Origin of the sequence: Rhodoferax sp., from assembly GCF_044236835.1 — a bacterium.
Lineage (GTDB): Bacteria > Pseudomonadota > Gammaproteobacteria > Burkholderiales > Burkholderiaceae_C > Allorhodoferax.
The window spans coordinates 169587-226538 of record NZ_JBIIGC010000003.1; the positions used below are offsets into that span (position 1 = coordinate 169587).

Annotated in this window: 52 protein-coding genes (2 of these 52 running past the window's edge); 21 read left to right on the plus strand and 31 right to left on the minus strand. The window is 62.8% G+C overall.

Going from position 1 to position 56952, the window contains the following annotated elements:
• The 4 genes from ACILRC_RS03800 to ACILRC_RS03815 all read right to left on the minus strand — a co-directional run.
• Positions 1-1115: the start of a PKD domain-containing protein gene (locus ACILRC_RS03800; RefSeq protein ID WP_395668016.1), read on the minus strand. The gene continues 1747 nt to the left of window position 1, outside the view; 1115 of the gene's 2862 nt are visible here — the first part of the coding sequence; it begins with the start codon at positions 1113-1115; its stop codon lies off the left edge, out of view.
• A 255-nt stretch (positions 1116-1370) separates the two neighbouring features.
• Positions 1371-3329: a hypothetical protein gene (locus ACILRC_RS03805; protein WP_395668017.1), complete on the minus strand. Its 1959-nt coding sequence runs from the start codon at positions 3327-3329 to the stop codon at positions 1371-1373.
• A 28-nt stretch (positions 3330-3357) separates the two neighbouring features.
• Positions 3358-5262 carry a sensor histidine kinase gene (locus tag ACILRC_RS03810; RefSeq protein ID WP_395668018.1) on the minus strand — a complete coding sequence of 635 codons (1905 nt, stop codon included), beginning with the start codon at positions 5260-5262 and terminating at the stop codon, positions 3358-3360.
• Positions 5263-5408: 146 nt separating this feature from the next.
• Complete coding sequence (locus tag ACILRC_RS03815; RefSeq protein ID WP_395668019.1) at positions 5409-6182, minus strand: LuxR C-terminal-related transcriptional regulator; 774 nt, start codon at positions 6180-6182, stop codon at positions 5409-5411.
• 193 nt (positions 6183-6375) lie between these two features.
• Here ACILRC_RS03815 and ACILRC_RS03820 point away from each other — a divergent pair, with 193 nt between their 5' ends.
• Positions 6376-7233 carry a Rossmann-like and DUF2520 domain-containing protein gene (locus tag ACILRC_RS03820; protein ID WP_395668020.1) on the plus strand — a complete coding sequence of 286 codons (858 nt, stop codon included), beginning with the start codon at positions 6376-6378 and terminating at the stop codon, positions 7231-7233.
• On the opposite strand, the gene ACILRC_RS03825 is transcribed toward ACILRC_RS03820, so the two are convergent.
• Entirely contained in the window at positions 7152-7940 is a 789-nt protein-coding gene (locus tag ACILRC_RS03825) for a phosphatase PAP2 family protein (protein ID WP_395668021.1), read from the minus strand. The genes ACILRC_RS03820 and ACILRC_RS03825 overlap by 82 nt on opposite strands.
• Positions 7937-9742, minus strand: a complete 1806-nt coding sequence (locus tag ACILRC_RS03830) for a glycosyltransferase family 39 protein (RefSeq protein WP_395668022.1) — start codon at positions 9740-9742, stop codon at positions 7937-7939. Before ACILRC_RS03830 ends, ACILRC_RS03825 begins: the two co-directional genes overlap by 4 nt.
• 41 nt (positions 9743-9783) lie before the next feature.
• Between ACILRC_RS03830 and ACILRC_RS03835 the strand changes: the two genes are divergently transcribed.
• Entirely contained in the window at positions 9784-9975 is a 192-nt protein-coding gene (locus ACILRC_RS03835; protein WP_395668023.1) for a 4-oxalocrotonate tautomerase, read from the plus strand.
• Between the two features lie 53 nt (positions 9976-10028).
• Positions 10029-10811: a class II glutamine amidotransferase gene (locus tag ACILRC_RS03840; protein WP_395668024.1), complete on the plus strand. Its 783-nt coding sequence runs from the start codon at positions 10029-10031 to the stop codon at positions 10809-10811.
• A gap of 53 nt (positions 10812-10864) precedes the next feature.
• On the opposite strand, the gene gshB is transcribed toward ACILRC_RS03840, so the two are convergent.
• The 16 genes from gshB to ACILRC_RS03920 all read right to left on the minus strand — a co-directional run bounded on the left by gshB (position 10865) and on the right by ACILRC_RS03920 (position 28336).
• On the minus strand, positions 10865-11842 hold the full coding sequence (gene gshB, locus ACILRC_RS03845) for a glutathione synthase (protein WP_395668025.1): 978 nt from the start codon (positions 11840-11842) through the stop codon (positions 10865-10867).
• Between the two features lie 136 nt (positions 11843-11978).
• Entirely contained in the window at positions 11979-13196 is a 1218-nt protein-coding gene (locus ACILRC_RS03850) for a benzoate/H(+) symporter BenE family transporter (RefSeq protein WP_395668026.1), read from the minus strand.
• Positions 13197-13289: 93 nt separating this feature from the next.
• Positions 13290-15158: a potassium transporter Kup gene (locus tag ACILRC_RS03855; RefSeq protein ID WP_395668027.1), complete on the minus strand. Its 1869-nt coding sequence runs from the start codon at positions 15156-15158 to the stop codon at positions 13290-13292.
• A 170-nt stretch (positions 15159-15328) separates the two neighbouring features.
• Positions 15329-16618 carry a glutamate--cysteine ligase gene (gene gshA, locus ACILRC_RS03860; RefSeq protein ID WP_395668028.1) on the minus strand — a complete coding sequence of 430 codons (1290 nt, stop codon included), beginning with the start codon at positions 16616-16618 and terminating at the stop codon, positions 15329-15331.
• 76 nt (positions 16619-16694) lie between these two features.
• Entirely contained in the window at positions 16695-17975 is a 1281-nt protein-coding gene (locus ACILRC_RS03865) for a glutamate-5-semialdehyde dehydrogenase (protein WP_395668029.1), read from the minus strand.
• A gap of 17 nt (positions 17976-17992) precedes the next feature.
• Positions 17993-19141 carry a DNA polymerase III subunit delta gene (holA, locus tag ACILRC_RS03870; protein ID WP_395668030.1) on the minus strand — a complete coding sequence of 383 codons (1149 nt, stop codon included), beginning with the start codon at positions 19139-19141 and terminating at the stop codon, positions 17993-17995.
• A gap of 3 nt (positions 19142-19144) precedes the next feature.
• Positions 19145-19696 carry an LPS assembly lipoprotein LptE gene (gene lptE / locus ACILRC_RS03875; protein WP_395668031.1) on the minus strand — a complete coding sequence of 184 codons (552 nt, stop codon included), beginning with the start codon at positions 19694-19696 and terminating at the stop codon, positions 19145-19147.
• Positions 19697-19705: 9 nt separating this feature from the next.
• Positions 19706-22444 carry a leucine--tRNA ligase gene (gene leuS / locus ACILRC_RS03880; protein WP_395668032.1) on the minus strand — a complete coding sequence of 913 codons (2739 nt, stop codon included), beginning with the start codon at positions 22442-22444 and terminating at the stop codon, positions 19706-19708.
• 74 nt (positions 22445-22518) lie between these two features.
• On the minus strand, positions 22519-22965 hold the full coding sequence (locus ACILRC_RS03885; RefSeq protein WP_395668033.1) for an ExbD/TolR family protein: 447 nt from the start codon (positions 22963-22965) through the stop codon (positions 22519-22521).
• Positions 22962-23630: a MotA/TolQ/ExbB proton channel family protein gene (locus tag ACILRC_RS03890; protein WP_395668034.1), complete on the minus strand. Its 669-nt coding sequence runs from the start codon at positions 23628-23630 to the stop codon at positions 22962-22964. Before ACILRC_RS03890 ends, ACILRC_RS03885 begins: the two co-directional genes overlap by 4 nt.
• Positions 23627-24430: a 4-hydroxy-tetrahydrodipicolinate reductase gene (gene dapB / locus ACILRC_RS03895; RefSeq protein WP_395668035.1), complete on the minus strand. Its 804-nt coding sequence runs from the start codon at positions 24428-24430 to the stop codon at positions 23627-23629. The genes ACILRC_RS03890 and dapB overlap by 4 nt, the downstream gene beginning before the upstream one ends.
• 33 nt (positions 24431-24463) lie before the next feature.
• On the minus strand, positions 24464-25015 hold the full coding sequence (locus ACILRC_RS03900; RefSeq protein WP_395668036.1) for an outer membrane protein assembly factor BamE: 552 nt from the start codon (positions 25013-25015) through the stop codon (positions 24464-24466).
• 65 nt (positions 25016-25080) lie between these two features.
• Positions 25081-26028, minus strand: a complete 948-nt coding sequence (gene hprK, locus ACILRC_RS03905; RefSeq protein WP_395668037.1) for an HPr(Ser) kinase/phosphatase — start codon at positions 26026-26028, stop codon at positions 25081-25083.
• Between the two features lie 27 nt (positions 26029-26055).
• Positions 26056-26523, minus strand: a complete 468-nt coding sequence (locus tag ACILRC_RS03910; RefSeq protein WP_395668038.1) for a PTS sugar transporter subunit IIA — start codon at positions 26521-26523, stop codon at positions 26056-26058.
• A 72-nt stretch (positions 26524-26595) separates the two neighbouring features.
• Positions 26596-26925: a ribosome hibernation-promoting factor, HPF/YfiA family gene (gene hpf / locus ACILRC_RS03915; protein ID WP_395668039.1), complete on the minus strand. Its 330-nt coding sequence runs from the start codon at positions 26923-26925 to the stop codon at positions 26596-26598.
• 184 nt (positions 26926-27109) lie between these two features.
• Positions 27110-28336 (minus strand): MFS transporter, encoded by a 1227-nt coding sequence (locus tag ACILRC_RS03920; RefSeq protein ID WP_395668040.1) that lies wholly within the window; start codon positions 28334-28336, stop codon positions 27110-27112.
• Positions 28337-28472: 136 nt separating this feature from the next.
• On the opposite strand from ACILRC_RS03920, the gene ACILRC_RS03925 reads away from it, so the two are divergent.
• Both ACILRC_RS03925 and corA read left to right on the plus strand, forming a co-directional pair.
• Complete coding sequence (locus ACILRC_RS03925; protein ID WP_395668041.1) at positions 28473-29489, plus strand: AI-2E family transporter; 1017 nt, start codon at positions 28473-28475, stop codon at positions 29487-29489.
• A gap of 155 nt (positions 29490-29644) precedes the next feature.
• A complete protein-coding gene (gene corA / locus ACILRC_RS03930; protein WP_395668042.1) occupies positions 29645-30631 on the plus strand; it encodes a magnesium/cobalt transporter CorA in 987 nt (328 codons plus the stop codon).
• Between the two features lie 61 nt (positions 30632-30692).
• Here the strand turns inward: corA and ACILRC_RS03935 are convergent, their stop codons facing one another.
• From ACILRC_RS03935 to ACILRC_RS03950, 4 genes are all read right to left on the minus strand, one after another.
• Positions 30693-32366 carry a long-chain-fatty-acid--CoA ligase gene (locus tag ACILRC_RS03935; protein WP_395668043.1) on the minus strand — a complete coding sequence of 558 codons (1674 nt, stop codon included), beginning with the start codon at positions 32364-32366 and terminating at the stop codon, positions 30693-30695.
• Positions 32367-32445: 79 nt separating this feature from the next.
• Positions 32446-33870 (minus strand): NAD(P)(+) transhydrogenase (Re/Si-specific) subunit beta, encoded by a 1425-nt coding sequence (locus ACILRC_RS03940; protein WP_395668044.1) that lies wholly within the window; start codon positions 33868-33870, stop codon positions 32446-32448.
• Entirely contained in the window at positions 33867-34196 is a 330-nt protein-coding gene (locus tag ACILRC_RS03945; protein ID WP_395668045.1) for an NAD(P) transhydrogenase subunit alpha, read from the minus strand. The genes ACILRC_RS03940 and ACILRC_RS03945 overlap by 4 nt, the downstream gene beginning before the upstream one ends.
• Before the next feature lie 27 nt (positions 34197-34223).
• The gene (locus ACILRC_RS03950; protein WP_395668046.1) at positions 34224-35354 is read right to left on the minus strand and encodes a Re/Si-specific NAD(P)(+) transhydrogenase subunit alpha; all 1131 of its coding nucleotides are present in this window, start codon (positions 35352-35354) and stop codon (positions 34224-34226) included.
• 525 nt (positions 35355-35879) lie between these two features.
• Here ACILRC_RS03950 and ACILRC_RS03955 point away from each other — a divergent pair.
• A complete protein-coding gene (locus ACILRC_RS03955; protein ID WP_395668047.1) occupies positions 35880-36377 on the plus strand; it encodes an NUDIX hydrolase in 498 nt (165 codons plus the stop codon).
• 17 nt (positions 36378-36394) lie between these two features.
• On the opposite strand, the gene tcuB is transcribed toward ACILRC_RS03955, so the two are convergent.
• The 5 genes from tcuB to ACILRC_RS03980 all read right to left on the minus strand — a co-directional run bounded on the left by tcuB (position 36395) and on the right by ACILRC_RS03980 (position 41982).
• Positions 36395-37585, minus strand: a complete 1191-nt coding sequence (gene tcuB / locus ACILRC_RS03960) for a tricarballylate utilization 4Fe-4S protein TcuB (RefSeq protein WP_395668048.1) — start codon at positions 37583-37585, stop codon at positions 36395-36397.
• Complete coding sequence (tcuA, locus tag ACILRC_RS03965; RefSeq protein WP_395668049.1) at positions 37572-39011, minus strand: FAD-dependent tricarballylate dehydrogenase TcuA; 1440 nt, start codon at positions 39009-39011, stop codon at positions 37572-37574. The genes tcuB and tcuA overlap by 14 nt, the downstream gene beginning before the upstream one ends.
• Positions 39012-39089: 78 nt before the next feature.
• A complete protein-coding gene (locus tag ACILRC_RS03970; protein ID WP_395668050.1) occupies positions 39090-40070 on the minus strand; it encodes a Bug family tripartite tricarboxylate transporter substrate binding protein in 981 nt (326 codons plus the stop codon).
• 110 nt (positions 40071-40180) lie between these two features.
• Complete coding sequence (locus tag ACILRC_RS03975; RefSeq protein WP_395668051.1) at positions 40181-40936, minus strand: SDR family oxidoreductase; 756 nt, start codon at positions 40934-40936, stop codon at positions 40181-40183.
• 83 nt (positions 40937-41019) lie between these two features.
• Entirely contained in the window at positions 41020-41982 is a 963-nt protein-coding gene (locus tag ACILRC_RS03980) for a LysR substrate-binding domain-containing protein (protein ID WP_395668052.1), read from the minus strand.
• 32 nt (positions 41983-42014) lie between these two features.
• Here ACILRC_RS03980 and mnmA point away from each other — a divergent pair, with 32 nt between their 5' ends.
• From mnmA to pufM, 15 genes are all read left to right on the plus strand, one after another.
• Positions 42015-43160 (plus strand): tRNA 2-thiouridine(34) synthase MnmA, encoded by a 1146-nt coding sequence (gene mnmA / locus ACILRC_RS03985; RefSeq protein WP_395668053.1) that lies wholly within the window; start codon positions 42015-42017, stop codon positions 43158-43160.
• 28 nt (positions 43161-43188) lie between these two features.
• Positions 43189-44220 (plus strand): magnesium chelatase ATPase subunit I, encoded by a 1032-nt coding sequence (bchI, locus tag ACILRC_RS03990; RefSeq protein ID WP_395668054.1) that lies wholly within the window; start codon positions 43189-43191, stop codon positions 44218-44220.
• A gap of 41 nt (positions 44221-44261) precedes the next feature.
• On the plus strand, positions 44262-46202 hold the full coding sequence (locus tag ACILRC_RS03995) for a magnesium chelatase subunit D (protein ID WP_395668055.1): 1941 nt from the start codon (positions 44262-44264) through the stop codon (positions 46200-46202).
• Complete coding sequence (gene bchO, locus ACILRC_RS04000) at positions 46199-47104, plus strand: alpha/beta fold hydrolase BchO (protein ID WP_395668056.1); 906 nt, start codon at positions 46199-46201, stop codon at positions 47102-47104. The genes ACILRC_RS03995 and bchO overlap by 4 nt, the downstream gene beginning before the upstream one ends.
• A 226-nt stretch (positions 47105-47330) precedes the next feature.
• Positions 47331-48233 (plus strand): polyprenyl synthetase family protein, encoded by a 903-nt coding sequence (locus ACILRC_RS04005; RefSeq protein WP_395668057.1) that lies wholly within the window; start codon positions 47331-47333, stop codon positions 48231-48233.
• A 4-nt stretch (positions 48234-48237) separates the two neighbouring features.
• On the plus strand, positions 48238-49410 hold the full coding sequence (locus tag ACILRC_RS04010; protein ID WP_395668058.1) for a methyltransferase: 1173 nt from the start codon (positions 48238-48240) through the stop codon (positions 49408-49410).
• 75 nt (positions 49411-49485) lie between these two features.
• Positions 49486-50424, plus strand: coding sequence for a chlorophyll synthesis pathway protein BchC (gene bchC, locus ACILRC_RS04015; RefSeq protein ID WP_395668059.1), 939 nt, complete (start codon positions 49486-49488; stop codon positions 50422-50424).
• The gene (locus ACILRC_RS04020; protein WP_395668060.1) at positions 50421-51434 is read left to right on the plus strand and encodes a chlorophyllide a reductase iron protein subunit X; all 1014 of its coding nucleotides are present in this window, start codon (positions 50421-50423) and stop codon (positions 51432-51434) included. Before bchC ends, ACILRC_RS04020 begins: the two co-directional genes overlap by 4 nt.
• 30 nt (positions 51435-51464) lie before the next feature.
• Positions 51465-53033, plus strand: coding sequence for a chlorophyllide a reductase subunit Y (gene bchY / locus ACILRC_RS04025; RefSeq protein ID WP_395668061.1), 1569 nt, complete (start codon positions 51465-51467; stop codon positions 53031-53033).
• Positions 53034-53035: 2 nt separating this feature from the next.
• Complete coding sequence (bchZ, locus tag ACILRC_RS04030; protein WP_395668062.1) at positions 53036-54514, plus strand: chlorophyllide a reductase subunit Z; 1479 nt, start codon at positions 53036-53038, stop codon at positions 54512-54514.
• A 147-nt stretch (positions 54515-54661) separates the two neighbouring features.
• Entirely contained in the window at positions 54662-54805 is a 144-nt protein-coding gene (gene pufB, locus ACILRC_RS04035) for a light-harvesting antenna LH1, beta subunit (protein WP_395668063.1), read from the plus strand.
• A gap of 24 nt (positions 54806-54829) precedes the next feature.
• Positions 54830-55054 (plus strand): hypothetical protein, encoded by a 225-nt coding sequence (locus tag ACILRC_RS04040; RefSeq protein ID WP_395668064.1) that lies wholly within the window; start codon positions 54830-54832, stop codon positions 55052-55054.
• 15 nt (positions 55055-55069) lie between these two features.
• Complete coding sequence (gene pufA, locus ACILRC_RS04045; RefSeq protein WP_395668065.1) at positions 55070-55258, plus strand: light-harvesting antenna LH1, alpha subunit; 189 nt, start codon at positions 55070-55072, stop codon at positions 55256-55258.
• A gap of 121 nt (positions 55259-55379) precedes the next feature.
• A complete protein-coding gene (gene pufL, locus ACILRC_RS04050; protein ID WP_395668066.1) occupies positions 55380-56207 on the plus strand; it encodes a photosynthetic reaction center subunit L in 828 nt (275 codons plus the stop codon).
• 20 nt (positions 56208-56227) lie between these two features.
• Positions 56228-56952, plus strand: the 5' portion of a protein-coding gene (gene pufM, locus ACILRC_RS04055; RefSeq protein WP_395668067.1) for a photosynthetic reaction center subunit M. 247 nt of this gene lie beyond the right edge of the window; the window shows 725 of its 972 coding nt (coding positions 1-725); its start codon is at positions 56228-56230; the stop codon falls past the right edge of the window.

The window sequence follows — 56952 nt, forward strand, 5'->3', positions numbered from 1 at the left end:
GTCGCAGCTCGAAGTAGCTCGTCGCGCTTCGCCAGGGATGTTCCTGTTGTCGCTAACTTGGCGGCATTACTCAACACCTTCATAGAGCTTAGCAGCACATTTAGTTGCTTTTCTATTGTTTTATCGGCATCCGCCGCCAATGTTACATTCAGCGTCTTTGCGTATACTGAAATTGACGCATGTACTGCATCGACACAAAGGGAGATTTTATCTTCTTCAAACTTTTTTAGCAAAGCAAAGCAACTAGGTGTCGTTGTAAGTGTTTGGATCGTTGCATCTATCACTTCAGATATTTTGTGATAACTTTCCGAGAATTCAACCCCAGATTGAAGGGACTTTCTGGGGTCATCGCTAAGTATTAAGCCGTTTTGTACAATTACTAAGACCGCTTTTTGTAGGGCAGTTTGTGTACCCAAAAATGCCTTCCATACGTCGCCCTTTACGCTATCTTCTAATGAAGATATCGCCGCATCGGCAAAATCCAGTGAATTGCTGACTACGTTGTTATCCAAATGCTTTTGTACATTCTCTCTATTGAAAGTTTCCTCGACAACGGCGAGGCTAAGCTCGCTGTTGTATTGTTTTGATTGAAGCGTTGACTGCAGCCTGTTCTTGTAGTAGTAGTACTTGGACCGATCCAGACATGATAAGCTGTTTTTAATTCTGCCATCTTGCGTGACAGGCGCAGGTATTTGACACTGCGCAAGTATTTCTTCGCTTGTTTTGTCAAGATGCGTTTTTGCCTTATTGAAATCAACAAAGGCCTCCGCTGGATAACTTAGTGCAACAAGCAAGTTTTTTAACTGCTCATCAAATTCCGCTTGATTACCATCAAACTTCATTGAATTCGATAACATCTTGTCGCCGCTTATCCTTGATACATCTATTCCATTACTAACATCTCCATCGCGATCTAGAGATTGCAGTAATTGACCTATACGAATCTTGCGAAGACCGTCTTGATTATCCGTTCCGGATAAGTCATATAAATGCAACAATTCTTTTCCGGTAGCTATGCCAATAGGTAGATTCCCCAAAAAAAAGTTTACAGTCTCTCCAGCATAGTATGAAAATTCACCCAAAGAATTTGTTTTTCCAGACTGCGAAGCGGTCACATAATTTATCCCCTCTACTGCGGAATCAATAAACCTCCCCGTGATTATTGATTTGTCAGCGCTTCCAGTAGAGCCCCCATCCCCAGATCCCCCTCCACACGAAGCCAGGAGTCCCACATACGCAGTAACGAGAATAACCCTTCCAATAAGCCTAGTGTTTGTTATCATTTTATTGGCTTCTGATATAAATACTAAACGTGACATAGGCGTCATTAACTAATAGTGCTTCTGCATTCCTAAAAACCTTCTTGATTCTCAATTCACCGTCACCGGCCTCGACCCCACTTGCAAAATCGCATCAAACGCTGTTTTGTTGAATCGCAGTTGGCTTGGGGTCCATACGTTCGCGGGTGTGAAGTCACCGCCGAGTACCTTGCCGTTTACTACGCTGAAAATGAGTTGACTTCCATGAGGCCCGTACGGCGCGTCAATCTTTAACACCGATTGACCATGAACCGTTTCAATGACGTACGCCGCATTGGATCCAGGGGTCCAGGTTCCGCCGTCACAGCCAGAGAGCGCGGCCTCAAAGCCCAAGCTGCAGACATACCGCCGCACGGTGCCACTCCCAGCGGCGATAGCCGTCGATGAGGTTTCATTGAACGAGAAGGCCAGCCCATTGGAACTTATCGTGTTTGAACTGGGGTTACCAGGCGAAGGTGTCCGCAGGGCGTCGATGAACGCAGCCAAGCTCGCGTAGCCGGGATTGTCGCCATAGGCTCCGGGCGCAAAGCCAGCCGACAGCGTATAGCTTGGCTTCAGGTTGTTCATCGACACGTAGAACACTTTGCTGCCAACTGGAAACACATAGTTGGCATAGCTGCTTGGCAGGTCCGCGCCGTTGATTTCACTGAATTTTTTGCCCGCTACGTCTTGTGTGCGCAGGGTGGCGCGCGCTTGCCACCCGTCGCTGGAGCTTGCCAAGCCACCGACACCATCGGGGGTCCATGTCCCTCCAGTATTCCGGCCGGCCGACGACGAATCGATCCAGCCCGACGGTGTCAAGACAAAGCCATAGCCACTGTTAGAGAAGGCGACCCAAGCACCCTCAGACAAGACCTTGAAATCAAAACTCCATGTACTTGCTGTGCCGTGGAGCTTCGTATAGTCCAGAGGCGTGCAGTACGTACTATCCAAGCACCCGGCGTAGCTGCCCTCAACCAACATATCGTTCACGTTACCTAAAGAGGTCTGTGACGTTTGTTTGGCTGCAGCAAGCAGTGAGCTTGTGTCGGGCTTCAGGTTGGCGTCGGCGCCAGTAGGGGCAGCGCTGCCGTTGCCTGCCAACAAGCTCTTTACCGTGGCGCTGGAGGCGGGTTTGGCGTTGACTGGTGCCGCATCGGCGGCAGCGTCCACCGCCTTCTTTAGTTGAACGATGTTCCCCTGTACGTAGCTCAGTCCCGCCAACAACGCGTCACGGCCCGAAGCACCACCGTCCCGGGCCAACTTAGTGACCTCACCGATGGCTGATGCAATGACTTGTGCTGTGATCTTGAGGTCGGGGTTTTTACTGGGGTCTTGCGTGAGGCTGGTGCCCTCTGGCAGGCCCAAGCGAGTTTTCACAGCTTGGGTGGCCTCGGCCAGCGATTTACTGCCATCCACGATCATGTCGTGCGAAACCAGCGTGGTGATGGGGCTGACCATGGCGCCGCTCGCGCTTCCATCGATCGCAGCGTAGGCGACAGTAGGCGCTATGAGGCTGTAACTTGCCTTACCGGCTTCAGCGAGGGTTTGGCCGTTGTCATCTGCGTCCTTCGCAGTGGCTGGAATCAGGGCTACCAAGTGCGCGGCCTGGATTTGCGCTGCTGTCAATGCAGACGCGTCGATCTTGAAGCTGCCGTCTTCAGCAGTTGGTGCCGATGCAGGCTCGCCGTCGTCTTTGGTCTGGTTGTTGTTCAGGTCCAGAAAAACCGTGGCACCTTGAATAGCCCCATCTACGACGGTACCGCTGATGGCGATCGACTTGGATGTTGTCGGTGCATTGCCACCTCCACACGCCACGAGGACAACTCCGCAGGCGAGCGCAAGCGCGCTGAGCGCAGGGGTGCGCGTCATGTTCTTCATGCAATTTCTCCCATCATGTTTTGTTGAAAAAAGGTTCAACGGGATAGAGGGCGCGGCAACGAATGCACGCCATGAACCTCTACCGTTGTTGGGCCATTCTCTGGTTGGCCACCTTCTTTGTCTGCCCGCTGTCGGGGGACAAAACAGCAAAAAAATGTCGCTGTTTTTCCGTGCCGCGTTACAGCGGCAGTTGCAGCCGCAGCTCGCAACCGCGGCCCGCTTCGCTGGTCAGATGCAGCGCAGCGCCCAGCCTTAGCGCCCGTTCGTGCATGCCGTCTAGGCCTTTGCCACGCTGTACCGTGTCAGGGTCAAAACCCTCGCCGTTATCCCGGATGGAAATGACGATGGGGGACTTCGACGCAACATCTCCGACCGCGTTGTGGGCGCGCACTTCGATGCGGCTGGCGTGTGCATGTTTGCATGCATTGCCCACCGCCTCGCTGAGCAGGGCGCGCAGGTCTTGGGTGCGGTCCGCATCGAGTTGGACGTCGGGTAAGTTCACATCGACATGCCAATCCAATGCAATGCCCATGCGCCGAAGGCGGGGGTTGAGGCGCTCGCGGGTGTCTGCCAGGATGTACATCACGGTGCTGGGGCGGTGCACCTTGGGGCTGCTAAGGTCGCGCACTTCGTGGCCAATGTCTTCCAACACGCTGAGCATGTCGTGTTGGCTCAAATCCTGTTCGTGAATTTGGCGTTTGGCAGTGACCAGCAGGTTGCCCACCCGGTCATGCAGGTCCAATGCAAATGCTTGGTGCTGGCGGGCCAGCCCTTGCGCGAGTTCCAGCTTGCGAATTTCTTGGTGCTGTTGTTCCAGGAGCACCGCCTGCTGCTGCAGTTGCTGGTGCAAGATCAGCTCGTGCTGCTCGGCGCGCTGCAGTGCGGTGCCGTAGCGGCGGTTGGTGATGTACATGAACACCGCAAACAGAAATGTTGAGCTGACTTGAAACAGAAAGAAGTCGTCTGGATGGCTTTGGTTGGTCAAGCGAAAGATGCTGTGAATACCAAACAGGAACTGCAGCCAGTTTGCGACCGCCAGCAAGACACTCTCTCGCGTGCGCACACGCCAAGCGTGGTAGGTCATGATCGCGGCGCAGCCAATAAACAGACCAAGATTGATGATGTGCTGTAAGACCAAGGCGTTCTTGTCCCAACCCCACATGGGCATGGTGACGACGGTACTGGCGACCGCATAGGCCAGCAAAGCCAGTCGCAGGCGTGGAAAACGCAGCCCCTCAAACGCGAACGTGAACAAGAAGCTCAGCGAGATGATCCAATTGATGCTGGCATCAACAGCCCAGCCAAACCACAACGACAGCGAATCGTTTTGCGAGAAGTCATGGGTGTATTGAAAGCCGGACGCCAGCCACATGAACGCAGTCAGGGTAAGCAGGCCATAGATGGGCTCTTGGCGACGAATGCGAGCCAGCTGCCAACAGACCAGCGTCATGGTCAGGGCGATCGCTGCGGTCACGGTACCCACGCCAACGTGCCACAGATTGCGGTCACGCCACGCTTGGTCAACATCATCGATCGGACCCATGAAGATGGACCCAATGGCATACCCCTTGGCTTGTGGGTGCAATACCGAAAGCAAAATCTCCGGCTCGGGCGTCTGCGCACGCAAGGTAGGTAAACCTACGCGCAGCGGTACGTTCCAAGTGATGCGCCAGTCGCGCAAACTCGCTTGCACCAGTTCGCCGTTGACCCACAGCGCCCACGGCCCGCCCATCACTCGGTTGCCCATCAGGCCAAGTTGTCCTGGCGTTAACTCCCTGGTTTGTCGGCCTTGAAGTAATGCATCTGGAATGCGAATACGCAACCACAGCAATGCAACGGGCGCGTCGGCAGGTAAATCAATTGATTCGGGCAGGGGCTGGCTGTGCGGAAGGGTCACGGTGGTCCACTGCGCAGCTTGCAGCTGGGGTGGGGCCAACAGGACAGGCTCGATCTGACTCTGTGTCATCACCATGCGGCCTACGGGCTGCACCCACATCTCGACCTGCTGCACCTTCTGCACCTGGGGCGTGGGTGTAGGCAACAGCACGGCCAACAGAATGAACGCCGCAAGCGGCAGCGCCATACCGATGAACGCTCTGCGCTGCCAAAGCGTCAAGCTTTGGTCGGACGGCTGCCAGCGAAGCAACGCCAAGAATTTGCGTAGTGCCCAGCCGTGTCGCGAGGCATCTCCGAACAGGGGGCTAGCCTTTGGTGGGGAGTGTTGGTCGTTCACAGAAGTCCCCTTTGCCGCGCCAGCTGCAGCGCGCTTGCTTTGCTGCTGACCCCCAACTTTTTGTACAAGCGCTCTCTGTAGGATTTGACGCTGTGCGGGCTGATACCCATTCGTTCTGCACAATCGGCTTCGCTCAAGCCCTCGTGAATGTGTTGCAACAGCTGCGACTCACGCTCGCTCAAGCTCGTTGCCTCATCTTGGAGCAAGGTATAGGCTTGCCGCACCAACAAGCCTGCTTGGTGGGCGGAGAGATGCAAGTCGCCTTGCAGTTCGCCCAGCGGGCGCCCAGTTTTCACGTACCGCAGAACAGTCAACACGCGCTCGTGGGACTGTGTTTGGGTTTGGCTCAATTGCTCTTGCAGCGCGCTTAGCATCTCCTTGGCCAAATAGGAGTTGATGGGGCTGGCCCCGGCAAACACGTTTTGTACCAGGGTTGGCCAGATTTCGGCACGGTCGTCTTTTTCCAGATAACCCACTGCGCCGGCCCTGATGGCGGTCAACACGGTGTCAAACGTTCGGTGCGCACACAACACCACGCAAAGACACTGCTTACCGAAACGTTGCTGGGCAACATGAATCAAGTTCAAGCCATTGCCCATGGGCAGACCTAAATCCACCAGCAACATGTCCGGACGGTCTCTCTCCAAGAGCTTGCGTCCTTCTTCTTCGTTTTTGCAGGGAGTCAGCACCTGCCAGTGGGGCACCGTCGCCAAGGCGCGCACCAAGCTCTCGCGCGGTGGGGTGTGGTCTTCAACGATTGCTATACGCATGGTTCACCGTGCTGAGGTGATGCTGACGAACCATCGAGCTGACGGGCTGCAAACGACTGCGAGTGCTGCGCCGAGATTTAGCCGGGGAGATGTGGACTTCATATAGTGCTTGAGTTTTCTACGGAGCGCTTTGCGCCGAGAATCGTAAACCGGTTCCCTGCCAGATCCCAAACCCACATCGAACGTCTGCCCCATGCACACCCTCAACCTCATCGGCGCCGGCCGGGTCGGCCGCACCCTGGCACACCTCTGGCACCGTTGCGGCGCGCTCGCCATCGGCGATGTACACACCCGCAGTCTGGCGTCCGCCCAAGCGGCCTGCGCCTTCGTGGGCGCCGGGCGCGCCGTCGAGCGGACCGACCAGATGCAGCCTGCTGACGTATGGATGCTGGCCGTGCCCGACGCACAGATCGCCAGCGCAGCCTACGCCTTGGCGCAGTGCGCCAGAGAGCATGGCTGGGCGCCGGCGCAGGCGTTCCACTGCAGCGGGGCCTTGGCCAGCGACGTGCTGCAGCCCTTGCAAGCGCTGGGCTGGCAGGTGGCCAGCACGCATTGCATCTTGAGTTTTGCCAGCGCTGAAACGGCGGTCGAGCAGTTTGCCGGCACACCCTGCGCCTTGGAGGGCGACCACGCACTGACAGATTGGCTGCGCGGCCCGTTTGGCGCCATCGGCGCGCGTTGCTTTGATCTGCAGGCGGACAAAAAAGTGCTCTACCACGCCGCCGCCGTGTTCGCCACCAACTACCTGCCGGTGCTGGAACACTTGGCGGAGCGCGCCTGGGCAGATGCAGGCGTGCCCGCCGAATTGCTGCCGGGCTTGCGCCAGAACGTCATGGCCCGCGCCATGGCCAACGTCCAGACATTGGGGCCGCATGGCGCACTGACCGGGCCAGCAGCCCGCCGCGATGTGGCAGCGATTGCGCGCCAACGCGCGGTGGTGGCCGCCTGGGATGCCCAAGCGGGCGAAGCCTACGCCGCCTTGAGCGCCCTGGCGCTGCGGATGGCAAACCAGAGCAGCCAGGCCGCCGCAAACAGCGCCAACCCGCGCTGAAGCCCAGCCGTCTCCGCGAAGTCCTGCGGCGTGGTGGCCAGCACCCAAGCGGCTGCGCCCACCAACAGCGCCAGCGCCCGGGTGGGCCAGGCGTGCACCTGTTGGTAGCGCAAGGGCACGCGCGCCAACAGCCACTGCGCCAGCAAACCGCACAGCAGCCCCAGGCTGATGCCCACGGCCACATCGCCCGGCCAATGCGCACCCACCGCAATGCGCGACAAGCCCGCGCCCAAGGCGAGCAACAACAGCCAGGCATGGCGCAGCCGCTGCGGTGGCGACAGGGCAAAAAACAGCGCGCTGGCCGCGGCCCATGCGCTGGTGGTGTGGCCCGATGGCATGGACACGGTGTACAGCGTTTCACCGGCAATGCGCAGCAGCGCCGGGTCAATCTCGGCTGCCGGGCGGGCACTGACGATGAAGTCCTTGCCCAGCCGGGTGAGCACCGCCGCAAAGGGTACCGCGCACATCCAGGCCCACATCAATCGCGGCGCCAGTGTCAGCAAGGGTGCGGTCAGCGCCAACACAATCCATCCGTTGCCCAACAAGGACAGCGCCATCCACACCGCCAGCGGCACGTGGGCGCTGGCGTGGTGCAGGGCCAAAAACATCGCAGGCTCCCACCAGTGCAACCACAAAGGCGCTGCCAACGCCGCCAGGGCAAAGGGCAGGCACCACAACCACAGCGGATGGCCGGCAACGCGCTTCATGGAGTCACCCGTGCAGCGGGCTGCGGCTGCGGCTGCGGTTGCGGTTGCGGTTGCGGTTGCGGTTGCGGTTGCGGTTGCGGTTGCGGTTGCGGTTGCGGCTGCGGCTGCGGCTGCGGTTGCGGTTGCGAACCTGGCATACCAGACCAGCCGAAGCACGCATAAAAGTCGAACTGCGCGAGGTGGTAGCCAAATCGCTGCACAGCCAAGGTCTCGAGCCGCTCGCAGCGGGCAAAGCCAGGTGTTCCCAGCGGGGGTGCGTAGGGCTGCTGCGACCAGTCGACCAGCAACGTGCTGGCCCCGGAAGGCAATTTGCCAGCCCAAAAATCAAATTGGTCGAAGCGGTCTTGCAGCACATGCACGGGCAAGGGCCGGGCGTACCACGCCAGGCGGCTTGCCAGCGTCCAGTTCTGTACAGCCGCCGAAGTCAGCCCGCGCTCCTTCGCCAGCTGCTGTGCGCGCGCAGCCGCGGCGTCCCATCCGTGCAGATCGGCAAATGGATTGGGCGTGGTGCTGGTGCTGGTGCTGGTGCTGGTGCTGGTGTTGGTGTTGGTGTTGGTGGTTGTAGCGTGGGTGCTAGCAGTCGCGCCGCCACTTGGATTGCTGGCCGGGGTCTGCGCGGCATGGCTTCCCGTGGCTTCGGCATGGTTGCTGGCGGGAGCGGCGTTGGCTGCGGGAGGCACGGTGCCACCCGCCAACCAAGGCGCGCCACCGGAGACCATCATGCCCAGCAAGGCGGCGCACCCCGCCGCTTGCAACGCCACCAAAGCGCGCAACAGGGCGCGCCTACCGCCGCCCTGGCCCCAAGCGTGGGCCAGCGCCACGCCGGCAAAGGGCGACAGCGCCACCCAGGCGGGCGCAGTCCAGTGCGGCAAGCCACTGCCACCACCGGACATGGCCACCAGTACCAGCCAGGGAATCGCGAAAAAACCACCCAATCGCTGCCCCCGCGGCGCAGTGCGCAACCAGCCTGCAAAACCCCACCAGAGCAATGGGCCGTAAGCGAGCAACTGCAGCAGCAGGTAGCGCACCAAATGGTCCCATTGCCACGCACCACCCGCACCATGGCCCGCCTGGTAGGCAAATGAAACCCATTGGTTTTGCGCGTTCCACACCAGCACCGGCGAGACCACCACCAAGGCCAACAGCAAGGACAGCACCGCCCACGGACTGCGCAAGCCAGCCCATCCGCGCACCGCCAGCAGGCACCACAGCAGCGCTGGCGCCAAGAACACGGCGGTGTACTTGGACAGCCCAGCCAATCCCAACAACAGCCCCAAGGCCAACCACTGCCGCGCGCTCACCGCGCCGCCTTGGCCCAGAATGCGCAGCGCAAGCGCCATCACGGCCACAGTGAAAAACATCAACAAGGTGTCGGGCAGCAAACCGATGGCGAGCAAGTGCAGCACCGGTGCGAGCAGCAAAGCCACCACCGTCCACAGGCCTGCGTTCGCTGCGGCCCCAGCGTCCGGCGCAGCCCGTGCCAGCCCCTGCAAGCGCAATGCAATGCCGTGCGCCAGCCAAACGGTTGCCAGCCACAGCACGCCGGGCAGCAGACGCAGCACCGCCTCGGGCGCATGCAACGCTACCAGCGGCCACTGCAGCCAACCGACCAAGGGCGGGTGGTCAAAATAACTCAGCGCGAGGTGCTGCGCGTACAGCGCGTAGTGCGCCTCATCCACCGAAAGACCGACGGCCGCGCCCAACACCGCATGCAATGCAAATGCCGCGCCCAGCCACCAGCGGGTGCGGCGCAGGCTCGGTTCGGGCAGAGGGATTGCGCGCGCGGGCGTGGGTCGGTCCATACAATCCCCGCAGTCTAAACCGCAAGCTGCAAGGAGAAACCATGCCCACTTACCACGTCGAAATGCTTGAAGGCCGAACCCTGGCCCAGAAGAAAAAACTGGTTGAGGAAATCACCCGCGTGAGTGTCGAAGTGTTGGGCGGCTCGCCCGAGTCGGTGGACATTTTGATCGTCGACGTGAAGGCAGAAAACTGGGCCACTGGCGGCAAGCTGTGGAGCGAGCCACGCAACTGAGCCACGCCTGCCGTTTGTGCCAAGGCAAAAATGTCGCGGTGTACACTGATTTCATGTGCCAACTGCTAGGAATGAACAGCCGCTTGCCGGCCAGCCTGACCCTGAGCTTTACCGGGTTTTCACAGCGCGGCGGTTGCACGGACCACCATTCGGACGGTTGGGGAATCGCCTTCTTTGAGAGCGAAGGCGACCAGCCCGGCAAAGCGGCGCGCCACTTCGTCGACAAGGACAGCGCCGCCACCTCACCCATTGCGCAGATGCTGCGCAGCTACCCGATCAAAAGCCACAACGTGGTGGCCCATGTGCGCAAGGCTACCGTGGGCGCAGTCACCCTGGAAAACTGCCACCCCTTTGTACGCGAGCTTTGGGGCCGCTATTGGTTTTTTGCGCACAACGGCGACCTCAAAGACTTTGCCCCCAGCTTGCACGGCAGTTTCAAGCCGGTGGGCAGCACCGACAGCGAGCTGGCCTTCTGCTGGCTGATGCAAGAGCTCAACAAATCGCACGCCAATGTGCCCTCGGTGGCCGAACTGACCCACACCTTGGCCGAACTCACACCAACCATCGCGCGCCACGGCACCTTCAATTTCCTGCTCAGCAACGGGCAGGCGCTGTGGGCACACGCCAGCACCAAGCTGCACTATGTGCAGCGCCAGCACCCGTTCAGCGAGGTGCAACTCAAAGACGAAGACGTCAGCGTAGACCTGTCCCAGCTCAATGGTCCGGACGACCGGCTGGTCGTCATCGTGACCGAGCCGCTCACCACCAACGAAACCTGGGTGGCTATGCAGCCCGGTGAGTTGCGGGCCTTCTGCGACGGCAGCGTGCTGGTGTAGCGAGGGCGACGGCGAATCGGCCGCACGCGCGGCAGACCCTGCAGCAATTGGGCTCAGCGGGGCAGTCCATCTGAATGGGCCATGGCAGCCTGCAGCGCATCGACAAACAGCGCTGGCACATCGCAGCCGGTCTGGTCCGTGATTTCCTGAAAGCATGTCGGACTGGTGACATTGATTTCGGTGAGCGTGTCGCCAATCACATCCAGGCCTACCAACAACAAGCCACGCGCCGCCAACACGGGTCCCAGCGCCTCGGCAATGGCGCGGTCGGCGTCGCTCAGCGGCTGCGCCACGCCTTTGCCGCCAGCAGCCAAATTGCCGCGCACCTCGCCGCCTTGCGGAATGCGCGCCAGGCAAAACGGCACCGGCTTGCCGCCGATCACCAGCACCCGCTTGTCGCCCTGCGCAATGGCCGGCAGGAACTTCTGCACCATCACGGTTTGGGCACCGTCACAGTTCAGGGTTTCGATGATGCCGCCCAGGTTGAGCCCATCGTCCTTCACCCGAAAAATGCCGCTGCCACCCATGCCGTCCAGCGGCTTGAGAATGATGTCGCGGTGCTCGGCGTGGAAGCGCCGGATGTCGGCCGCGTCGCGGGTCACCAAGGTGGGGCCGGTCCATTGGGAAAACTCGAGAATCGCCAGCTTCTCCGGGTGGTCGCGCAAGGCGCGTGGCTTGTTGAACACCCGTGCGCCTTCGCGCTCGGCCTGTTCCAGCAAGTGGGTGGCGTAAAAAAACTCGCTATCAAACGGCGGGTCTTTGCGCATCAGCACGCAGTCAAAATCTTTGAGCGCCTGTGCGCGCTCGTCGGGCTTGCTTTGCCTTGCCACAAACCAGCGCTTCGCATCGCCGGTGAGCGTGATGTCACGCACATAGGCCGTCACGGGCGCGTCACGCTGCCACATGATGTCTTTGGGCTCACACGCGCTCAAGGAGTGGCCGCGCCGCTGCAGCTCGCGCATCATGGAAAAGCTGGTGTCCTTGTAAATCTGGAAGGACTCCAATGGGTCGGCGACAAACAAAACGTGCATAAAAAACCTGGGTGAATGGTGGTTGGCGCTGCGCCGGCAGAGCTTAACGCAGGGCAGCTTGGGGGCTCAATTGCGGCTCAGGTCGCGTCTGAGGGTTTGCCGCACGTGGTGACGCTTCTGACTGAGGATCTGACCCTCAGGGTCCGGGCTGTTCTGGTGCGCCGTACTGCTGGATGGCTAGCGCAATCGCACCGGCTACCACGCCCCAAAACGCCGACCCAACACCCGCTAGCACCACGCCACTGAGCGTCACCAGGAACGTCACCATGGCGGCTTCGCGGTGGGCGGGGTTGTCCAGGGCGGTGCGCAAGGCAGCGGCGATGGTGCTGATGAGGGCCAAGCCCGCAATCGCCGAAACCAGCTCCTTGGGGAAGGCGGTGAGCACACCGATGATGGTCGCGCCAAACAGTCCGATCAGGATGTAGAGCGCGCCGCACACGGCCGAAGCGGTGTAGCGCTTTTTGGGGTCAGCATGCGCCTCGGGGCCCATGCAAATGGCCGCCGTGATGGCGCTCAAATTCAGCGCAAACGCACCAAAGGGCGCCAGCACGAACGTCGCCACACCAGTGAGGGTGATGACCTTGGACACCGGTATGCCCGCGTCTCCACCGAGCGCGCGCCGGTCGCCATAACCGCAGGCTTGGATGGCCGCCACACCCGGCAGGTTTTGCGACGCCATGGTGACGATGAACAGCGGCAGCGCCAGGCTGACGCAGCCCGCCAGCGACACCGTCGGCGTCACCCATACAGGGTAGGTCAATCCGAAGCGGATGTCGGTTGGCGTGAACCCGGTGGTCAACGCCGCAAATACCACCGCCACCAGCAAGGTGGCCGGCACCGCGTAGCGCGGGATGGTGCGTTTGCCCAGCAAGTAGGCCAGGAGCATCACCACCACCAGGGGCGCGGCGGTTTCGGCGGCGCTGAAGGCCGAGAGGCCAAAGCGCGCCAGCGCACCAGCCAACAGGGCCGAGGCGATGGCCACTGGAATGCGCGACATCAATCGCTCAAACCAACCCGTCCAACCGACCAGCACCACCAACAGCGCACTGACCATGAAGGCCCCCACGGCATCGGCCATGCCAAAGCCACCAGCGAGCCCGGCACTGGCCAGCACCGCAGCGCCCGGCGTGCTCCAAGCCACCATGACCGGCTTTCGCAACCACAGCGATGGCAAGAGCGTGCACAAGCCCATGCCCAGACCGATGGCCCACATCCACGACGCCATGATGGCCGGCGTGGCCCCAAAGGACTGCGCCGCCTGGAACACGATGGCAATCGAGCTGGTGAAGCCCACCAGCACCGCAACAAAGCCAGCGGCGCAGGCGGAGAGGCTCAGGTCCTTGAAAAACTGCATAGGAAAGCTCGCAGGGTCTACAGGCTGTTCAAGGCCGCGCTGGAGGCGCCGCCGCGCTCGGCTGGGACATGCCCTTCGTGGCCTGCGGCACCATCAGATTTCGATTTTGGAGCCCAGCTCCACCACCGCGTTGTTGGGCAGCTTCAAGAAGTCTGCGGCGGCGCCGGCGTTGCGGTGCATTTGCGCAAAGAGCTTCTCGCGCCAGGGCGCCATGCCCACCCCCAAGGTAGGCACCACGGTGTCACGCGACAGGAAGTAGCTTGTGGTCATGGGGTTGAGGTCGCAGCCCCGGCCCTGCATTTGCTGCAGGGCTTTGGGCACGTCCGGGTCGTTCTTGAAGCCGTAGTGGATCACCACCTCCCAGCAGTCGTGCCCCAAGGCGTTGACTTCCAGTCGCTTGTTCATGCCCACCCAGGGCACCTCGTGGCTGCGCACCGAGACGAACAGGTTTTGCTCGTGCAGCACCTTGTTGTGTTTGAGGTTGTGCAGCAAGGCATTGGGCACGGTGCCGGTCTCGGCGGTGAGAAACACCGCTGTGCCCTCTACCCGCACGGGCGGGCTGACGAACACCGCCTCCAGAAAACTGGGCAAGTCCAGCGCGTCGGCCCGCAACTTTTGGTTGAGCAGGGCGCGGCCGTCTTTCCAGGTCAGCATGAACATGAACATCACGCTGCCAATCAAAAGCGGGAACCAGCCGCCGTCAAACAGCTTGAGCATGTTCGAGGCCCAAAACGCCAGGTCCACCAATAGAAAGAAACCGGTGGCCGCCACGCACAACCACAAAGGGTACTTCCAGGCGTGGCGGATCACGAAGAAGGTGAGCACGGTGGTGATGAGCATGTCGGTGCACACCGCAATGCCGTACGCCGCCGCCAGGTTGCTCGAGGACTTGAACATCACCACCGCCAGCACAATGGCCGCAAACAGGCCCCAGTTGACGAATGGAAGGTAGATCTGACCGGTGTCTTTCACGCTGGTGTGCATGACTTGCAAGCGTGGCAGGTAGCCCAGTTGGATCACCTGCTTAGTCACGGAGAAGGCGCCGGAGATGAGCGCTTGCGAGGCGATCACGGTGGCCATGGTGGCCAGCACCACCAAGGGGATCAAGGCCCAGTCGGGCGCCATCAAATAGAACGGGTTTTTGACTGCTTCGGGGGTTTGCAGCAGCAAGGCGCCTTGGCCGAAGTAGTTCAGCGTGAGGCAGGGCATGACGATGGAGAACCAGGCAATCCGAATGGGCCGCTTGCCGAAGTGACCCATGTCTGCGTACAGCGCCTCTGCACCGGTAACGCACAAGACCACCGCGCCCAAGATAATGAAGGTGGTGCCCGGGTTGTTCCACATGAAGCCCAGTGCGTAAGCGGGGTTGATCGCCCACAGAATCTCCGGGTGGTGCACGATGTGCGACACGCCCAAGGCTGCGATGCTGAGGAACCACACCAGGGTAATCGGGCCAAAAAACTTTCCAATGCCCGTGGTGCCGCGCTTTTGCACCGCAAACAGGCAAAACAGAATCAGCAGAGTCAGCGGGATCACGTACTTCTTGAAGGTCGGGGAAATCACCTCCAGACCCTCGACCGCCGACAACACCGAAATCGCGGGGGTAATGATGCCGTCGCCGTAAAAAAGGCAGGTGCCAAAGATACCCACGAGCAGCAGCACTGCGCGCAGCCTGGGTTGGTCCTTGACCGATTGCGACGCCAGGGCCAGCATGGCCACCAAGCCGCCCTCGCCATGGTTGTCCGCGCGCAGCACCAGCACCACGTACTTGATGGAAACGATGACGGTGAGCGTCCAAAAGAAGATGGACAAGATGCCGTAGATGTTGTCGGTGGTAAAGGGCACATGGCCCGAACCAAACACCTCTTTGATGGCGTACAGCACGCTGGTGCCGATGTCGCCGTAGACCACTCCGATGGCGCCCACGGTGAGCGCGGTGAGGGACGATTTTGAAGCTGCCACACATTCGCCCGGCGCCACTGGGCGGCCGGGGTCCATTCCTTTAGGGAGCGCTATTTTGCGCCCGGTCACTGTGGACGCAAGCGCCGCTCACGCAAATGGATGCCTTAGCGCAATCATGTTGCAACGCAGCAACTCCCCTTGCATGCCGCGCTGCTTGGTGCTAACGCAGCCTATTCGTACTGCTCGGCGTCGGGGTCGGTCGCTTCGAGTTCGTAGCTGGCTGCCAGCATGGCCAGGCGGCCGATGACGCCGTACATGTAAAAACGGTTGGGGGCGCTGGCGCCTGGGCGGATGCCAGGCTGCGGCAGGTGGGTGCTGTCGGCAAAGGCCAGCGGCACAAAGGCTGCGCCCGGGGCACTGAGGTCCTCGTCCACACCGCGGTCTGCGTGGATGCGGTAGAAGCCGCCCACCACGTAGCGGTCCATCATGTAGACCACCGGCTCGGCGACTGCGTCATTGATGCGCTCGTTGGTGAGCACGCCTTCTTGAATGATGAGTTCTTGTTCGCCCGACGCCAGCTGGGTATTGGCCGCGCGCGCCTTTTGAATCATACCGGCCATGTCTTTGGTGTCACGCACCGTCATCAGGCCCGCGCTGCTGCCGCGGTTGTCGGCCTTGACCACCGCAAAGGGCTTTTCCTTGATGCCGTACTCTTTGTACTTCTTGCGCACCCGGGCGAGCAGGGCATCCACCTGGGCGGTCAGCGCCTGCACGCCTTCGGCGGTAGCTAGGTTGACGTTGCCACAGCGGTCGAACATGGGGTTGATCAACCACGGGTCCACACCGATGAGCTTGCCAAAGCGCTTGGCCACCTCTTCGTAGATTCTGAAATGGGTGCTCTTGCGCCGAGTTGCCCAGCTGGCGTGCAAGGGCGGCAGCAAGAACTGCTCGTGCAGGTCTTCCAGAATGCCGGGCACCCCGGTCGAGAGGTCGTTGTTGAGCAAAATGGTGCAGGGGTCGAAGTCTTTGACGACCAGCCGCCCCTTGGCCCGCACCACAGGCTCCAAGGTGATGCTGGTACCACCAGGCAACTCGATGGTGGCGGGCTTTTTGACGTCGGGGCTGATGGAGCCCAGGCGCACGTTCAACCCCGCCATATGAAACACCGTGCGCAATTGGGCCAGGTTGCTGAGGTAAAAGGTGTTGCGGGTGTGGTTGTCGGGAATGATGAGCAGGTTGCGCGCCTCCGGGCAAATCTTCTCGATTGCCGCCATGGCCGCCTGCACCGCCAAGGGGAGCATCGGCGCGGTCAGGTTGTTCCAGCCAGTGGGATAGAGGTCGGTGTCCACCGGGGCCAGCTTGAATCCCGCGTTGCGCACATCCACCGAGCTGTAAAACAGCGGCGTGTGCTCCATCCATTCCAGGCGGAACCAGCGCTCGATCGCAGGCATCGAGTCCAGGATGCGCTGCTCGAGCTCGTTGATCGGTCCTGTCAGTGCGGTAACGAGGTGGGGAACCATAGAAGTCGTGCTTTCACAAAAGGGCGTGGTACTGGGGCGAGCGCCACTGCTCCAACTGGAGCGGCATTCGCAAAAATCAAGTGCGCACTTCGCCTTCGCCCAGCACCACGTACTTCAGGGACGTCAGGCCTTCTATGCCCACCGGGCCACGGGCGTGGAACTTGTCGGTGCTGATACCAATCTCGGCACCCAAGCCGTACTCAAAACCATCGGCAAACCGGGTGCTGGCGTTGACGATCACGCTGGCGGAGTCCACCTCGCGCAAGAACTTTTGCGCATGCACATGGTTGGTGGTGAGGATCGCGTCGGTGTGGTGGCTGCTGTACTGGTTGATGTGGGCAATGGCCTGGTCCACGCTGTCGACCACCTTGATGCTGATGATGGGTGCGAGGTACTCCTCGTACCAGTCTTGCTCGGTGGCGACGGTCAGTTGGGCACCGTCCAAATTGCGCAGCAAAGCGCGGCTGCGTTCACACACCCGCATTTCCACACCCTTGTCGGCGTAAATCCGGCCGATGCGCGCAAGAAACTCGGGCGCCACGCCCTGCGCCACCAAGAGGCTCTCGGCCGCATTGCACGGGCTGTACTTCTGGGTCTTGGCGTTGTCTGCCACCCGCACCGCCATGGCGACATCGCAGGGGTCGTCTACGTACACATGGCAATTGCCATCCAAGTGCTTGATGACAGGCACCTTGGCCTCGCGGCTGATGCGCTCAATTAAGCCCTTGCCGCCGCGCGGGATGATGACGTCTACATACTGGGGCATCGCAATGAGTTGGCCCACCACTTCGCGGTCCGTGGTTTGCACCAGTTGCACCGCATGGGCAGGCAGGCCACTGTCGCTCAGCGCCTGCTGCACCAGTGCGGCCAGCGCCTTGTTGGAATCAATCGCCTCGGAGCCGCCGCGCAAGATGCAGGCGTTGCCACTTTTGATGGACAGGCTGGCGGCCTCGATCGTCACGTTGGGGCGGCTCTCGAAAATCATGCCGAACACGCCAATGGGCACGCGCATCTGCCCCACGCGAATGCCGCTGGGTTGCTGTTTCATGCCGATGATTTCACCGATCACATCGGGCATGGCCGCAAGCTGCTCACAGCCTTGGGCGCAGGTCTCGATCACTTTGGGCGTGAGCTTGAGGCGGTCCACCATGGGCGCGGCCAGGCCAGCTTCTAGCGCCCGTGCAATGTCTTTGGCGTTTTCCGATTGCAGCGCGTCGGTGCTTTGGCGCAGCAGCGCGGCCAACGCACGAAGTGCACGATTTTTGGCATCGGCCGAAGCCCGCGCCATCCGCGCGGACGCCGCCTTGGCCTGCGCACCCAGCAGGTGGGTGGATTCGGTGATGGAAGTCGCGTTCATGCGCGGATTTTGGCAGATCACTGCGCCCGCGCGGCGGGCTGGGGATTCGCACCACGCTGCCCGCCCGCAGCGGGCACACGTTCCGCGCACACTGCACACAGTGCAAGCGCCAACCGGTGCAAAGCGTTCCAGCCCGAACTGGGCCAGTCAGGGTGCTTAAGGCCCTTGACGATGCCATCGACAACATGGGCGTCTTGCAGCAAGCGCGCAAGGTTGGCATCGGAGAGGCGCGGCAGCACCCGCTCGAACAAGCGCTCGCGCACGCCCCAGATGCGCTGCTCGCGCAGCGCCATGGGCAGCGGCCGGCCCTGTGCCATGGCCAGCTTGACCCGAGTGAGGGCGCGGATGTCTTCGGCCAAGGTGTAGTGCACCAGCACCTCGGCTTCGCCCTCGGCCTGCAGGCCGTCGAGCATGCGCTGGACCCGCAGAGGCTTGCCTCCCAGCACCGCCTCGGAGAGCTTGAATACGTCGTAGCGCGCAACGTTGAGCACCGCACTTTCCACCTGCGCATAGGTGAGCACGCTTGCTCCTGCCGCATCCGTGCCAAGCGCAGGTGCGCTTGCAATCGGATACAAAAGCGCGAGCTTCTGGATTTCCTGGTGGGCCGCGAGCAAATTGCCCTCAACCCGGTCGGCAAAAAACTGCAGCGTGCGCTGCCCTGCCTCGCCGGGTTCGACCCGCTGGCCGTTGGCCGCCAAGCGCTGCGCAATCCATTGCGGCAGGGCCTGGCGCTCTATGGGCTGCACTTCCACAACGACACCAAAGCTTTCCAGCGCGGCGAACCAGGCCGCCGCCTTGGACGCTTTGTCCATCCGCGGAAGCAACACCACCGTGAGCAAGGCGTCGTTAGCCTGCGCGGCTTGCGCTAGCTGCTGCAATGCGCCGCTTCCATCCTTGCCAGGTTTGCCGCTGGGGATGTGAACTTCCAGCAGCTGCTTGTCCGCAAACAGGCTCAGGCTGCCGCCAGCGGCCAGCACCTCGCTCCAGTCAAAATGGGCACCGGCCACGGTGTGGCTGCTGCGCTCGGTGTAGCCCTGCCTGCGGGCCGTCGCGCGGATGGCGTCAAGCGCCTCCTGGCGCAACAGCAGTTCGTCGCCGCACAGGGTGTACAAAGATTTGAGTCCGCGCTGCAGGTGCGCAGCCAACTGCGGTGGCGCGATCTGCATGGCCTAGGGCGCAATCGGCCGCGCGGCGTCCGGGGGCACAGCGTCCAGACGCTTGACGGCGGAAAGCCTGCGCAGCAGTTGCTGCACCGCTTCACTTTGCATGTCACGGTAGAGCAAGACCTCTTCCGCCTCTTTGGCCAGCACTGCCGATTCGCTGAAGCTGATTTCGCGGCGTTGTTCGATCTCGGTAGGGGGAATGATTTCACGCCCCTGGGGTGTGCGCAGTCTGAAGGTAACTGCCAAGCGCAACTGGTACTCGCGCACCTGACCGGATGCGTTGACGCCCACCACCAGCTTCTCGCGCTGCTCGCGTACGATGTCCAGAATCGCATCAGGCGCGGCCGCGCCGGTGGCCGCCACCGGCCGCAGCGATGCACTGAAGTAGCGCGCAAGCTCCGAGGCCACGCCGGCGCCGCGCTCGGGGGTCACCGCAATGGTGTCAAACGGCAAAGCGGGCGTGCTGCGCAGTTGGAAACCACAGCCCGCCAGAACACCGGCCAGCAAGACGCTGCCCAGCCAAACGCGGGCGGTGCGAGGCAGGGGCCAATGGGACACAGTTACCAATCAAAGAACGATGTTGACCAAGCGGCCCGGCACCACCACCACTTTTTTGGCCGGGGCACCGGCGGCGAAGTGGCGGAAGGTCTCGCAGGCCAGGGCCGCAGCTTCGATGCTGGCCTTGTCGGCGTTGGCGGCCACCGTCAGCGTGCCGCGCAATTTGCCGTTGATTTGCAGTACCAAGTCGATGGTGTCTTGCACCAGTGCAGCAGGGTCGACCTGCGGCCAGGGCGCATCCAACAAGTCACCGACAGCCTGGGCAAACCCCAGCTCGGTCCACAGCGCATGGGTAATGTGCGGGCACGCCGGGTAGAGCAGGCGCAGCAGCAGCGATGTGCCTTCACAGCGCACAGCGGCATCGCCATCGCTGCCATCCCACGCGAAGTCTTCCAGCGCGTTGAGCAGCTTCATGCAGCCCGACACCACGGTGTTGTATTGCATGCGTTCGTAGTCGTAACCCACTTGCTTGACCACCAGATGCAACTCGCGGCGCAGCTTCTTGGCCTCGGTGCGCAAGGGCGCTTGGCTGAGGTCGCGCGCGGTGGCGTTGCGCAGCGCATCGGCGTGCTTATGGGCAAAGCCCCAAATGCGTCGCAAAAAGCGGTAGCTACCCTCAACCGCAGCATCGTTCCACTCCAGCGTGGCCTCAGGTGGCGCGGTGAACATGGTGTAGATACGGGCGGTATCGGCGCCGTATTTTTCAATCAGGTCTTGCGGGTCGACACCATTGTTTCTCGACTTGGACATGGTGCCCACGCCCTCGTAGTCGATGGCAGTGCCAGCTGGCAAATCGCCCACGGCCTTGTTCAGCTTGGCACCCACGACCTTGCCGCCGGCATCCAACAGATCGTCCACATCGTGTGGCCAAAAATACTCTTTGCCACCCTTCTCGCCTCTGCGCGAGTAGATATGGTTGAGCACCATACCTTGGGTCAGCAAATGGGTGAAGGGCTCGTCCACCGACACCAGCCCCAGGTCGCGCATCACCTTGGTCCAAAAGCGCGCATACAGCAGGTGCAATATGGCGTGCTCGATGCCACCGATGTACTGGTCCATGGGCATCCAGTACTGGGCGCCTTCGGCCACCATCTTCTCTGTGTTGTCCGGATCGCAGTACCGCATGAAGTACCAGGCGCTGTCCACAAAGGTGTCCATGGTGTCGGTCTCGCGCCGGGCGGCCTTGCCGCACACCGGGCAGACCACGCCAGCGTGAAAACCTTCGTGTTTGTTCAAGGGGTTGCCCGAGCCGTCGGGCACACAGTCGCGCGGTAAGACGACCGGCAGGTCCTTCTCGGGCACCGGCACCGCGCCGTGCTCTTCGCAGTGGATGATGGGAATGGGCGTGCCCCAGTAGCGCTGGCGGCTCACGCCCCAGTCGCGCAAACGCCACGTGACCTTTTTCTCGCCCAGGCCTTTGGCGGCCAGCGCGTGCGCCACGGCATCCACCGCCTCGCGGTAGCCCATGCCGCTGAAGACGTCGGAGTTGACCGTCACGCCGCGCTGCTTGTCGGCGTACCAGTCGTGCCACACCGCGTGGTCATAGCTCAGACCGTCGATGTGCACCACGTCGTCGATGCGCAGGCCGTACTTTTTGGCGAACTCGAAGTCGCGCGCATCGTGGGCGGGCACGCCCATCACCGCGCCATCGCCATAGCCCATGAGCACGTAATTGCCCACCCACACATCGATCGCGTGGCCGTTGAGCGGGTGGGTGACCTGCAAACCCGTGGGCATGCCGAGTTTCTCTTTCACAGCCAACTCGGCTTCGGTGGTGCCGCCCACTTTGCAGGCTTCAATGAAGGCTGCCAGCGCCGGGTTGGACGCGGCGGCGTGCATGGCCAAGGGGTGTTCAGGGGCCACCGCGCAAAAGGTGACGCCCATGATGGTGTCGGCCCGGGTGGTGAAGACGTACATCCTGCCGTCGCCGATCAGGGCACCATCGGCACCGCGCACCTGGTGGGTAAACGCAAAGCGCACGCCCTCGCTTTTGCCAATCCAGTTGTCCTGCATCAGGCGCACGCGGTCGGGCCAACCGTCCAGGCGCTGCGACTGGCTTGGCGTTGGCGCGCCATCGTCGGCGCCACTGGGGAGTTGGACAAAGTCCAAAAGCTCTTGCGCGTAGTCGGTGATCTTGAGGTAGTAGCCCGGAATTTCGCGCTTTTCCACTGGCGCGCCGGTGCGCCAGCCTTTGCCGTCGATCACCTGTTCGTTGGCCAGCACCGTCTGGTCCACCGGGTCCCAGTTGACGAACTGGGTCTTGCGGTAAGCGATGCCCTTTTCGAGCATCTTCAAAAACAGCCACTGGTTCCAGCGGTAGTACGACGGGTCGCAGGTGGCGACCTCGCGCTGCCAGTCGATGGCCAGCCCCAGAGCCTGCATCTGCCGCTTCATGGTCGCGATGTTGTCCAAGGTCCACTGGGCAGGCGGTACCTTGTTCTTGAGTGCGGCATTTTCTGCGGGCAGGCCAAACGCATCCCAGCCCATGGGCATCAACACATTGAAGCCCTGCATGCGCAGGTAGCGCGTGAGCATGTCGTTGATGGTGTAGTTGCGCACATGCCCCATGTGCAGCTTGCCGCTGGGGTAGGGCAACATGGAGCAGGCGTAGAACTTTTTCTTTTGTGTTCCTTGCGCATCGCGCGCGTGTTCAAGCACCCGGTACGCGCTGTGGCCGGCCCACAGGGGCTGGGCCCAGTGGGCTTGCGCCGCTTTTTCTACATCGGTGTGCTGGTACTTGTCTTGCATGGGTAGGGCGCACGGCCTTGGCAGCCGCGGATAACTCGAAGTGTGCGTCGGGCGATTTTAGGCCGTCCGCCTGCTCACTGGGACGGTGCAGCGGGCCGCTGGGCCACGAAGGCAATGCGGCTCAAGCCTGCGGCCTGGGCTTGGCCCATGAGTTCCACCACCCGGCCATAGGGCACGGTGGCATCGGCGCGCAAACGCACTTCGGTGTCGGGGTTGACTCGCGCGGCGGCCTGCAGGGCAGTTGCCACCGCCTCGGGCGCACGTACTGTGTTGTCGATCAGCACCTGCCCGTTGGCATCCAGGGTGACTTCCAACATAGGCGGCCGCTGCAGCGGCGCAGCAGCGGCCGACCTGGGCAAATCCACCCGCACGGCGCTGACCATCAGCGGCGCGGTGATGATGAAAATCACCAGCAGCACCAACATCACGTCGATCAGCGGGGTCATGTTGATATCACTCATGGGCGCGCCAGCCGGGCTGCGGCCGAGCCGTCCAAAGGGCTCGTCCGAGGGTGCGTTCATGCCGCGGTTGGGTTGCTCGACACCGGGGTTTGCGTCAGCAGCAGCCCCCGCAGGTCCCTGGCGAAGCCGTCGAGGTCGGTTTCGATGCGCGCCACCAAGCGGCCCAGAATGTTGTAGCCCAGCACCGCAGGAATGGCCACGGCCAAGCCAGCGGCCGTCATGATCAAAGCCTCGCCCACCGGCCCGGAAATCTGCTCGATGGTCATCGCGCCGGCCCCTGAGATGCCGATGAGCGCGTGGTAGATACCCCAAACCGTGCCCAAGAGCCCGACAAAAGGCGCCACCGAACCCACGGTGGCCAAGAGCACCAAACCCGATTGCAGCCGGCGCAGCACGCGATGCAGGGCGTCACGCATCACGCGGGTGAGTTGTTGCGAGCGGTCGGCCGTGCTGGCCAAGAAACCCACTGGTGGCGTGCAAGCGGCCTCGGCGACGGGCAGCAGCAAGGCCTCGCGGTCCATGGCGCGCAAAACGGCAAGCGCGTCATCCAGAGAGTTGGCCTGCCAGAAAGCCGCGGTACTGCGCGCGGTGTCACCCAGCGCTGTCTGCAGCATCCAGGCCTTCCACAAGATAACCAGCCAACTCGCCACTGACATCAGCAACAAACCCACGGCCACAGCCGTGCTGACCGCGTCGCCGCGAAATAGCAGATCGAAGGCGCTCATGCCAAGCCCAGCACATCGAACATGTCGAACAAGCCCGCCCGGTGGCCCGCGAGAAACCGCACGGCGCGCAAGCTCCCCTGCGCATAGGTAGCACGGCTGGAGGACTTGTGGGAGATCTCGATGCGCTCGCCTGTGCCTGCAAACAGCACCGTGTGGTCCCCCACGATGTCGCCGCCCCGGATGGTGGCAAAACCGATGCTTGAGGGATCACGCTCACCGGTCACACCTTCGCGGGCATAGACTGCGCAATCTTTGAGGTCGCGGCCCAGGGCCTGTGCGATGACCTCGCCCATCTTGAGGGCGGTGCCCGAGGGGGCATCCACCTTGTGGCGGTGGTGGGCCTCGACGATTTCAATGTCGTAACCGGTGTGCAGGGCTTTGGCGGCCATGGCCAAGAGCTTCATGGTGACGTTGACGCCCACGCTCATGTTGGGCGCCATCATGATGGGAATGTGCTTGGCGGCCTCAGCTATTTGCGCTTTTTGGACCTCGCTGAAGCCTGTGGTACCGATCACCAGTGCCACACCCATGGCGCGGCACGCGGCCAGGTGCGCCATGGTGCCTTCGGGCCGGGTGAAGTCAATCAGCACTTCGCTGTCTTGGAGACCCAGCGACAAGTCACTGGTGGTGCGCACGCCGGTGACCATGCCAGCAAAAGCGCCCGGGTCTTGCCCCAAACTGGGACTGGTGGCGACGTCGAGTGCGCCGGCCAACACGCAATCGTCAGCAGCGCGGACCGCCTCAATCAGGGTCTGCCCCATGCGGCCGGACGCGCCGGCGATAGCGATTCTGTGGGCCATGGTGCCGACCTCTTGTACGTTCGACCGCCAAGCTCAGGGGCGGACTGGTTCTAAGGGGGGATAAGCCTGCGCGGGCGAACCCGCAACGGGGGGCGCAACCACCGGGTTGGTGGCGACTTTGGGCGGCGGAAACTCGCGCAATGCCTGCTCAGTGGCTTCCATCGGCGGCGGTTTGCCAATGCGGCCGGATCCACGCAGTGCCGCCACAAACTCGGACTCACTGGGCAATTGATCGGCTTCGACACGTTCGAGCAAGTCGCCATTGAAGAACAGCGTCACCCGGCGGGACTGCAGCGCTTCGCCCTGGCGGCGCATAGAAAAAACATAGTCCCAGCGCTGCGCGTGGAATACGCTGCTCAGAAGTGGCGTTCCCAGAATGGCACGCACCTGGGCGCGGGGCATGCCCACCGCCACCGCATCCATCTGCTCACGGGTTACCACATTTCCTTGCACCATGTCGATCTGGTACGGGGTGATGGCAGCGGTCACGCCGCGAACACTGGGCAGGCTCCCGCAACCGGCCAACACCGCCACCGCCAGCAACAAGGCGGCGCGAAAAAAGGAGAAAACATGGGGCTGGTGCATGGGCTTAGACGCTCACAAAACGGTGCAGGGATTGTAGCGGGCGGGTCTTGGGGAGCGCGCGCAACTTAACCCTGCTCCATCGCCTTGCGGTGCCGTTCGACAAAGTCTTGGTAGGTGTCGATGCCGCGCAATTGCAGAATCGTGTTGCGCACCGCCGCCTCCACCAACACGGCGATGTTGCGGCCCGCAACCACTTGGATGACCACTTTGCGCACTGCCACGCCCAGCACGTCTTGGGTCAGGGGTTCGTAGGGGATGCGCTCGTACTCGCGCTCCAGAGTTTCACGGCGGACCAAGTGCACGATCAGCTTGAGCCGCATGCGTCGGCGCACCGCGGTCTCGCCAAAAATGGCACGGATGTCGAGCAAGCCAATGCCGCGGACTTCCAGCAGGTTTTGCAGCAACTCCGGGCAGCGCCCTTCAATCGTGGTTTGGTTGATGCGGTAAAGATCCACCGCATCGTCAGCCACCAAGCCGTTGCCGCGCGAAATCAACTCCAGCCCCAGCTCACTTTTGCCCAGGCCGGATTCGCCGGTGATCATCACCCCCAGGCCCAGGATGTCCATGAACACGCCGTGCATCGAGAGTCGGTCGGCAAAGTGCTTGGAGAGGTAGGCGCGCAGCACATCGATCACAAAGGCCGACGACTCGCGGGTAGCGAACATAGGAATCTGTGCGCGCTCGCACATGGACAGCAGCGCTTCGGGGGCGGTCTGGCCATCGGCCAGCACCAGCACCGGCGGCTCCAGTGTCACGATGCGGGCGATGCGCCGGGCACAGTCTTCGGGCGTGGCGCTGGTGATGTAAGCCACCTCGCGCTCACCCAAAATTTGCACGCGATAAGGATGGATGTAGTTAAGGTAACCGACCAGATCCGCGCCAGAACGGGCCGCGCGCACCGCGACCTCGTCAAAGCGGCGCTCGGAGGCACCCAAGCCGGCCACCCACTCCCATTGCAGTGGGCCGCGAAACTCCTCGAACAAAACGTCTGCGCTGACGACCGTGGGTTTCACTGCTGCGTCACCGCAAAACGAAGCGGGTCAGGCGGGGCGGTCGGACTGCCACAGCGCTATCAGGCTATGCAGCTGCGCCGAATCGGTGGTCGAGGCCAGCCGCTCACGCAAGACGCTGTCGCTCAACATTTCGGCCATCTCGGAGAGGATTTCCAGGTGCTTTTGGGTGGCCGCCTCGGGCACCAAAAGAAAAATCAACAAGCGCACCGCCTGGTCATCGGGTGCGTCAAAACCAATCGACTGGCTGAGCTGGAACACCGCTGCCAAGGGGGCTTTGAGGCCTTTGATGCGGCCGTGCGGTATGGCCACCCCGTGGCCCAGACCGGTGGAGCCCAGACGCTCACGCGAGAACAAACTGTCGGTGACCAGGGCCCGGCTCAGGCCGTGCAAGTTCTCGAAAAGCAGGCCGGCTTCTTCAAAAGCACGCTTCTTGCTCGTGACCTCGACTTGCGCGAGGACTTGGGCGGGCGACAGGATGCTGGAGAGTCGGTTCATGGCAGTGGGGCGGATTATGCACACAAAAAAACCGCCCGAAATGGGCGGCTTGGGGCTTGGCGCGCTGGGGATTTACATCAGCCGCTTGGGCGCTGCGTGGTGGTGGTCTTGCACGCGGTCTTTGTAGCGAACCACCTGCCGATCGAGCTTGTCAACCAGATCATCAACCGCCGCATACAGGTCTTCGTGCGCGCTTTCGGCAAACATGTCGCTGCCCTTGACGTGGATGTTGCATTCGGCTCGCTGTCGCCTTTGCTTTTCCTTTTGCTTCTCAACGGTCAATAGCACCTTCACATCTACCACCTGATCGAAGTGCCGGATGATGCGATCGAGCTTGGTGGTGACATAACTGCGAAGGGCCGGGGTCACTTCCAAATGGTGACCGCTGATCGTCAAATTCATAAAAAGCCTCCAATTGCTGTCGGGTTGAAAAAGCACACGCAACGCGCGGTTCGCAGGCATCCGGAATTTGCGAGCCCTGCGGTGCTGGGATTGACTATGCGCCCGAACAAACCGGTTTGCAATGGCTATCTGCAATCGGCCAACCGATGCTGGGGACTTGCAACACCAACTGGGCCCCGGCAGATTAGGCCGATTGGGCTGGACCGCGGTGCATCTGCACGCGGCTGGCCACCACGACCGACAAGCCACTGGCAAGCGCCCCAACCAAGGCTGCCATCCAGTAGTTGTGCACCAGACCTTGGGCGTCGCGTCCAATCAGCAGGCCGCCAACGATGGCTGCCAAGCCCATAGCGGCCGACTGCACCGCGGAATTCAAGCTCATGAAGGTGCCGCGCAGCGCCGGATCGGCCGCCGAGGCCAGCAACGCCATGCCAGGGATCATGCGCCCGCTCATGCAGATGAAAAACACGGTACTGACTGCAATTGCCACACCCAAAGGCGCAGCTGGAATCAAGGTAATGCCCACCATGGGCACCATCACTGCGATGGCCATGATCCTGAACATCTCGAACTTGCCTTTGCTGTCGGTCCACCGGCCCACCCAGCGCGCGCTCAGCAAGGTTGCAATCCCGCCGCTAAGGTAGATGTAGGGAATCTGATCGGGCCGCAGGCCCACATTGGTCTGCATATAAATCGTGATGTACGGAATCACCGTGAAGCCGGCAAACATGAGCAAGCCAGACAGCACAAAAGCACGCTGGTGGTTGTGGTTGCCTAGGGTCTGTCGGATGCGTGACCATGCCGACACCGAGGCGCCTGCGGCGAGATGGCCGTCCAGCAAGGGCAAGGTCACGGCAGCAAACACCGTGAGCACCAGGCACAGGGCAGCAATAGCGATAAAGGGTGCATGCCAACCCAGGTGGGCCGCCGCGAACAGGCCCAAAGGAACGCCTGCGACGGTAGAGACAGAGAACGAGGTCATCAAAACGCTCATGGCTCGGCCGCGCCGCTCGAAGGGGACCACGTCTGCCACGATGGTTTGGGCCAAGGAGGACAGTACCCCGCCAAAAATGCCCGCCGCCACCCGCGCCGCCATCAACTGGGCGTAGCCCTCCGACAAACCGCAGGCCAGCGTGGAGAGTCCGAACAGGCTGTAGAGCACCAGCATCAGGCGCTTGCGCCCAAACTTGTCGATGTAAGACGAGGCCATCAAACCCGAGAGCCCCCCAGCCAGCGTGTAGGCGGAGACCAGCAGGCCGAACTGCGCGTCGCTGATGCCAAACAACTGGGTGAACTGCGGCCCCAGGGGCATCATGATCATGAAGTCCAGGATGTTGGTGAACTGGATGCCAGCCAGCGTCATCAAGAGCCAGAGTTCGCGACGGGGGGAGAGGGAGGGGGTAGTAGACACGTGCGGGCCAGCAATCCAACCAGGCACAGAGATTCGCGCAAAATACGCGCTGTCCCGACCCGAGCGGCAAATCATAGCCTGTGCCGCCTTGCGGTATCGGATGCCGCCGAACCGAAAGCCCCTGGTGACCCCTTCCATGCCCCCCACTGCGCCAACTGCGCGCGCCCACACCCGCAGCAGTGAGTTCGCCAGCTATGTGCTCGCTGGCACCGCCGGGCTGGCCTGCCTGGTCTACAGCCTGCTGCCTGGCCTGCTGGCGGTGTGCCTTGGCTATCTGTTCACCCGCGCGCTGACCCACTCACGCAGGGCGCGCATGCGCATGCGGCATCCGGTGGCAGCTGGTGTCGTGATTGTGTTGCCCTTGGTGGGTGTGGCCCTCTTGGTGCTCAATGCACGCGGCATGGCCTTCGAGGCGGTGGCCCAGTACCAGGCGCTGTTGCACTACCTGGCCGCAACGGTGTTGGAGATACGGCAGAAGCTTCCGCCCGACTTGGCAGCACGTCTGCCCGATGGTCTGTTGCCTGCACAGCAGTGGCTGGTGGACTACTTGCAGTCCCAAGCCCGCGCGCTGACTGGATTTGGCACCGCTGGGCTTCGCGGCGGCTTGCTGGTGTATGTAGGGCTCATCGTCGGCGCCCTGATCGCAGGGGGCGACATGCGACCCACCGAGGCTCCTCTGCGTCGGGCCATGCGCGAGCGGGGCACCCACTTCATTGCGTCCTTCCGGCAAATCGTGGTGGCCCAGTTTTGGATCGCGACGTTCAACGCCACCTGCACCGCCCTGTTTCTGTTTGTGGCGCTACCCATTGCTGGCGTGACCATGCCTTACGCCGGCGCCTTGGTAGCGCTCACATTTTTTGCCGGCTTGGTACCGATTGTGGGCAACCTGCTGTGCAACGGGGTGATGACCCTGGCCGGGGTTTCCATCTCGCCCGCTGTGGGAATCGCATGCCTGTTATTCCTGATTGCAATCCACAAGTTCGAGTACTTCATCAACGCCCGGGTGGTGGGCCAACGCACCAACACCGCGGCCTGGGAACTGCTGGCGGTCATGTTCACAGGCGAGGCTGTCTTTGGGGTGGCCGGTTTGGTGGCTGCGCCCTTGTATTACGCGTATGTCAAGAGCGAGTTGGCCGCGCGGGGCTTGGTGTAGGACCGCGCGGCGGTGCGATAATTTGTCCACTTTGGCTTTTGGAGAACGCTCCTTGGAAACCTACCCTAGTCGGTAGCTTTCAACTCCCACCACTGCAGCGGGGTTGAAGGCACCACCCCATTGCCCTGCAGATGAACCATTCATGGGAGTGAGCCATGCTCAACATCTTTTCCCTTGCCAACGGCCGCCTCTTCCAAGAGGAAATTGAGTCGCTGGAAGAACTCTCGCGCTTTCAGCCCATTTGGGTCGATTTGGAATCCCCCACGCCCGAAGAAAAGCGCTGGGTCAAACAGTACTACGGCCTGTCCATTCCTGAGGACGCCATGGACGAAGACATCGAGGAGTCCGCACGCTTTTATGCCGAGGACAACGGCGAGGTCCATATACGCAGCGACTTTTTGGTCGCTGACGACGACGAACCGCACACGGTGCGGGTCGCCTTTATCCTGAACTTGGTCAATGACGAGCTCAAAAGCAAAGGCGTGCTGTTTTCCATCCATGATGAAACCGTGCCCGTGTTTCGGCTGTTGCGCATGCGCGCACGGCGGGCGCCGGGACTGATTGAAGATGCCAAGGAGGTCTTGCTCAAGCTCTTCGACGCCGATGCGGAGTACTCGGCCGACACGCTCGAAGGCATCTACGATGCGCTGGAAAAAGTAAGCCAGCAGGTGCTCTCGGGCGACGTCACCGACGCGATGGCTGGCGAGGTGCTGGGCGCCATTGCGCGGCACGAAGACATGAACGGACGCATCCGGCGCAACGTCATGGACACCCGGCGCGCCGTGAGCTTCATGATGCGCAGCAAGATGCTCAATGCCGAGCAATTCGATGAGGCGCGGCAAATTCTGCGTGACATCGATTCACTGGACTCGCACACCGCTTTCCTGTTCGACAAGATCAACTTCTTGATGGACGCGACCGTGGGTTTCATCAACATCAACCAGAACAAGATCATCAAGATCTTCTCGGTGGCCAGCGTTGCGCTTTTACCGCCCACCTTGATCGCCAGCATTTACGGCATGAACTTCAAGTACATGCCTGAGATCGATTGGTCGCTGGGCTACCCCTACGCCGTCGGTCTGATGCTGTGCAGCGCCTTGGTGCCGATGTGGTACTTCCGCAAGCGCGGCTGGCTCAAGTAGCCAGCGCAGGGCCACAAGCCTGCACCGTGATGGCCTGCGACGTCGTAGTCGGCGGCGGGCTTTATTTGTCGCGCAGCTCGCGGCGCAAAATTTTGCCCACGGGCGTCTTGGGCAGCTCAGTGCGGAACTCGACGATCTTGGGCTGCTTGTAGCCGGTAAGGTTTTCCTTGCAGAACTCCCGCACATCGGCTTCGGTGAGGTTGGGATCTTTCTTGACGATCACCAGCTTCACCGCCTCGCCGGTCTTGGCATCGGCCACGCCCACGCAGGCGCATTCCATCACGCCAGCCAACTGGGACACCACGTCTTCGAGTTCGGTTGGAAACACATTGAAGCCACTGACCAAAATCATGTCCTTCTTGCGGTCCACGATCTTGAAAAAACCGTGCTCGTCGACCACACCGATATCGCCCGACTTGAAGTAGCCGTCGGGCGTCATGACTTTGGCCGTCTCGTCGGGCCGCTGCCAATAGCCAGCCATCACCTGTGGGCCCTTGATGGCGATTTCGCCGCTTTGCCCTGGCCCAACCTCCACACCTTCGTCGTCGAGCAACTTAAGGTAGGTGCTCGGCAAGGGCACGCCGATCGTGCCGGTGAACGCGGTGGACGTGACCGGGTTTCCGGTGGCCGAGGGCGAGGTCTCGCTCAAACCATAGCCTTCGCAAATCGGGCAGCCCGTCTTTTCGAACCAGAGTTTGGCCACCGCGCTTTGCACTGCAGTACCGCCCCCGACCGACACCTTGAGATGGCTCCAGTCCACCTTGTTGAAGTCGGGGTGGTTTGCCAGACCATTGAACAAAGTATTGACCGCCGGGAAGCTGTGGATGGTGTGCTTGGAAAGCTCCTTGAGCACGGCGGGCAGGTCCCGCGGATTGGGAATCAAGACGAGCTTGCCACCGGTGCGCAGGGTCAGCATCATGCCGATGGTGAACGCGAAGATGTGGTACAGCGGCAAGGCGCAGACACTCACCGGCTGGACGCCCTCTGGTATGCGCCGCATGGCCGGGCTGTTCCAGGCGTCAGACTGCAACACGTTGGCAATCAGGTTGCGGTGCAAGAGCACCGCGCCTTTGGACACCCCAGTGGTGCCGCCGGTGTATTGCAATACCGCCACATCGTCTGCAGAGATCGTCGGTTTGCGCACCGAGCCTTTGGCGCCTATGGCCAGCGCGTCGTTGAAGCGCACCGCAGTAGGCAGCTCGAACATGGGCACCATTTTCTTGACGTTGCGCACCACATAGTTGACCAACGCGCCCTTGATCAAGCCCAGTTGGTCACCCATGCTGCACAGCACAATGTGCTTGACCGGCGTGGCCGGCAGGCACTTCTCCAAGGTGGTCGCGAAGTTTTCAATGATGACAATCGCCTTGGCTCCCGAGTCCTTGAGTTGGTGCTCCAACTCACGCGGTGTGTACAGGGGGTTGACATTGACCACCACGTACCCCGCGCGCAAGATGCCCGCCACTGCCACCGGGTACTGAGGCACATTGGGCATCATGATCGCAACCCGGTCGCCCTTGGCTAGCCCCAGGCTTTGCAAGTACGCAGCGAACTGGTTGCTCAGCGCATCCGTGCTGGCGTAGGTGACGTCTTTGCCCATGAAACTGTAGGCCACCCGATTCGCATGCTTTGTGAAGCCCTCTTCCATCAGTGCGATCAGTGAAGGATAGGCGCCGGGGTCAATATCAGAGGGAACGCCCTCGGGGTAACTCTTGAGCCAAACACGGTCTGTCATGGTCTTGTCTCCTGCTTGATTTCGTTGTGAGCAGCCGCCTTGGTGCGCCCTGGCGCACCTAAACGTGGCTGCTGGTTACCTATTCGATGGCCTTACACATGTCTTCAACAACCTTCTTTGCATCGCCGAACACCATCATGGTTTTGTCCATGTAAAACAGTTCGTTGTCCAATCCGGCATAGCCCGCTGCCATCGAGCGCTTGTTGACGATGATGGTTTTTGCCTTGTAGGCCTCCAAGATCGGCATGCCGTAAATCGGGCTGCCCTTGGTGTGCGCTGCCGGGTTCACCACGTCGTTGGCGCCCAGAATGATGGCGACGTCAGCCTGGCCAAACTCGCCGTTGATGTCTTCCATTTCAAACACCTGGTCATACGGCACCTCGGCTTCGGCGAGCAACACGTTCATATGGCCCGGCATGCGCCCGGCCACCGGATGGATCGCGTACTTGACGGTGATGCCCTTCTCGGTGAGCTTGGCGGCAAGCTCTTTGACGGCATGCTGCGCACGCGCCACTGCCAAGCCATACCCAGGAACAATCACTACCGTCTCGGCATTGCCCAACACAAAGGCGGCGTCGTCCGCACTGCCGCTCTTGACCGAGCGCTGAACCGCTGAGCCGCTTTGCGCTGACGTTGCATCGCCACCAAATCCACCCAAAATCACGTTAAAGAAGGATCGGTTCATGGCCTTGCACATGATGTAGCTCAGGATCGCCCCCGAGCTACCCACCAGCGAGCCAGCCACGATCAGCATCGCGTTGTTCAAGCTAAAGCCAATGCCCGCTGCCGCCCAGCCGGAGTAGCTATTGAGCATGGACACCACCACCGGCATGTCAGCGCCACCAATAGGAATGATGATCAGCACGCCCAGCACAAAGGCCAGCGCCAGCATCGCAAAAAACGCGGTCCAGTTCTCGGTGAAAGTAAACACCAGCCCCAGGCCCACCATCGCCAGTCCCAGCACCAAGTTGAGTGCGTGCTGCCCGGAAAACTGCACCGGCGCACCCTGAAACAGGCGGAACTTGTACTTGCCCGACAGCTTGCCAAACGCGATTACCGAGCCACTGAAAGTAATGGCACCAATGGCGGCACCCAAAAACAGCTCCAGGCGGTTGCCAAGGGGAATGGGCAGGCCTTTGGCCACAATCCCAAAAGCATAGGGTTCGGCCACTGCCGCTACTGCAATGAACACCGCGGCCAAGCCGATCATGCTGTGCATGAAGGCGACCAACTCGGGCATCTTGGTCATTTCCACACGCTGCGCCATCACGGTGCCAGCCACGCCACCCACCAACAGCGCGCCCACGACGTAGACCAAACCATAGGCCGAGCCCGGCGAGAGCTTGATGATCAAGGCGGCCGTGGTCAGCACGGCCACCGCCATACCGACCATGCCAAACAAATTACCCCGAATCGAGGTGGTCGGGTGGGACAACCCTTTAAGTGCCTGAATGAAACAGACGCTGGCAAAAAGGTACAGCAGGGTGACGACATCCAAGCTCATCGGGCACTCCCGTCGGCCTGGGGCAGCGCTGCCTTCTTCTCTTTCTTCTTGAACATCTCCAGCATCCTGCGGGTGACCATGAAGCCACCAAACACATTGACTGCGGCCAACACCACCGCCAGCACGCCCATGGTTTTGCCCAGCGTGGTTTCGGTCAAGGCGGCGGCCAACATGGCGCCCACGATGACAATGGCCGAAATTGCGTTGGTCACCGCCATCAGAGGGGTGTGCAGTGCCGGCGTCACCGTCCAGACAACGTGGTACCCGACATAAATTGCCAGCACAAAAATCGTGAGGTTGGTTACGGTATGCGATACGACTTCCATGGCGTCGCTCCTTCCTAGGTTGGGGATTTACTTGCGCCGGACATCGCCGGCATGGGTCATCAAGCAGGCGGCCACGATGTCATCGTTGAGGTCTTGGTGCAAGGCACCTTCCTTGTCGATGATGAGCTTGAGAAAATCGAGCACATTGCGCGCATACAGAGCCGAGGCGTCGGCAGCCACCAGGCCGGCCAAGTTGGTTTCGCCCACGATGGTGACACCATGCTTGACCACAGTGCGATCGGCCTCGGACAGCGGGCAATTGCCGCCCACACCGCCTGGGCCTTTGCCCGCAGCCAAGTCCACGATGACCGAGCCCGGCTTCATGGATTGCACCATCTCAGGGGTGATCAAGGTGGGCGCCGCCCGGCCGGGAATCAGCGCGGTGCTGATGACCACATCGGCTGCCGCCACTCGCTTGGCCACTTCGACCTTTTGCCGGTCCAGCCAGCTCTGCGGCATAGGCTTGGCATACCCGCCCACACCCACAGCCGCCTCTTTTTCCTCGGCGGTTTCGTACGGTACGTCGATGAACTTGGCGCCCAGCGACTCGACCTGTTCTTTCACGCTGGGGCGCACATCGGATGCCTCAATCACCGCGCCCAGGCGCTTGGCTGTTGCAATGGCCTGCAGCCCGGCCACGCCCACGCCCAGGATCACGACCCGCGCCGCCTTCACGGTGCCGGCGGCGGTCATCAGCATCGGGAAAAACCGCTGGTACTTGTCTGCGGCGATCATGACCGCCTTGTAGCCCGCAATGTTGGCCTGGCTGGAGAGCACGTCCATGCTTTGCGCCCGCGTGGTGCGCGGAGCCGCCTCCAGGGCATATGCAGTGAGCTGGGCTGCAGCCAATCGCTGCAGGCCCGGCGCGTCAAAGGGGTTGAGCATGCCCACCAGCGTGGTACCTGGTCGCATCAGTGCGAGCTGCGACTGCTCGGGGGGACGTACGGTGAGCACCAGGTCACAGCCGAGGGCGCCCGGGGCGTCGCTAACTTCGGCGCCGGCCGCAGCGTAGGCCGCATCGGTCACGCTGGCGGCCACCCCGGCACCGGACTGCACCCGAACCGTGTGGCCCTGGGCGCTGAGCTTCTTGGCGGTTTCCGGCGTCACGGCCACCCGGGTTTCGCCTGCCGCCGTTTCGGCAGGTACACCAATATGCATTGCGCACTCCTTCATTGGAAATCTTCCATGGAGCTTACATGAGTTTGCGCAGGCTTCGTCCCGGTTGAAACCCCAAGCCAACGCACACCGGCGCACCCGACAAGGGCAGCAATGCGTTCGTTGGCAAACAGTTGCGTGGGTGGGTGCGGACGGCCCTCCCTGTAATGGCGGACGGCGTGGGCCGCCCAATCACTCGCTTGCCGCACCACCGCAATTTGAGCGCGTCCCGACCAAACACCACACCGCACACCCACCGCAGGACCCCACGATGCAGACCCTAAGTGCACCTACAACCCGACCACCCACCCCCCAACTGCGAGCAGCCGCCGATGCCACTGTCATCGTTGTCGCCACTGCCACGCCATGCGCCAACCAAGCAGCTTGCGCCGCCTCCGATCGCAGCACACCCTCTGCGTATCTGCCTCCCTGTCCCATGACCTGCGTCGGTGTGAAGTTCCAAGATATGCGCTGGGACTAGCGGCTTGCGCCCCGGTTGGCATCGCTGCGCCACCACCATAATGGCGCATGCACCCGCGATGGACACCCAGCGTCACCGTGGCCGCAGTGATCGAACACGGCGGCCAGTACCTGCTGGTCGAAGAGCACACTCCCGAGGGCCTGCGCGTGAACAACCCGGCAGGGCACCTGGAGCCGGGCGAGTCGCTGGTGCAAGCCTGTGTGCGCGAAACGCTGGAGGAAACGGGCTTCGCATTCACCCCCACCGCCTTGGTAGGCGTGTACCTGGCGCGTTTTCAGCGGCTTCTTGCAACGCCAGAGGCATCCGGCACGGTCCAAGACATCACCTACCTGCGCTTTGCGTTTTGCGGCGTCTTGGGCGACCACGACGCAACACGTCCACTCGATACAGGCATTGTGCGCACCATATGGCTGCCACCCGATGCGCTACGCCAAAATGCACACCGTCACCGCAGTCCGTTGCTTTTGCAATGCATGGAAGACCATCTGCGGGGGCAGCGCTTCCCCCTCGATCTGCTCAGCGCGGACCCTTCGATTTTTCTATAAACGGCGCCGTCTAGCGTTCAGTCCTCGCCCAAGCCCAAGCGGTTGGGCTGGCGCCGCTCCACCGCATGGCGCAACAGCGAGGCGGTACGAAATACGCCGTGGGCAAACTTGCCATAGGGAAGGGTCACAAACAAGGCCATCACCACTCCCAGGTGTACCGCCAACAGCGCTGGCATCCAAGCGGTACCCCGCAGCCACCACAGGCCCAAGCCCGTGGCACTGGTCAAAAACAGCAGAGCGATGAACCCCAGATCCATCGGCTTTTGCGCAGGATCCCCGTGCAGCGGATGGCGGCGCAGGTGAAGGGCGAGCAAACTCGCTGTGCCCACCAACAAGGCCACGCCGCCCACTGCACCGAGCAGCTTGGGCAGGCTGGGCAGGTCGTAAGGCGCCACCCAACCCAGCGCGTAGTGGTAAATGGTTCCCACGCTGGTGGCCGCAAAACACAACAAAAATCCGTAAAACGTCAGGTGGTGCGCCCGGCGGCGCGACAGGGTCCAGGCGTCGTCCTCGTTGTTGCAACCCTGGCCGTGCCCGCCATCGAGGTACTTCAGGGTCAGCACCTGCGCAGTTGCCTCGCGCGCAGCATGGGAACGCAGTGGCGCACCCGAGGTTGCAGGGGTGATATCGCGCCAGAACCGGCGCACCCCCAAGCCCAGCGCCAGCACCACGAAGACAAACACCGGCGCAAACAGCGAGACCAACAAGTTGTGCGGGAAGATGGCGTAAAAGTTACCTCCAGGCACCGCGCCCCACAGCGTGCCGTGCCAGGCCAGGGCCAGCAGCAAAAACAAGGCCAAACCGCCAGCCAGCGCCATGCAGACGGCCAGACCGTTGCGTTGGTAGAGCGCGCCCAACGCGCCAGGCCAGGCGTAGTCCGCATAGGTTTGAACCCGCACCTGGGCCATCGCGCGCGGGACATTGACCCCAAACTCGTGCGGCGGCGCGTATTGGCAGGCATGCAGGCAGGCGCCGCAGTTATGGCACAGGTTGGCCAGGAAGTGGATGTCAGCCTTGGCGAACTCCAGCCGGCGCGTCATGGCAGGAAACACGGCGCAAAAACCTTCGCAATAGCGACAGGCATTGCAGATGTGCATTTGGCGCGCGACCTCGGCTTCGGGACCCGACAGCGTCGCATGCCCACCGACGCCCCCGCCACCATTGGCCAGCGCTTGGGCCTCGCGGGCGAGCGCTTCAAGCGACAGCACGGCCTGCCTCCCATTCGGTGGCGTAACCTGCGGCGCGAGCCGCCTGCACCCCGGCGATGCGCCCAAACGCCGTGCCAATCGACATGCCCACACCCGCGGTGTAACCCTTACCCAACACATTGCCGGCCATCATTTCCCCCGCCACAAACAGGTTGCGGCTGGGTTCTCCTGCAAAGTGCACCGCCGATGTCGCGTCGGTCTTGAGTCCCAGGTAGGTGAAAGTGACGCCCGGCTTGAGCGCGTAGGCAAAAAACGGCGGCGTGTCGATGGGCCGGGCCCAATGCGTTTTAGCGGGGAGGATGCCGTCCGTGTGGCAGTCGTCCAGCGTGGTGTGATCGAAAGTGCCGATGCGGCAGGCGGCGTTGTAGTCGTTAAGGGTGTGCATGAAAGTGTCAACGTCGAGCCCGATGCGCCGGGCCAGCTCAGGTAAGGAATCGGCCTGCACGCCGGCAAACACCGGCGGCATGAAGCGGCCCACCGCTTTGGCGTCAATGATGGAGTGCGCCACCTGCCCTGGCTGCTGCGCCACCAGGCGACCCCAAATGGCGTAGCGCTTGGGCCAGAAATCTTCGCCCTCGTCGTAAAAGCGCCTTGCCTCGCGGTTGACCACCACACCCAGGGACACGCAGTCGATGCGGGTGCAAATGCCACCGTCGTACAAGGGTGCGCGCGCGTCGATGGCCACCATGTGTGCCTGGGTCGGATCGCCAATCGCGTCGGCCCCCAACTCCAAGAGCTGTTTGAGCAGCGTGCCCTGGTTGTAGCGTGTGCCACGGATGGCAAAGTTGTCCACCGGCCACTCGCCCTGCGCGTTCTGTCCCCAGGCTTGGCGCAGCCATTCGCGGTTGGACTCGAAGCCGCCGCAGGCCAGCACACAGGTCTGGGCGGTGATGCGTTCATCACCCACGTAGGCCGCCACAAACGCACCGTCTTGGAGCTCAATGCGCTCCACCGGCGCCTCGTAGCGCACCTGCACGCCGAGCGCCTGCGCGCTGCGGTAGTAGGCATTCATCAGCGCTTTGCCGCCGCCCATAAAGAATGCGTTGGTGCGCGCGGTGTGCAAGGCACCTGAGAGCGAGGGTTGGAAATGCACGCCGTGGCGGCGCATCCACGGGCGGCAGGTGGCAGACTCGCGAATCACCAGGCGGGCCAGTGCCTCATTGGTTTGGCCACCCGTGACCTTGAGCAAGTCTTGCCAGAACTCTTCTTCCGAATAGCGTTCCACCAGCACGTCCTGCGGCGTATCGTGCATGCAACGCAGGTTGCGGGTGTGGGCCGAGTTGCCGCCCCGCCAGGCTGGGGGTGCGGCTTCTAACACCAGCACACGGGCGCCCGCTTCGCGCGCCATCAGCGCCGCGCACAGCGCAGCATTGCCCCCACCGATGACCAGCACATCTGTCACGTCGATTCCTGTGTAAGGGGCCAATACCCCGGTGTCACTGCGGCGCGAAAATGGCCAACCCGCGCCGCCTCTGCTCTGTACTGCGCCGTTGGCGCGCAACGCTCAATCCGGCTTGATGCTGGCGCGCTTGACGATGTCACTCCAAATCGTCTGCTCGCTCTTGATGAAAGTAGAAAACTCGGCCGCCGGCCCACCGCCGCCGACGGCGTTGTCGGTGGCAAACCGCTCTGTCACCGCACTCGACCGCAGCGCCTTGTAGGACTCTTCCTGCAACTTCTTAACGATGTCGGCCGGCGTGCCTGCTGGGGCCAAGATACCGTACCACTGCGAGGTCTCGAAATTCTTGTAGCCCATCTCGGCGACGGTGGGTACATCGGGTAGCGCGGAGATGCGGCTTTGGGTGCCCACCGCAATCGCTCGCAAAGCGCCGCTGCGGATGTGCGCGCCCAGTGCCGGCATGCCCGCCGACGAGGCTTGGGTGCGCCCGGCCAACAAATCAGTGAGCTGCGGGCCGGTGCCCCGGTAGGGAATGTGCGTCATGTACATGCCCGTGACCAGCTTGAGGTACTCCATCGCCAAGTGACCCGCGCTGGCGTTGCCAGCCGAGCCGTAGTTGAGCTTGCCGGGGTTCTGCTTGGCATAGGCCACAAACTCGCGGAAATTCTTGGCCGGCACATCCGGGTGGATCACAAACACATTGGGCACTTTGGCCAGCAAGGTCACCGGAACAAAGTCGCGGTTCACGTCGTACGGCTGGTTGGAAAGCATGTAGGGATTGACCGCCAACGTACCCACGTGGCCCAGGATGATGGTGTGGCCGTCGGGCGCGGCCTTGGCGGTTTCCTGCATGGCAATCACACCGGCGCCGCCAGGCTTGTTCTCCACAAACACGTTGTGGCCGAGTTGCTTGGTCAACTCCGCCGCCACCGAGCGGGCCACGATCTCGGAGGTGCCACCTGGTGCAAAGGGCACCAAAAAGCGGATGGGCTTGGTCGGCCAGTTGGATTGGGCGCGGGCCTGCAGCGCAGGCAGCATTGCGGCACCGGCCAGTGCGATGGCGTCGCGGCGGTTGATCATGGTCATGGTGGTCTCCTGTTGTGTGTTGTGGGTAACTCAGGCCGGGGTGGTGGCACCCGAATGTTGACGCAGTGTCCCGGCGCAATGCCGCGTCTTCGGTGGTGTGCGATTGGCGCCTAAAACTGGTATTTGCGCAAGCCGCCGTCCACCGGAATCACTGCGCCGGTGATGTAGCTGGCACGCGGCGAGGCCAAAAATGCCACCAGGTTGGCCAGGTCCTCGGGCTCGCCGTAGCGGCCCATCGGAATCTCGTTCTCGCACTGCCACTGGCGGTACTCGGGCGTGTAGTTGCGAAAAATCTGTTCGGAGTGAATGCGCCCCGGTGGCACGCAGTTCACGGTGATGCCATGTGGACCCACCATGCGCGACAGGCCCTTGGCCCAGCTGTGCAAACCCGCCTTGGCGCAGAAAGCGCCGTTGGTGTGCTCGGGCTCGCTTTTTCCAGTGATGTTGATGATGCGGCCCCACTTGCGCGCAATCATCTGGTCGACCAGCGCGTCGGCGACCTGGCGCGGGCGGTGGAAGTTCAGGGTGATGGCCTCTTGCCAGCGCTCTTCGTCCACATGCAACTCTTTGAAGCTGCGCGAGCCGCCGGCGTTGTTGACCAGAATGTCCACATGCCCCAGGCCCGCGAGGGCGGCGCCCGCGAGTTTGGCCGCCGCATCGTCGGGGTACAGGTCGGACTCGATCACCACGGGGCGCTTGCCGCCCGCAGCTACGATCTCGCTCGCCACTTCCTCCAGCAAGGCGACGCGGCGCGCTGAGATGGCCAGCTGCACCCCTTCTGCGGCCAACGCCAGGGCAATGCCTTTGCCAATGCCGGTGGACGCGCCGGTCACCAGTGCGGTTTTGTCTGCAAGTCCCAGGTCCATCGTGTCTCCTTGTTGTGCGGTGGTTGGGGCGCACTGTAGGCAATGGCACGCGCCGCGTGCAGGGGTCTGGCGCTATGGGGGTATCACGAACCGTGATGGGACAAGCCCGCGCCCACCCAACGGCCTTGCGCCACCAGGCTGCGCACGCAGTCGCCCAGCACGACTCGGGCGGCCAGCGCGGCCGGGGAAAGCTCGTCGTCCGACAGGCTGCACAGCACGTTTTGGCGTTTGACATTGGGGCGGGTGATGCGCGCCATGGTGAAGCGGCTGGCCGCATCGGCAAAGCGACCCACGGCGGCCCACGGCTGCAAGGTGCAGCCCAGCCCAGAGTCCACCGCCTCCATCAGCATCGGCAAGGAGTCGATCTCTAACACCACCTGCGGGACCACCTTGGCCTGAGCGAAAGCGGCGTCCAGCGTGCTGCGCAAACCGTGGGGTCCGGTGGGCAATATCAGCGGTCGCGCGCCCAGACTGGTCAGCGGCATCGTCTTGGCGTGTCGCTCGGGTGCATGTTGGCGTGATGCGATCAAGTACAGGTCTTCTTCTAGCAGGTTCAAGACGCTCCAGCGGCGCGCGGCCTTGGCGTTGTGGCCGGTTTTGAGGGGCGTATCAAACAGCACTGCCAGGTCCAACTGGCGGGCGTTGAGCATGTCGGCCAGGTGGCCCGAGAGGCTCTCCACCATGTGCAGTCGTACATCGGGGTAACGCTCGCGCATGGCACGCACCAAGGGCAGGCCGAGCACCGAGGCCGTGGTGGGCGCCAGCCCCACGCTGACGGAGCCGGTCAACCGCGCGTGCTGCGCCGAGCGCACCGCTTGCTCGGCGTGGCGCAGGGTGAGCTGCGCTTCGCGAAAGAAGGCGATGCCAGCCTCAGTCGGGCTCACGCCCTGCGCGCTGCGCTGCAGCAGCCGGGTGGATAGCTCGCCCTCCAGCCGGGTGATCTGCTGGCTCAGCGCCGACTGCACCAGGTTGAGGTCCAGCGCGGCACGGCTGATGCTGCGCATCTCCACCACGCGCACGAAGTACCTGAGTTGGCGAAGTTCCATGGCGGGGATAATCGCACACCAATCTACCGTTTATGGCCAAGCAACGCATTGTCGTCGGACTCAGTGGCGGGGTCGACTCCGCAGTCACCGCGCACCTGTTGAAACAACAGGGGCACGAGGTGGTCGGCATCTTCATGAAGAACTGGGAAGACGACGACGACAGCGAATACTGTTCCTCGAACATCGACTTTGTGGACGCCGCCGCTGTGGCCGATGTGCTAGGCATCGAGATCGAGCACGTCAACTTTGCTGCCGACTACAAGGACCGGGTGTTTGCCGAGTTCTTGCGCGAGTACCAAGCTGGGCGCACACCCAACCCCGACATCCTGTGCAACGCGGAAATCAAGTTCAAGGCTTTCCTGGACCACGCCATGCGGCTGGGCGCCGAGAAGATCGCCACCGGCCACTACGCCCGTGTGCGCCACAACCCAGCAACCGGCCGCCACGAGTTGCTCAAGGGGCTGGACGCATCGAAAGACCAGAGCTATTTCTTGCACCGTCTGAACCAGGCCCAACTCGCCAACACCCTTTTCCCAGTAGGCGAGCTGCACAAGACCGAGGTGCGCCGCATTGCCGACGCCATCGCCCTGCCCAACGCCAAAAAGAAAGATTCCACCGGCATATGTTTCATCGGCGAACGCCCGTTCAGAGAATTTCTGAACCGCTACATCGCCAAAGAGCCCGGCCCCATCAAAGACTCCAAAGGCCGCACGGTGGGCCAGCATGTGGGGCTGTCGTTCTACACCCTGGGCCAGCGCCAGGGCTTGGGCATTGGCGGGCTCAAAGCCAAGGGCGCGCAGCGCGGCGGCGGCGACCACGCGCCTTGGTTTGTGGCCCGCAAAGACATGGACAGCAACACGCTGTGGGTGGTGCAAGGCCACGACCATCCATGGCTTTTGTCAGACTCCCTCAGCGCGCAAGAGGCCAGCTGGATCGCCGGCACACCGCCCACTGCGGCCCCGCTGGCCGCCAAGACCCGCTACCGGCAAAGCGACGCGCCTTGCCAACTGCAGCCCACTGCCGCCAAAACCTTCGCGCTGGCGTTTGCCGCACCCCAATGGGCGGTCACGCCCGGCCAATCGGCCGTGGTCTACGACGGCGAGGTGTGCCTGGGCGGTGGCCTGATTACACTGCCCCAACCGCACCCCCAAGCCACCGCACTTTTACCCACCCCATGACGCACCACCACCCACGGAAACCCCTGCCATGGCACTGACCTTTCCCTTCTCCGCCATCGTGAGCCAAGACGAAATGAAGCTGGCAATTTTGGTCTGTGCGGTGGACCCCAGCGTGGGCGGCGTACTGGTGTTTGGCGACCGGGGCACCGGCAAATCGACTGCAGTGCGCGCCTTGGCTGCGCTGTTGCCCAAGATGCGCGCGGTCGTGGGGTGCCGCTACGGCTGCGACCCCACCGCCAGCAACACCCAGTGCCCCGACTGCGACGCGCTGCGCGCGCAGGGCAAGACCGTGCTTCCCAGCCACTTGGTGTCGGTGCCGGTGGTCGACTTGCCCTTGGGCGCCACCGAAGACCGTGTGGTGGGCGCTCTCGACCTGGAGCGCGCACTGTCGCAGGGCACCAAGGCCTTCGAGCCGGGGTTACTGGCGCGCGCCAACCGCGGGTTTTTGTACATCGACGAAGTCAATCTGCTGGAAGACCACTTGGTCGATTTGCTCATCGATGTGGCCGCCTCTGGCGAAAACGTGGTCGAGCGCGAAGGCCTCAGCGTACGCCACCCTGCCCGCTTTGTGCTCATCGGCAGTGGCAACCCGGAAGAAGGCGAGCTGCGCCCGCAGTTGCTGGACCGGTTTGGCCTGTCGGTCGAAGTCAGAACACCGCAGACCCTGGCCGAACGGGTCGAGGTGGTCAAGCGCCGCGATGCCTTCGAGCGCGACCCCGAGGGCTTTTCTGCGCTGTGGAAAAAGGAAGACGAGCGCACCCGGCGCAGCATCGTCGCCGGGCGCAAACGCCTGAAGTCGGTGGCCATCCCCGACAGCGTCCGCGAAGCGGCAGCCAAACTCTGTATGGCCTTGGGCACCGACGGCTTGCGCGGCGACCTCACCCTCATCCGTGCCGCGCGCGCCTTTGCGGCCCTGCACGGTGATGCCCAAGTCGGCGACAAGCATCTGCGCAAAGTGGCCGCGCCGGCGCTGCGCCACCGCCTGCGGCGTAACCCGCTGGACGACTCCGGCTCATCGACGCGGGTGGACCGCGCGGTGGCCGAACTTTTGGCGGCCTGAGGGCGCAGCCCGCCAGAACGCAGCGCCCCATGCACTCCGCCATGCACCCCATGCTCCAGGGTGACGCCGCCACCATCGCAGCCCTGTTGGCGGTGGACCCGGTGGGCCTGGGTGGCGTGGCATTGCGCGGCCCGGCCGGTCCGCAGCGCGATGCCTGGCTGTCGCTGCTGCGCACGCTTCTTCCTGCTGGAACAGCGCTGCGCCGGGTGCCGCTGCACGCCACGGACACGGCGCTGCTGGGAGGCCTGGACCTGGGCGCGACCCTGCAAGCGGGACGACCGGTGGCCCGCGCAGGCCTATTGGCGCAAGCCCATGGCGGCGTGGTGCTACTGGCCATGGCCGAGCGCATGGGCGCAGACGCCGCTGCCCGTTTCTGCGCGGTGCTCGACAACCAAGAAATTCGCTTGGAGCGCGATGGCCTGACCCAGCGCACACCCGCCCACTTGGGCGTGGTCGCCCTCGATGAGGGCGTGTCCGATGAGGAGCAACTTCCTGCCGCGTTGTTGGAGCGCCTGGCTTTTCGGTTGGTGCTCACTGGCGCGGATGCAAGCGGTGGCACCAACGCCGACGCTGACCCCAACCCACCCAGCATCGATTGGACGCCCGAAGAGCTTGCCCAAGCCCGCACCCTGCTGGCCCAGGTGGATGCCGATGCTGCAGCGGTGCAGGCACTGTGCGCGGCGGCCTGGGCGCTGGGCGTGGACTCGCTGCGCGCCCCGCTGTTTGCCCTGCGTGTCGCGCGCGCTGCCGCCGCCTTGGCCGGCTGTACCCAGGTGGAGGAGGAGCACATCGCCCTGGCGGCCCGCCTGGTGATCGCACCCCGCGCCACCCGCCTGCCCAGCTCTGACGACACAGTGGCCAACGACGCCAGCGCGGCAGACAACCCCGCGCCTGCGGACCCAGCGATCGCAAATCCGCAAGAGGCCAATCCGGCCCCAGCCGAGTCGGGCGAATCGCAGCCTCAGCTAGCGGAAGTCGAGCCACCGACACAAGTCAGCGCCAGCCCGGCCGAGCCCGGCACCCAAGACAACCACCCGCCCGTGGATCCGCCCAACTCCACACAGCAGCGCCCACTCGAGGAGCGCGTACTGGACGCAGCCCAGGCGGCCATCCCCGCCGGTTTGTTGGCGGCGCTCAAGATCGCACAAGTAGCCCGCGCCAAAGCGCCTTCGGCAGGGCGTGCGGGCGCGGTGCAGAAAAGCCAGCTCCGGGGCCGCCCCATAGGCGCGCGGCGCAGCGAGCCCCGCGCCGGGCAGCGCCTGAACCTGATCGAAACCCTGCGCGCCGCGGCGCCCTGGCAGACCCTGCGACGACGCGATTGGTTGCAGCGACAGACGCAGCGCCTTGCAGCGCCCCGCATTCAGGTCCGCAAGGAAGACTTTCATGTCACGCGCTTTCGCCAGTTCAGCCAGACCACCACCGTCTTCGTGGTGGACGCATCCGGTTCGGCCGCACTGCACCGGCTGGCCGAGGCCAAGGGCGCTGTCGAGCTGCTACTGGCCGATTGCTATGTGCGCCGCGACAGCGTGGCGGTACTGGCGTTTCGGGGCACCCGCGCCGAGTTGCTGCTGCCGGTCACCCGTTCGCTGGCACGCGCCAAGCGCAGCCTCGCTGGCCTGCCCGGCGGGGGTGGTACTCCGCTGGCCAGCGGCATCGACGCGGCACGCACCTTGGGCGAACAAATCCGCCGCAAAGGGAACACGCCCATCCTGGTGTTCTTGACCGACGGGCGCGGCAACATCGCCCGCAATGGTGCGCCTGGCAGGGCGCAGGCGGCGCTCGACGCCAGCGACGCAGCGCGCGCCGTGCGCTTGGCCGGGCTGACCGCGTTGGTGCTCGACACCTCGGCCCAGCCCCACATGGTGGCCCAAGCGTTGGCCGCCGACATGGGTGCGCGCTACCTTGCCTTGCCGTACGCCGCCGCGCAAGGCCTGTCACAGGCGGTGCGCAGCGCAACCAGCCTGGCCGCGCCAAGCCGATGAGCGCGCGGCTGCAGTGGGACAGCGACGGCGTCGACTGGCCGCACCGCGCCGCCAGCCGGTTCGTCGAAGGCGGCGGGTTGCGCTGGCATCTGCAGGTGTTTGCCCATGCGTCGGATGCAGCGCCCAAGCTGCTGCTCTTGCACGGCACGGGCGCCTCCACCCACAGTTGGCGTGATCTGGTGCCGCTACTTGCACCCCACTGCAGCGTGCTGGCGCTGGACCTGCCCGGCCACGGCTTTTCCGCCATGCCGCCGGGCGGACCTTCCTCACCCGTGTTTTCCTTGCCCGGCATGGCACGCAGCCTGGCCGACCTATTGCAGGTGCTGCCCTTTGCGCCAGACTGGATCGTGGGGCATTCAGCTGGGGCCGCGCTGGCGGTGCGCGGCTGTCTGGACGGCCTGCTGGCGCCGCAAGGCGTGGTGTCGGTCAATGGCGCGCTGGTACCACTGGACGGCTGGGCCGGGCAGGTTTTTTCGCCGCTGGCCAAGGTGCTGGCGCTGGCACCCTACGTGCCCGAGGTGTTTGCCTGGCGCGCGGCCAAGCCCTCGGTGCTGCAGCGCTTGCTGGACGGCACCGGCTCCCGACTCAGCCCGCGAGGCCGCGCCCTGTACCGGCGGCTCACCGCCAACCCGGGCCATGTAGCAGGCGCCTTGGGCATGGTGGCCAATTGGGATTTGCACACGCTGTGGGCCGACCTGCCCCGGCTGACGGTGCCGCTGCACCTGCTGGTGGGCACCAACGACCTCATCGTCCCACCCCGTAGCACCGAGCGGATTTTGCAGGTGAACGCCTTGCGGTCCATCACGCAGATGCACCGCCTGCAGGGGCTTGGGCACCTGGCCCATGAGGAGCAGCCTGAGCAGGTGGCCGAACTCGTGCTGCATCTGGCACGTCAGCCTTAGGCTGCGCCACTCGGCGAAAGCCGACCACCACCCACGGAGCAGCATCCGCTGCGCGACCCCACAGCGCAAAATGCGCTGACTACCCCCTTCAACCGATCGGTCTGACCACCCCAGGCGGAAACCACCGTTGACACCCGCATCCCATGTGTCTATATTGATTGACATTACAAAGTGGTAACTTAGGTTGTCATTTCCCAATACCTGCAGTCCACACCTCGGAGGTCCCATGAAAGCCATTACCCGTATCGAGCAGTCGCTGGCCTTGGCGCTTGCCTCCGGCGAGGCGCCCGGCTGTCCACCCAAACTGGCCGGTGCAATTCGCCACGCGGTCTTTCCTGGCGGCGCACGCATCCGCCCGCAGCTCTGTTTGGCGGTGGCCCAGGCCTGCGGGCAGGACGACCCGGCGCTGTCCGAGGCGGCAGCGGTGGCCATCGAGCTGCTGCATTGCGCCTCCCTGGTGCACGACGATCTGCCCTGTTTCGACGACGCACAAACCCGGCGTGGCCGCGCCTCGGTGCACTGGGCCTACGGCGAAAGCCTCGCGGTGCTGGCCGGCGACGCGCTGATCGTGCTGGCCTTCCAGACGCTGGCCAAGGCGGCAGGCCAATCGCCCGCGCGATTGCCTGCCTTGCTCAACATCGTCGCCAGCGGTGTGGGCATGCCTTTTGGCATCGTGGCCGGGCAAGCCTGGGAGTCGGAGTCGAGGGTGTCGCTGGTGGACTACCAGCGCGCCAAAACGGGCGCACTGTTTGTTGCCTCCACCTGCGCCGGTGCCTTGAGCGCCGGTGCGGACCCCGACGCCTGGCGCGACCTGGGCGAGTGCCTGGGTGAGGCCTACCAGGTCGCCGATGACATTCGCGATGTGATGGGGCAGGCCGACCTGCTGGGCAAACCGGTCGGGCAAGACGCGCAGCACGCCCGCCCCAATGCGATTGCCAACCTCGGGCTGGGCGGTGCGATCGCCCACTTCGAGTCGCTGATCCAAGCGGCGGTCGACGCTGTGCCCGAAGGTGCCAGCGCGCAGGAGATGCGCGCCTTGGTGCGCCAAGAATCCGAGCGCTTGGTGCCGCGCGCCGCCTGCAACGCGTACCGCAACGCTGGTGCGCAAGCGCCAGCCGCAGCAGGCTAAGGCCATGAAAACGCTGGACCTCGCGCCGCCCCCTGCGGCGCAGCAGCGCAGCTCGCCTCTGCGTGACCGCATCCTTGCCCGGATTGACCGCTGGATGACCAGCGAAGCGATGTACCGTTGGAGCACGAGCAACCCGCTCACCCGCTGGATCACCCGCCGGCGTGCCCGCCAGGTGTTTGACCTGATGGCCGGATTTGTGTACTCGCAAGTGCTGCTGGCCTGCGTTCGGTTGCGGGTGCTGGAAACCGTGGCCCAACAGCCCCGCACGCTGGAAGAACTGGCGCAGCTTTGCAACACACCGGCGAGTGGCCTGCAACGCCTGCTGCAATCGGCGCTGGCTCTGCGCCTGCTGGAAATGCGCGGCGGCGCCCGCTACGGCCTAGGCGCCCTGGGCGCGCCAGTGGCTGGGCACGCGGGCATCCGCGCCATGATCGAGCACCACGCGGTGCTTTACCAGGACATGCAGGACCCGCTGGCCTTGCTGCGCGACGAGTTACCCGAGGGGCAAATGGCGCAGTACTGGCCCTATGCGCTGGATGCGGAACGCGACACCGCCAAGCACCAGTGGCAGTCCGAAAAGATTGCGCGCTACTCCGACCTGATGTCGGCATCGCAGCCCTTTGTGGTCGATGAAATTCTGGCCACCTATGCATTTGGCAACCACCGCTGCGTACTGGATGTGGGCGGCGGGCAAGGCACCTTTTTGTCACGCCTGGCCCGGCACGCCCCCCATCTGCAACTCCAGTTGTTCGACCTGCCGCAGGTAGCGGCACTCGCACAGGGCAACTTCGCACGCCAAGGCCTGGAGACACGCAGCGCAGTCACTAAGGGCAGCTTTTTGCGCGACCCCTTGCCCAGCGGCGCCGACCTGGCCACCTTGATCCGTGTGGCACACGACCACCCGGACGACGATGTCCGCCAGATTCTGCGCGGCATTTTCGCCGCCTTGCCCGCTGGCGGCACCTTGTTGCTGGCCGAGCCCATGGCCCAGGAACCGAACCAACCACCCCAGGGCGACGCCTACTTCCACTTCTACCTGCTGGCCATGGGTTCGGGGCGACTGCGCACGGCCAACGAGCTCATGGGCCTGATGGCACAAGCCGGCTTTTGCCGCATGGAGTTGCTCGCCAACCCCATGCCGCTACAGACGCAAATCCTGGTCGCACGCAAACCGTAAGGTTCGCAGTGCACTTATTTTACCTAACGTAAATATTTATTGACATAGCGCATTGTCAATGTAACCATACATACCATGTTTGCGCCCGCCGTCGTTTTCCAAAGCCCCAAATCCCTGCAGATTTTGGAGCTGGCCCTGCCCGATCTGGGCCCGGCCGACGTGGAAGTGCAAGTGGAGTTCACCGGCATCAGTACCGGCACCGAGCGACTCTTGTGGGACGGCACCATGCCCGCCTTTCCCGGCATGGGCTACCCGCTGGTGCCCGGATACGAAACCGTGGGGCGGGTGGTGCGCGCTGGCGCGCAAGCCAGCCTGACAGAAGGCACCCGGGTGTTTGTGCCCGGCTCCCAGTGCTTTAAGGATGCGCGCAACCTCTTTGGCGGCTCGGCAGCGCGCTTGGTGGTTCCCTCTGCACGCGCATTGCCGATCGCCGACCACCTGGCCGAGCGCGGAGCGCTGTTTGCGTTGGCGGCCACCGCCCACCATGTGGCTTCGGGCGTTTTGGCGCAGCAACCTGACTTGATCGTGGGCCACGGCGTGCTGGGTCGCTTGATCGCCCGCCTGGCCGTCGTTGCCGGGGCCGCGCCCACTGTCTGGGAGACCAACCCCAGCCGCCGCGATGGCGCCGTCGGCTACACGGTGGTGGACCCCAGCACCGACACCCGGCGCGACTACCGCTGCATTTGCGATGTCAGCGGCGACGCCGCCTTGCTCGACAGCTTGATCGCCAGGCTCGCCCCCGGCGGCGAGGTGGTGCTGGCCGGGTTTTACGACGCGCCGCTGTCCTTTGGTTTTCCCGCCGCGTTCATGCGCGAGGCCCGCATCCGCGTGGCAGCCCAGTGGGCGCCACAGGACTTGGCTGCCGTCATCGCGCTGGCCACCAGCGGCCAACTGTCGCTCGACGGTTTGATCACCCACCACGAAACCGCAGGCCGCGCCGACGCCGCCTACCACACTGCATTTGGCGACGCCGCCTGTTTGAAGATGGTTCTTGATTGGAGAGACGCACCATGAGTTCGAGTTCTATCCCCTCGGTGGCACCCATGAACTTCATGCGCGAAATTTTGCGTACTGAAGCCGCGCAAGAGCCCGCACCCGTAGCGACCGGCGCGGTGACCAAAGAAACCCAAATCATTGCCATCTACGGCAAGGGCGGCATTGGCAAAAGCTTCACGCTGGCCAACCTGAGTTACATGATGGCGCAGCAGGGCAAGAAAGTGCTGCTCATCGGCTGCGACCCCAAGAGCGATACCACCAGCCTGCTCTTTGGTGGACGCGCCTGTCCCACCATCATCGAGACCTCGTCCAAGAAAAAGCTGGCAGGCGAAGCGGTGTCCATTGGTGATGTGTGCTTCAAGCGCGACGGCGTCTACGCGATGGAACTCGGTGGGCCCGAGGTGGGCCGGGGCTGCGGCGGCCGCGGAATCATTCACGGCTTTGAGTTGCTAGAAAAGTTGGGGTTCCACGAATGGGGCTTTGATTACGTGCTGCTCGACTTTTTGGGCGACGTAGTTTGCGGCGGCTTCGGTTTGCCGATCGCCCGCGACATGTGCCAAAAGGTGATCGTGGTGGCCAGCAACGACTTGCAGTCCTTGTATGTCGCCAACAACGTGTGCTCCGCCGTGGAGTACTTCCGCAAACTCGGCGGCAACGTGGGCGTGGCCGGCATGGTGATTAACCGCGACGACGGCACCGGTGAGGCCGCCAACTTTGCCCAGCAGGTGGGTATTCCGGTGCTCTCCACCATTCCTGCCAACGAAGACATCCGCCGCAAGAGCGCCAGCTACGAAATCATTGGCCGCCCCGACTCGGTGTGGGGCCCCATGTTTGCAGAGTTGGCCGACAACGTAGGTACCTCGCTGCCGGTGCGCCCCAAGCCCATGACGCAAGACGCACTGCTGGGCCTGTTCTCCGCTGCCTCCGTAGGCCGCGATGTGGTGCTCGAGCCTGCCACCCAGTTCGATATGTGTGGCAAGACCGAAAACACCAAGCCCACGCTCGAAGTGGTCTACGACGAAGTCTGAGCGCAAGCCCCCAGTCCATCGCCGCACACCATGACCAAGACCATTCCCATTGTTGCGGCACCCGCCAGCCCAGCGGCCCAGCCCGGCACCGCGATCGAGGGCGACGGAATGGGCTGCCACGCCGGGGGTGAAAAGATGCTGGCTGCCGCCAAAGCCTCTGGTAAGTCCGAGGTGCTGGCGCAGTACGCCAAAGACTACCCTGCCAAGCCCGACGCGGGTCCGCACGACCAGCCCCAAAGCATGTGCCCGGCCTTCGGCTCCCTGCGTGTGGGCCTGCGCATGCGGCGCACCGCCACCATCCTGTCGGGCTCGGCTTGCTGCGTGTATGGGCTGACCTTTACCTCGCACTTTTATGGCGCGCGGCGCAGCGTTGGGTATGTGCCGTTCAACTCCGAGTCGCTGGTGACTGGCAAGCTGTTTGAAGACATCCGCGAGGCGGTCTACCAGCAAGCCGACCCTGCCTTGCTCGACGCCATCGTCATCATCAACCTGTGCGTACCCACCGCCAGCGGCGTGCCACTGCAGTTGCTGCCCAAAGACATCAACGGCGTGCGCATCATCGGTATTGACGTGCCCGGCTTTGGTGTGCCCACCCACGCCGAGGCCAAAGACGTTCTGGCCGGTGCCATGCTGAAGTACGCCCGCGAAGAGATCATGGCCGGGCCGGTGCAAGCACCCCGCACCGGCCGCGCCGACAAGCCCACCATTGCCATGCTGGGCGAGATGTTCCCCGCCGACCCCGTCATCATCGGTCGCATGCTCGAACCCATGGGTTTGGCTGCAGGCCCGGTGGTGCCCACCCGTGAATGGCGCGAGCTCTATGCCGCGCTGGACTGCGCAGCGGTGGCTGCCATTCACCCGTTCTACACCGCCAGCGTGCGCGAATTTGAAGCCGCGGGCCGCACCGTGGTCGGCTCCGCACCCGTGGGCCACGACGGCACGGAAGCCTGGTTGCAGGCGATTGGCAACGCTGCCAACGTGCCCCAGGCCAAGATCGATGTGGTTAAAAACATGATGCTGCCTGCCATCCGGGCCGGTCTGTCCAAAATGCCCATCCGGGGCCGCATCACGCTGAGTGGCTACGAAGGCTCGGAGCTGCTGGTGGCACGTCTGCTGGTCGAAAGTGGTTCCGATCTGCGCTATGTGGGCAGCGCCTGCCCCCGCACCGCCTGGAGCGACCCCGACCGCGAATGGCTGGAAGCGCGCGGTGTGCAGGTGCAGTTCCGCGCCTCGCTGGAAGACGACCTGTCGGCGGTGCGCGAGTACCAACCCGACTTGGCCATTGGCACCACGCCCGTTGTGCAAGCCGCCAAAGAGTTGAGCATTCCGGCGCTGTACTTCACCAACCTGATTTCTGCGCGCCCACTCATGGGCCCGGCAGGTGCAGGTTCCTTGGCCACGGTCATCAACGCCGCCATCGGCAACAAGGCGCGCTTTGATGCCATGAAAGATTTTTTCGGCGACACCGGTTCGGGCCACAGTGCCGGCGTCTGGGAAGGTGCCAACGGCGTACCGCTAGACCGCCCAGAGTTCAAAGCCGAAACCAAACGCCAGCTCGAAAAGCTTCTGAAAAAGCGCAAAGCGGAGGCGATGGTCTGATCATGTTGGTACTCGACCACGATCGCGCTGGAGGTTATTGGGGAGCGGTGTATGTGTTCACCGCCATCAAGGGCCTGCAAGTTGTGATCGACGGCCCCGTGGGTTGCGAGAACTTGCCTGTCACGTCGGTGCTGCATTACACCGACGCCCTGCCCCCGCACGAGCTGCCCATCGTGGTGACCGGCTTGGCCGAAGAACAACTGGGCCGCGAGGGTACCGAAGGCGCCATGCGCCGCGCCCACGCCGCGCTCGACCCTGATTTGCCCGCCGTGGTGGTGACCGGCTCGATTGCCGAGATGATCGGTGGCGGTGTCACGCCCGAGGGCACCAATCTGCAGCGCTTTTTGCCACGCACGATCGACGAAGACCAGTGGCAGTGCGCCAACCGCGCCATGTACTGGCTGTGGCAACAGTACGGCCTGCGCCATGTGCCGGCACGCACACCGTTGGCGGAGCGCAAGCCGGGCGAGAAGCCCCGCGTCAACATCATCGGCCCCAGCTACGGCACCTTCAACTCTCCCAGCGACCTTGCTGAGATTCGCCGCTTGGTGCAAGGCATCGGCGCCGAAGTCAACATGGTGTTCCCGTTGGGCAGCCACCTGGCCGATGTCTCGCGCTTGGTCGAGGCAGACGTCAACATCTGCATGTACCGCGAGTTTGGCCGCCTGCTGTGCGAGGCACTGGAGCGGCCCTACCTGCAAGCGCCCATCGGCCTGCACAGCACCACCAAGTTCCTGCGCTCGCTGGGCGAGCTGTTGGGACTGGACCCGGAGCCCTTTATCGAGCGCGAAAAGCACACCACCATCAAGCCCATCTGGGACCTGTGGCGCTCGGTCACCCAAGACTTTTTCGGCACCGCCAACTTCGGCGTGGTGGCCAACGAAACCTACACCCGCGGCATCCGCCACTTTCTCGAAGATGAAATGGGCCTGCCCTGCAACTTCGCAGTGGCCCGCACAGCCGGAAACAAAACGGACAACGCCGAAGTCCGCCGCTTGGTGGCCGAGAAGACACCGTTGGTGCTGTACGGCAGCTACAACGAACGCATCTACCTGGCAGAGATCGGTGGCGGTGGAATGATGAAAACCACCTTCATTCCGGCGAGCTTTCCGCTGCCCATCATCCGCCGCCACACCGGCACGCCGTTCATGGGTTATGCCGGTGCGACTTACATCATTCAAGAGTTTTGCAACGCCCTGTTTGATGCGCTGTTTCACATCCTGCCGCTGGGCACCGAGCTCGACAAGATCGAAGCCACGCCGGGCCGCGCCGCCAGCACCGAAACCTTGGCCTGGGAGCCGGGCGCCCACGCATTGATGGAAGAACTGCTGGAAGCGCAGCCGGTGCTGGTGCGCATCTCCGCGGCCAAGCAGATGCGCGACCGCGCAGAAAGAGACGCAAGAGAGACAGGGCGTGCCGGTGTAGAGGCCAAACGCTTTGCAGAGTTGTTCGGACATTCAAACGCTGGAGCGACCGCATGAACTGCGCGTTGCAGTGGATGAGTGACTGCACAAATGTCCGGGCAACCGGGCATGAGGACGCTGGTGTGCACGTCACGCTGGCGATGAGGGCCGTGCTTGCAAAGGCAGGGCGTAACGCCGAAAGGCATTTTGAGTGAGGTGCTAACGATGACTGAATCAGCGAATCCTTCAGGGCTGACAGACGAAGAAGCGCAAGAGTTCCACAAGTACTACATCCAGGGTTACCTGCTGTGGGCAGCTGGCGCATTTTTTGCGCACAGCTTGGTGTGGATTTGGCGTCCCTGGTTCTAACAAGAACCACGCTTAGAGGTGTATATGAACCAACAACACGTCAATGATCCGTCCTTTGTCTCCGACAGCCACCTCAATGGCTACCGGGTGATATTTGTGGTGATCTTTTGCATCTTCATGACGCTTGCCGTGGTGGGGCAATTGCTGGCGCTGAACTGGCGCAAGTGGCTGCCTGGCGCAGAGGGCACGAAGACCACTTTGGTCAGCGTGAAATCTGCTGTGTACACCGTGATCTCTCAATTGAGTTAACGAAAGGAAATTCCTATGTGGCGCATTTGGCGTGTGGTCGATCCACGCAAGGCAATCGTTCTGACCGGACTGTTGATTGCCTTCATCTCTGCAACGATCCATCTGGTTTTTATCAGCAGCGATCGTTACAACATCAACACCTGGCATCCCGATACGGTCAAGGCCGCAGCGGCTGCACAGAATGCGGCTCTGCCGCAAAAGTAACGACTTCGGTCGTTCATTCCGGCAGACGTACCCGCTCTCGGGCGGTGCGTCTGTCTCCTGATTTTTTTGACTCTCACCGCGCTGGGACCAACTTGACCGCATAGGGGTCGGAGGATGCAAAATGTCCATGCTGAGCTTTGAACGTAAGTACCGCGTGCGCGGTGGAACCCTGATCGGGGGCGACCTGTTTGATTTTTGGGTCGGTCCGTTCTACGTTGGATTCTTCGGGATCACAACCCTCTTTTTCACATTGACCGGTACGGCAATGATTCTGTGGGGCGCGGCCATGGGGCCGACCTGGAACCTCTGGCAAATCAACATCGCACCGCCTGACCTGTCGTATGGGCTGCGCTTTGCGCCCATGCTAGAGGGTGGCATCTGGCAAATCATCACGGTGTGCGCCATCGGGGCCTTTGTCTCGTGGGCGCTGCGTGAGGTCGAGATCTGCCGCAAGCTGGGCATGGGCTTGCATGTGCCCGTGGCCTTCAGCATGGCCATCTTGGCGTATGTGTCGCTGCAGGTGATTCGCCCGGTGCTCATGGGCGCCTGGGGCCACGCCTTCCCCTACGGCATTTACAGCCACCTCGACTGGGTCAGCAACACCGCCTACCAGTACCTGCACTTTCACTACAACCCCTGGCACATGATTGCGGTCACGCTGTTCTTTGCCACCGTGTTGGCGCTCTCCATGCACGGTGCATTGGTGCTCTCGGCCACCAACCCCAAAGCGGGGCAGGCCGTCAAAACCCCCGAGCACGAAGACACTTTTTTCCGCGACCTGATCGGCTACTCGGTTGGCACCCTGGGCATCCACCGCCTGGGCCTGTTCCTGGCACTGGCCGGGGTGTGGTTCGGCATTGTTTGCATCGTGGTCAGCGGTCCGTTTTGGACCGGTGCCTGGCCCGAGTGGTGGGGCTGGTGGTTGAACATGCCCATCTGGCGTAGCTAAAGGCGACAAGGAGACACACAATGGCGCAATACCAAAACCTCTTTACCGCAGTGCAGCCAGTGGGCCCGCTGCACGACGGCGTACCCCTGCCCAAGGGCGACTGGAAACGCTCCGGCACACCCTTCCTGGTGCACCTGCTCGGACGCATCGGCAACGCACAGATCGGACCGGTGTACCTCGGCTCGCTGGGCGTGGCGTCGCTGCTGTTTGGCACCTTTGCCTTCAACATCATCGGCTTCAACATGTTGGCCTCGGTCGATTGGAATCCCATCCAGCTCATCCGCCAGCTCTTCTGGCTGGCCCTCGAACCCCCGGCACCGGGCTACGGTTTGAGTATTCCACCGCTGGCGCAAGGCGGCTGGTGGTTGATCACCGGCTTCATGCTGACCGTCTCCATGCTGCTGTGGTGGGCACGCACCTACCGCCGCGCACGCCAGCTTGGGCTGGGCACCCATGTGGCCTGGGCGTTTGCTGCGGCCATCTGGTTGTACCTGGTGTGCGGATTCTTCCGCCCCATCATGATGGGAAGCTGGTCGGAGGCGGTGCCCTTTGGCATCTTCCCGCACCTGGACTGGGTGTCGGCCATATCGCTGCGCTACGGCAACCTGTTCTACAACCCCTTCCATGCGCTGTCGATTGTTTTCCTGTACGGCTCGGTGCTGTTGTTTGCGATGCACGGTGCAACGATTCTGGCGGTCAGTCGCTTTGGCGGTGAGCGCGAGATCGAACAAATCGTCGACCGCGG

What these genes read in the sequence shown, in the direction of transcription:
- ACILRC_RS03980 (WP_395668052.1), bottom strand. Translation starts at nt 41,982, where the DNA reads ATGGAACTTCGCCAACTCAGGTACTTCGTGCGCGTGGTGGAGATGCGC.
- mnmA (WP_395668053.1), top strand. Translation starts at nt 42,015, where the DNA reads ATGGCCAAGCAACGCATTGTCGTCGGACTCAGTGGCGGGGTCGACTCC.
- ACILRC_RS03865 (WP_395668029.1), bottom strand. Translation starts at nt 17,975, where the DNA reads ATGAACGCGACTTCCATCACCGAATCCACCCACCTGCTGGGTGCGCAG.
- bchI (WP_395668054.1), top strand. Translation starts at nt 43,189, where the DNA reads ATGGCACTGACCTTTCCCTTCTCCGCCATCGTGAGCCAAGACGAAATG.
- ACILRC_RS03935 (WP_395668043.1), bottom strand. Translation starts at nt 32,366, where the DNA reads ATGACAGACCGTGTTTGGCTCAAGAGTTACCCCGAGGGCGTTCCCTCT.
- ACILRC_RS03945 (WP_395668045.1), bottom strand. Translation starts at nt 34,196, where the DNA reads ATGGAAGTCGTATCGCATACCGTAACCAACCTCACGATTTTTGTGCTG.
- leuS (WP_395668032.1), bottom strand. Translation starts at nt 22,444, where the DNA reads ATGCAAGACAAGTACCAGCACACCGATGTAGAAAAAGCGGCGCAAGCC.
- pufA (WP_395668065.1), top strand. Translation starts at nt 55,070, where the DNA reads ATGTGGCGCATTTGGCGTGTGGTCGATCCACGCAAGGCAATCGTTCTG.
- ACILRC_RS03850 (WP_395668026.1), bottom strand. Translation starts at nt 13,196, where the DNA reads ATGCAGTTTTTCAAGGACCTGAGCCTCTCCGCCTGCGCCGCTGGCTTT.
- ACILRC_RS03830 (WP_395668022.1), bottom strand. Translation starts at nt 9,742, where the DNA reads ATGGACCGACCCACGCCCGCGCGCGCAATCCCTCTGCCCGAACCGAGC.
- ACILRC_RS03910 (WP_395668038.1), bottom strand. Translation starts at nt 26,523, where the DNA reads ATGAACCGACTCTCCAGCATCCTGTCGCCCGCCCAAGTCCTCGCGCAA.
- bchO (WP_395668056.1), top strand. Translation starts at nt 46,199, where the DNA reads ATGAGCGCGCGGCTGCAGTGGGACAGCGACGGCGTCGACTGGCCGCAC.
- bchZ (WP_395668062.1), top strand. Translation starts at nt 53,036, where the DNA reads ATGTTGGTACTCGACCACGATCGCGCTGGAGGTTATTGGGGAGCGGTG.
- ACILRC_RS03900 (WP_395668036.1), bottom strand. Translation starts at nt 25,015, where the DNA reads ATGCACCAGCCCCATGTTTTCTCCTTTTTTCGCGCCGCCTTGTTGCTG.
- ACILRC_RS03820 (WP_395668020.1), top strand. Translation starts at nt 6,376, where the DNA reads ATGCACACCCTCAACCTCATCGGCGCCGGCCGGGTCGGCCGCACCCTG.
- gshA (WP_395668028.1), bottom strand. Translation starts at nt 16,618, where the DNA reads ATGGTTCCCCACCTCGTTACCGCACTGACAGGACCGATCAACGAGCTC.
- ACILRC_RS03840 (WP_395668024.1), top strand. Translation starts at nt 10,029, where the DNA reads ATGTGCCAACTGCTAGGAATGAACAGCCGCTTGCCGGCCAGCCTGACC.
- pufB (WP_395668063.1), top strand. Translation starts at nt 54,662, where the DNA reads ATGACTGAATCAGCGAATCCTTCAGGGCTGACAGACGAAGAAGCGCAA.
- ACILRC_RS03950 (WP_395668046.1), bottom strand. Translation starts at nt 35,354, where the DNA reads ATGCATATTGGTGTACCTGCCGAAACGGCGGCAGGCGAAACCCGGGTG.
- ACILRC_RS03970 (WP_395668050.1), bottom strand. Translation starts at nt 40,070, where the DNA reads ATGACCATGATCAACCGCCGCGACGCCATCGCACTGGCCGGTGCCGCA.
- ACILRC_RS04010 (WP_395668058.1), top strand. Translation starts at nt 48,238, where the DNA reads ATGAAAACGCTGGACCTCGCGCCGCCCCCTGCGGCGCAGCAGCGCAGC.
- holA (WP_395668030.1), bottom strand. Translation starts at nt 19,141, where the DNA reads ATGCAGATCGCGCCACCGCAGTTGGCTGCGCACCTGCAGCGCGGACTC.
- corA (WP_395668042.1), top strand. Translation starts at nt 29,645, where the DNA reads ATGCTCAACATCTTTTCCCTTGCCAACGGCCGCCTCTTCCAAGAGGAA.
- bchC (WP_395668059.1), top strand. Translation starts at nt 49,486, where the DNA reads ATGTTTGCGCCCGCCGTCGTTTTCCAAAGCCCCAAATCCCTGCAGATT.
- ACILRC_RS04040 (WP_395668064.1), top strand. Translation starts at nt 54,830, where the DNA reads ATGAACCAACAACACGTCAATGATCCGTCCTTTGTCTCCGACAGCCAC.
- bchY (WP_395668061.1), top strand. Translation starts at nt 51,465, where the DNA reads ATGACCAAGACCATTCCCATTGTTGCGGCACCCGCCAGCCCAGCGGCC.
- ACILRC_RS03835 (WP_395668023.1), top strand. Translation starts at nt 9,784, where the DNA reads ATGCCCACTTACCACGTCGAAATGCTTGAAGGCCGAACCCTGGCCCAG.
- ACILRC_RS03925 (WP_395668041.1), top strand. Translation starts at nt 28,473, where the DNA reads ATGCCCCCCACTGCGCCAACTGCGCGCGCCCACACCCGCAGCAGTGAG.
- pufL (WP_395668066.1), top strand. Translation starts at nt 55,380, where the DNA reads ATGTCCATGCTGAGCTTTGAACGTAAGTACCGCGTGCGCGGTGGAACC.
- ACILRC_RS03975 (WP_395668051.1), bottom strand. Translation starts at nt 40,936, where the DNA reads ATGGACCTGGGACTTGCAGACAAAACCGCACTGGTGACCGGCGCGTCC.
- ACILRC_RS03955 (WP_395668047.1), top strand. Translation starts at nt 35,880, where the DNA reads ATGCACCCGCGATGGACACCCAGCGTCACCGTGGCCGCAGTGATCGAA.
- ACILRC_RS03815 (WP_395668019.1), bottom strand. Translation starts at nt 6,182, where the DNA reads ATGCGTATAGCAATCGTTGAAGACCACACCCCACCGCGCGAGAGCTTG.
- ACILRC_RS03825 (WP_395668021.1), bottom strand. Translation starts at nt 7,940, where the DNA reads ATGAAGCGCGTTGCCGGCCATCCGCTGTGGTTGTGGTGCCTGCCCTTT.
- ACILRC_RS03995 (WP_395668055.1), top strand. Translation starts at nt 44,262, where the DNA reads ATGCACCCCATGCTCCAGGGTGACGCCGCCACCATCGCAGCCCTGTTG.
- ACILRC_RS04005 (WP_395668057.1), top strand. Translation starts at nt 47,331, where the DNA reads ATGAAAGCCATTACCCGTATCGAGCAGTCGCTGGCCTTGGCGCTTGCC.
- ACILRC_RS03890 (WP_395668034.1), bottom strand. Translation starts at nt 23,630, where the DNA reads ATGAGCGCCTTCGATCTGCTATTTCGCGGCGACGCGGTCAGCACGGCT.
- ACILRC_RS03885 (WP_395668033.1), bottom strand. Translation starts at nt 22,965, where the DNA reads ATGAACGCACCCTCGGACGAGCCCTTTGGACGGCTCGGCCGCAGCCCG.
- ACILRC_RS03940 (WP_395668044.1), bottom strand. Translation starts at nt 33,870, where the DNA reads ATGAGCTTGGATGTCGTCACCCTGCTGTACCTTTTTGCCAGCGTCTGT.
- hpf (WP_395668039.1), bottom strand. Translation starts at nt 26,925, where the DNA reads ATGAATTTGACGATCAGCGGTCACCATTTGGAAGTGACCCCGGCCCTT.
- dapB (WP_395668035.1), bottom strand. Translation starts at nt 24,430, where the DNA reads ATGGCCCACAGAATCGCTATCGCCGGCGCGTCCGGCCGCATGGGGCAG.
- gshB (WP_395668025.1), bottom strand. Translation starts at nt 11,842, where the DNA reads ATGCACGTTTTGTTTGTCGCCGACCCATTGGAGTCCTTCCAGATTTAC.
- ACILRC_RS03810 (WP_395668018.1), bottom strand. Translation starts at nt 5,262, where the DNA reads ATGGCGCTGCCGCTTGCGGCGTTCATTCTGTTGGCCGTGCTGTTGCCT.
- ACILRC_RS04020 (WP_395668060.1), top strand. Translation starts at nt 50,421, where the DNA reads ATGAGTTCGAGTTCTATCCCCTCGGTGGCACCCATGAACTTCATGCGC.